This window comes from Streptomyces sp. NPDC005962 (assembly GCF_040629205.1).
Classification (GTDB): domain Bacteria; phylum Actinomycetota; class Actinomycetes; order Streptomycetales; family Streptomycetaceae; genus Streptomyces.
Genome location: NZ_JBEXVE010000045.1, coordinates 1 through 57,671, shown reverse-complemented (window position 1 = coordinate 57,671; position 57,671 = coordinate 1). Strand labels below are relative to the sequence as shown.

Annotated in this window: 49 protein-coding genes, 1 tRNA gene and 4 pseudogenes (1 of these 54 running past the window's edge); 34 read left to right on the top strand and 20 right to left on the bottom strand. The window is 69.4% G+C overall.

Going from position 1 to position 57,671, the window contains the following annotated elements; translation table 11 throughout:
- Positions 1 to 474: the 5' portion of a methyltransferase domain-containing protein gene (locus ABZ370_RS41690; protein ID WP_358633019.1), read on the bottom strand. It extends 384 nt beyond the left edge of the window; 474 of the gene's 858 nt are visible here — the first part of the coding sequence; the start codon lies at positions 472 to 474; its stop codon lies beyond the left edge, outside the window.
- Between the two features lie 654 nt (positions 475 to 1,128).
- Between ABZ370_RS41690 and ABZ370_RS41685 the strand changes: the two genes are divergently transcribed.
- Positions 1,129 to 1,416 (top strand): YiaA/YiaB family inner membrane protein, encoded by a 288-nt coding sequence (locus ABZ370_RS41685; RefSeq protein ID WP_358633016.1) that lies wholly within the window; start codon positions 1,129 to 1,131, stop codon positions 1,414 to 1,416.
- 1,453 nt (positions 1,417 to 2,869) lie between these two features.
- Here ABZ370_RS41685 and ABZ370_RS41680 read toward each other — a convergent pair.
- Positions 2,870 to 3,381, bottom strand: a pseudogene (locus tag ABZ370_RS41680) (AraC family transcriptional regulator); the annotation flags it as partial.
- A gap of 70 nt (positions 3,382 to 3,451) precedes the next feature.
- Here ABZ370_RS41680 and ABZ370_RS41675 point away from each other — a divergent pair.
- From ABZ370_RS41675 to ABZ370_RS41665, 3 genes and pseudogenes are all read left to right on the top strand, one after another.
- Positions 3,452 to 3,685, top strand: a pseudogene (locus tag ABZ370_RS41675) (sulfite exporter TauE/SafE family protein); the annotation flags it as partial.
- Positions 3,686 to 3,928: 243 nt separating this feature from the next.
- A complete protein-coding gene (locus tag ABZ370_RS41670; RefSeq protein ID WP_358633013.1) occupies positions 3,929 to 4,243 on the top strand; it encodes a hypothetical protein in 315 nt (104 codons plus the stop codon).
- Between the two features lie 225 nt (positions 4,244 to 4,468).
- The gene (locus ABZ370_RS41665; RefSeq protein ID WP_358633010.1) at positions 4,469 to 4,837 is read left to right on the top strand and encodes a hypothetical protein; all 369 of its coding nucleotides are present in this window, start codon (positions 4,469 to 4,471) and stop codon (positions 4,835 to 4,837) included.
- A gap of 259 nt (positions 4,838 to 5,096) precedes the next feature.
- On the opposite strand, the gene ABZ370_RS41660 is transcribed toward ABZ370_RS41665, so the two are convergent.
- Complete coding sequence (locus ABZ370_RS41660) at positions 5,097 to 5,537, bottom strand: VOC family protein (protein WP_358633008.1); 441 nt, start codon at positions 5,535 to 5,537, stop codon at positions 5,097 to 5,099.
- Positions 5,538 to 5,890: 353 nt separating this feature from the next.
- On the opposite strand from ABZ370_RS41660, the pseudogene ABZ370_RS41655 reads away from it, so the two are divergent.
- Positions 5,891 to 6,339: pseudogene (locus ABZ370_RS41655) on the top strand (transposase); the annotation flags it as partial.
- On the opposite strand, the gene ABZ370_RS41650 reads toward ABZ370_RS41655, so the two are convergent.
- Complete coding sequence (locus ABZ370_RS41650) at positions 6,320 to 7,237, bottom strand: LysR family transcriptional regulator (RefSeq protein ID WP_358633005.1); 918 nt, start codon at positions 7,235 to 7,237, stop codon at positions 6,320 to 6,322. The pseudogene ABZ370_RS41655 and the gene ABZ370_RS41650 overlap by 20 nt on opposite strands.
- Positions 7,238 to 7,370: 133 nt before the next feature.
- On the opposite strand from ABZ370_RS41650, the gene ABZ370_RS41645 reads away from it, so the two are divergent.
- The 4 genes from ABZ370_RS41645 (at position 7,371) to ABZ370_RS41630 (ending at position 11,435) form a co-directional block, all read left to right on the top strand.
- Positions 7,371 to 8,489 carry a PrpF domain-containing protein gene (locus ABZ370_RS41645; protein WP_358633002.1) on the top strand — a complete coding sequence of 373 codons (1,119 nt, stop codon included), beginning with the start codon at positions 7,371 to 7,373 and terminating at the stop codon, positions 8,487 to 8,489.
- The gene (dctA, locus tag ABZ370_RS41640) at positions 8,486 to 9,895 is read left to right on the top strand and encodes a C4-dicarboxylate transporter DctA (RefSeq protein WP_358632999.1); all 1,410 of its coding nucleotides are present in this window, start codon (positions 8,486 to 8,488) and stop codon (positions 9,893 to 9,895) included. Before ABZ370_RS41645 ends, dctA begins: the two co-directional genes overlap by 4 nt.
- Positions 9,896 to 10,363: 468 nt before the next feature.
- Entirely contained in the window at positions 10,364 to 11,005 is a 642-nt protein-coding gene (locus ABZ370_RS41635; RefSeq protein WP_358632997.1) for a phosphopantetheine-binding protein, read from the top strand.
- A gap of 115 nt (positions 11,006 to 11,120) precedes the next feature.
- Positions 11,121 to 11,435 carry a hypothetical protein gene (locus ABZ370_RS41630; protein WP_358632994.1) on the top strand — a complete coding sequence of 105 codons (315 nt, stop codon included), beginning with the start codon at positions 11,121 to 11,123 and terminating at the stop codon, positions 11,433 to 11,435.
- Positions 11,436 to 11,911: 476 nt separating this feature from the next.
- Here the strand turns inward: ABZ370_RS41630 and ABZ370_RS41625 are convergent, their stop codons facing one another.
- Entirely contained in the window at positions 11,912 to 12,130 is a 219-nt protein-coding gene (locus tag ABZ370_RS41625) for an EF-hand domain-containing protein (protein ID WP_358632992.1), read from the bottom strand.
- A gap of 447 nt (positions 12,131 to 12,577) precedes the next feature.
- On the opposite strand from ABZ370_RS41625, the gene ABZ370_RS41620 reads away from it, so the two are divergent.
- The 6 genes from ABZ370_RS41620 to ABZ370_RS41595 all read left to right on the top strand — a co-directional run bounded on the left by ABZ370_RS41620 (position 12,578) and on the right by ABZ370_RS41595 (position 17,860).
- Positions 12,578 to 14,047 carry an SAVED domain-containing protein gene (locus tag ABZ370_RS41620; protein WP_358632989.1) on the top strand — a complete coding sequence of 490 codons (1,470 nt, stop codon included), beginning with the start codon at positions 12,578 to 12,580 and terminating at the stop codon, positions 14,045 to 14,047.
- Positions 14,048 to 14,554: 507 nt separating this feature from the next.
- Positions 14,555 to 15,142, top strand: a complete 588-nt coding sequence (locus ABZ370_RS41615; protein WP_358632986.1) for a hypothetical protein — start codon at positions 14,555 to 14,557, stop codon at positions 15,140 to 15,142.
- A gap of 21 nt (positions 15,143 to 15,163) precedes the next feature.
- Complete coding sequence (locus ABZ370_RS41610; protein ID WP_358632983.1) at positions 15,164 to 15,532, top strand: hypothetical protein; 369 nt, start codon at positions 15,164 to 15,166, stop codon at positions 15,530 to 15,532.
- Positions 15,529 to 16,113, top strand: coding sequence for a hypothetical protein (locus ABZ370_RS41605; protein WP_358632980.1), 585 nt, complete (start codon positions 15,529 to 15,531; stop codon positions 16,111 to 16,113). Before ABZ370_RS41610 ends, ABZ370_RS41605 begins: the two co-directional genes overlap by 4 nt.
- A complete protein-coding gene (locus tag ABZ370_RS41600) occupies positions 16,107 to 17,387 on the top strand; it encodes a ThiF family adenylyltransferase (protein WP_358632977.1) in 1,281 nt (426 codons plus the stop codon). The genes ABZ370_RS41605 and ABZ370_RS41600 overlap by 7 nt, the downstream gene beginning before the upstream one ends.
- Entirely contained in the window at positions 17,384 to 17,860 is a 477-nt protein-coding gene (locus ABZ370_RS41595) for a Mov34/MPN/PAD-1 family protein (protein WP_358632974.1), read from the top strand. The genes ABZ370_RS41600 and ABZ370_RS41595 overlap by 4 nt, the downstream gene beginning before the upstream one ends.
- Positions 17,861 to 17,879: 19 nt before the next feature.
- Here the strand turns inward: ABZ370_RS41595 and ABZ370_RS41590 are convergent, their stop codons facing one another.
- From ABZ370_RS41590 to ABZ370_RS41565, 6 genes are all read right to left on the bottom strand, one after another.
- The gene (locus ABZ370_RS41590; RefSeq protein ID WP_358632971.1) at positions 17,880 to 18,284 is read right to left on the bottom strand and encodes a hypothetical protein; all 405 of its coding nucleotides are present in this window, start codon (positions 18,282 to 18,284) and stop codon (positions 17,880 to 17,882) included.
- Positions 18,285 to 18,381: 97 nt separating this feature from the next.
- Positions 18,382 to 18,693 (bottom strand): hypothetical protein, encoded by a 312-nt coding sequence (locus ABZ370_RS41585; RefSeq protein ID WP_358632968.1) that lies wholly within the window; start codon positions 18,691 to 18,693, stop codon positions 18,382 to 18,384.
- Positions 18,694 to 18,814: 121 nt separating this feature from the next.
- Positions 18,815 to 19,888, bottom strand: coding sequence for an ATP/GTP-binding protein (locus tag ABZ370_RS41580; protein WP_358632965.1), 1,074 nt, complete (start codon positions 19,886 to 19,888; stop codon positions 18,815 to 18,817).
- The gene (locus tag ABZ370_RS41575) at positions 19,888 to 22,011 is read right to left on the bottom strand and encodes a Mu transposase C-terminal domain-containing protein (protein ID WP_358632962.1); all 2,124 of its coding nucleotides are present in this window, start codon (positions 22,009 to 22,011) and stop codon (positions 19,888 to 19,890) included. The genes ABZ370_RS41580 and ABZ370_RS41575 overlap by 1 nt, the downstream gene beginning before the upstream one ends.
- Before the next feature lie 255 nt (positions 22,012 to 22,266).
- On the bottom strand, positions 22,267 to 22,974 hold the full coding sequence (locus ABZ370_RS41570) for a hypothetical protein (protein WP_358632959.1): 708 nt from the start codon (positions 22,972 to 22,974) through the stop codon (positions 22,267 to 22,269).
- 210 nt (positions 22,975 to 23,184) lie between these two features.
- On the bottom strand, positions 23,185 to 24,207 hold the full coding sequence (locus ABZ370_RS41565) for a TniQ family protein (protein WP_358632957.1): 1,023 nt from the start codon (positions 24,205 to 24,207) through the stop codon (positions 23,185 to 23,187).
- Positions 24,208 to 24,472: 265 nt separating this feature from the next.
- On the opposite strand from ABZ370_RS41565, the gene ABZ370_RS41560 reads away from it, so the two are divergent.
- Positions 24,473 to 26,821, top strand: a complete 2,349-nt coding sequence (locus ABZ370_RS41560; protein ID WP_358632954.1) for a Helicase associated domain protein — start codon at positions 24,473 to 24,475, stop codon at positions 26,819 to 26,821.
- A gap of 803 nt (positions 26,822 to 27,624) precedes the next feature.
- On the opposite strand, the gene ABZ370_RS41555 is transcribed toward ABZ370_RS41560, so the two are convergent.
- A complete protein-coding gene (locus tag ABZ370_RS41555; RefSeq protein WP_358632951.1) occupies positions 27,625 to 28,647 on the bottom strand; it encodes a hypothetical protein in 1,023 nt (340 codons plus the stop codon).
- A gap of 182 nt (positions 28,648 to 28,829) precedes the next feature.
- Here ABZ370_RS41555 and ABZ370_RS41550 point away from each other — a divergent pair, with 182 nt between their 5' ends.
- The 10 genes from ABZ370_RS41550 to ABZ370_RS41505 all read left to right on the top strand — a co-directional run bounded on the left by ABZ370_RS41550 (position 28,830) and on the right by ABZ370_RS41505 (position 36,490).
- Positions 28,830 to 29,093, top strand: coding sequence for a helix-turn-helix transcriptional regulator (locus tag ABZ370_RS41550; RefSeq protein WP_358632949.1), 264 nt, complete (start codon positions 28,830 to 28,832; stop codon positions 29,091 to 29,093).
- Positions 29,094 to 29,265: 172 nt separating this feature from the next.
- Complete coding sequence (locus tag ABZ370_RS41545) at positions 29,266 to 30,123, top strand: DUF6083 domain-containing protein (RefSeq protein WP_358632946.1); 858 nt, start codon at positions 29,266 to 29,268, stop codon at positions 30,121 to 30,123.
- Entirely contained in the window at positions 30,120 to 30,602 is a 483-nt protein-coding gene (locus ABZ370_RS41540; protein ID WP_358632943.1) for a hypothetical protein, read from the top strand. The genes ABZ370_RS41545 and ABZ370_RS41540 overlap by 4 nt, the downstream gene beginning before the upstream one ends.
- Positions 30,599 to 32,077, top strand: a complete 1,479-nt coding sequence (locus ABZ370_RS41535) for a UvrD-helicase domain-containing protein (protein ID WP_358633064.1) — start codon at positions 30,599 to 30,601, stop codon at positions 32,075 to 32,077. Before ABZ370_RS41540 ends, ABZ370_RS41535 begins: the two co-directional genes overlap by 4 nt.
- A 196-nt stretch (positions 32,078 to 32,273) precedes the next feature.
- Positions 32,274 to 32,672 carry a hypothetical protein gene (locus ABZ370_RS41530; RefSeq protein ID WP_358632940.1) on the top strand — a complete coding sequence of 133 codons (399 nt, stop codon included), beginning with the start codon at positions 32,274 to 32,276 and terminating at the stop codon, positions 32,670 to 32,672.
- Positions 32,673 to 32,790: 118 nt separating this feature from the next.
- Positions 32,791 to 33,078 (top strand): helix-turn-helix domain-containing protein, encoded by a 288-nt coding sequence (locus ABZ370_RS41525; protein ID WP_358632937.1) that lies wholly within the window; start codon positions 32,791 to 32,793, stop codon positions 33,076 to 33,078.
- Entirely contained in the window at positions 33,075 to 34,631 is a 1,557-nt protein-coding gene (locus tag ABZ370_RS41520; RefSeq protein WP_358632934.1) for a helix-turn-helix transcriptional regulator, read from the top strand. Before ABZ370_RS41525 ends, ABZ370_RS41520 begins: the two co-directional genes overlap by 4 nt.
- Positions 34,631 to 35,203 carry a transcriptional regulator gene (locus ABZ370_RS41515; RefSeq protein WP_358632931.1) on the top strand — a complete coding sequence of 191 codons (573 nt, stop codon included), beginning with the start codon at positions 34,631 to 34,633 and terminating at the stop codon, positions 35,201 to 35,203. Before ABZ370_RS41520 ends, ABZ370_RS41515 begins: the two co-directional genes overlap by 1 nt.
- A 62-nt stretch (positions 35,204 to 35,265) precedes the next feature.
- Positions 35,266 to 35,339, top strand: a tRNA-Met gene (locus ABZ370_RS41510).
- 521 nt (positions 35,340 to 35,860) lie between these two features.
- Complete coding sequence (locus ABZ370_RS41505) at positions 35,861 to 36,490, top strand: hypothetical protein (RefSeq protein WP_358632928.1); 630 nt, start codon at positions 35,861 to 35,863, stop codon at positions 36,488 to 36,490.
- On the opposite strand, the gene ABZ370_RS41500 is transcribed toward ABZ370_RS41505, so the two are convergent.
- A complete protein-coding gene (locus tag ABZ370_RS41500; protein WP_358632925.1) occupies positions 36,491 to 37,717 on the bottom strand; it encodes a hypothetical protein in 1,227 nt (408 codons plus the stop codon). It abuts the gene before it with no gap.
- Complete coding sequence (locus tag ABZ370_RS41495; RefSeq protein ID WP_358632922.1) at positions 37,714 to 38,823, bottom strand: ImmA/IrrE family metallo-endopeptidase; 1,110 nt, start codon at positions 38,821 to 38,823, stop codon at positions 37,714 to 37,716. Before ABZ370_RS41495 ends, ABZ370_RS41500 begins: the two co-directional genes overlap by 4 nt.
- 553 nt (positions 38,824 to 39,376) lie before the next feature.
- Here ABZ370_RS41495 and ABZ370_RS41490 point away from each other — a divergent pair.
- The 5 genes from ABZ370_RS41490 (at position 39,377) to ABZ370_RS41470 (ending at position 49,880) form a co-directional block, all read left to right on the top strand.
- Positions 39,377 to 41,203 (top strand): hypothetical protein, encoded by a 1,827-nt coding sequence (locus tag ABZ370_RS41490; RefSeq protein ID WP_358632920.1) that lies wholly within the window; start codon positions 39,377 to 39,379, stop codon positions 41,201 to 41,203.
- Between the two features lie 376 nt (positions 41,204 to 41,579).
- Complete coding sequence (locus ABZ370_RS41485; RefSeq protein ID WP_358632917.1) at positions 41,580 to 42,749, top strand: exonuclease SbcCD subunit D; 1,170 nt, start codon at positions 41,580 to 41,582, stop codon at positions 42,747 to 42,749.
- A 1-nt stretch (position 42,750) separates the two neighbouring features.
- Entirely contained in the window at positions 42,751 to 45,765 is a 3,015-nt protein-coding gene (locus tag ABZ370_RS41480) for an SMC family ATPase (RefSeq protein WP_358632914.1), read from the top strand.
- 761 nt (positions 45,766 to 46,526) lie between these two features.
- Positions 46,527 to 47,210, top strand: a complete 684-nt coding sequence (locus tag ABZ370_RS41475) for a restriction endonuclease (protein ID WP_358633061.1) — start codon at positions 46,527 to 46,529, stop codon at positions 47,208 to 47,210.
- Between the two features lie 279 nt (positions 47,211 to 47,489).
- Complete coding sequence (locus ABZ370_RS41470; protein ID WP_358632911.1) at positions 47,490 to 49,880, top strand: Helicase associated domain protein; 2,391 nt, start codon at positions 47,490 to 47,492, stop codon at positions 49,878 to 49,880.
- Positions 49,881 to 50,574: 694 nt separating this feature from the next.
- Here the strand turns inward: ABZ370_RS41470 and ABZ370_RS41465 are convergent.
- Positions 50,575 to 50,784 carry a hypothetical protein gene (locus tag ABZ370_RS41465; RefSeq protein WP_097887225.1) on the bottom strand — a complete coding sequence of 70 codons (210 nt, stop codon included), beginning with the start codon at positions 50,782 to 50,784 and terminating at the stop codon, positions 50,575 to 50,577.
- A gap of 700 nt (positions 50,785 to 51,484) precedes the next feature.
- Here ABZ370_RS41465 and ABZ370_RS41460 point away from each other — a divergent pair.
- On the top strand, positions 51,485 to 51,649 hold the full coding sequence (locus ABZ370_RS41460) for a hypothetical protein (protein ID WP_358632908.1): 165 nt from the start codon (positions 51,485 to 51,487) through the stop codon (positions 51,647 to 51,649).
- Between the two features lie 380 nt (positions 51,650 to 52,029).
- On the opposite strand, the gene ABZ370_RS41455 is transcribed toward ABZ370_RS41460, so the two are convergent.
- Complete coding sequence (locus ABZ370_RS41455; RefSeq protein ID WP_358632905.1) at positions 52,030 to 52,485, bottom strand: hypothetical protein; 456 nt, start codon at positions 52,483 to 52,485, stop codon at positions 52,030 to 52,032.
- A complete protein-coding gene (locus ABZ370_RS41450) occupies positions 52,482 to 52,637 on the bottom strand; it encodes a hypothetical protein (protein WP_358632902.1) in 156 nt (51 codons plus the stop codon). The genes ABZ370_RS41455 and ABZ370_RS41450 overlap by 4 nt, the downstream gene beginning before the upstream one ends.
- A gap of 559 nt (positions 52,638 to 53,196) precedes the next feature.
- On the opposite strand from ABZ370_RS41450, the gene ABZ370_RS41445 reads away from it, so the two are divergent.
- Positions 53,197 to 53,607: a hypothetical protein gene (locus ABZ370_RS41445; protein WP_358632899.1), complete on the top strand. Its 411-nt coding sequence runs from the start codon at positions 53,197 to 53,199 to the stop codon at positions 53,605 to 53,607.
- Positions 53,604 to 54,065, top strand: a complete 462-nt coding sequence (locus ABZ370_RS41440) for a winged helix-turn-helix domain-containing protein (RefSeq protein WP_358632896.1) — start codon at positions 53,604 to 53,606, stop codon at positions 54,063 to 54,065. The genes ABZ370_RS41445 and ABZ370_RS41440 overlap by 4 nt, the downstream gene beginning before the upstream one ends.
- 95 nt (positions 54,066 to 54,160) lie before the next feature.
- Here ABZ370_RS41440 and ABZ370_RS41435 read toward each other — a convergent pair whose 3' ends face one another.
- The 3 genes and pseudogenes from ABZ370_RS41435 to ABZ370_RS41425 all read right to left on the bottom strand — a co-directional run.
- The gene (locus ABZ370_RS41435; RefSeq protein WP_358632893.1) at positions 54,161 to 55,810 is read right to left on the bottom strand and encodes a hypothetical protein; all 1,650 of its coding nucleotides are present in this window, start codon (positions 55,808 to 55,810) and stop codon (positions 54,161 to 54,163) included.
- A 976-nt stretch (positions 55,811 to 56,786) separates the two neighbouring features.
- The gene (locus ABZ370_RS41430; protein ID WP_327341125.1) at positions 56,787 to 56,951 is read right to left on the bottom strand and encodes a hypothetical protein; all 165 of its coding nucleotides are present in this window, start codon (positions 56,949 to 56,951) and stop codon (positions 56,787 to 56,789) included.
- A 644-nt stretch (positions 56,952 to 57,595) separates the two neighbouring features.
- A pseudogene (locus tag ABZ370_RS41425) lies at positions 57,596 to 57,671 on the bottom strand (SAM-dependent methyltransferase); the annotation flags it as partial.

Below are 57,671 nucleotides of genomic sequence, written 5' to 3'. Positions count from 1 at the left end.
GGCGGGGCGGTCGGAGAAGTGGGCGAAGGACTCGATGGCCCATGCGGCGTCGAAGGTCTCGGATGCCTGGGGAAGGGCCATGGCGTCTGCCTGTTCGAAGGTGACGCGGTCGGAGAGTCCCGCTTTCAAGGCGCGGTCGCGGCCGGCCCGGACCTGCGCGGCGCTGACCGTCACGCCGAGGACGTTCGTGCCCGGCTCGGTGCCGATCCGTACGGTGGGCCGGCCTGTGCCGCAGCCGATGTCCAGCATCCGCTGTCCTGGCAGCAGCCTGACCACGTCGATGAGGGTGCCGGTCCAGGAGTCCTGGGCCCGGGTGAGTTCCTCCCACATCTCCTCGGCCGTCAGTTCTCCCGTTTCCGTCCGCACGCCGTCGGTCCACATGCCCAGGTGCATGCTGTCGCCCATGGTCAGGCCGTACAGGCCTCCGAAGCGGTCGTACCATTCGCCGACCTCCCGGGCCGATGGATTACTCATGTCCAACTCCTCGCTTCCGGGCGGCCCACCGGGTGGGCTGGCGCCGCCGGGCCGACCCGGCCGATCGGCTCCGCGCCTCCACTACTTCCCCAGGACGGGCGCGCAGTGAGGCCACACGGCGGGGCGCACGGAAGCACGGGTGGATCATCCATGCACTGAATCGCCTACATGCGGCAGACACGCTTCGCTGGCCGTCAAGATCACTTGGCAAACGGTCAAGATCTCGTGTCAGAGGTCAGCGGCGCTCGCCCCCTCGCTCGCGACCAACCCCACGTTCCACGCCTTCCGCACGGGTGAATCTCCGGTACCGCCGGGTCATGTGCCTGGTGGTGGTCGCTCTTCTGTGGTGGGGGAGGGTTCGGAAGGAGGAGGCGGGTCAGGTGTTGGCCGTGCCGGTCCGGGGCAGAGGCGTCGGGTGATCCCCGGGCTGCTCCGGGCTGCTCCCGGGTCGGGGGGTGGTTGGCCGGAGGTTTGCGGGGTGCCCCAGCCGTGTGCTGATGCGCCGGGCAGGAAGTCGAGTCGATGCCAGACGACCGGCCAGGGCCGTCACCGCCGTCGGATGAGCTGCCGTCGAGCAGCTGGGAGCCTGATCTGAGTACGTATCTGAGTATCCGGGCGGATGGGGAGCGGTCTGCGGCCGCCGGTCCTTTGCTCATGAGTGAGACACCGGTCAAGTATCAGAGCACGACCGTGTTCTACGGTCAGGCGGTCGCTTCTTTCTCCATCGCCATGGCGGCCACCGTCGTCGGCATCTTCCGGCTGAACGCCGATGCCTGGGTGCGCGGTTTCCTGGCCATCGCCGTGCTCTATCTGGTGACGTCGGCCTTCACCCTGGCCAAGGTGATCCGGGACCGGCAGGAGGCCGGGCAACTTGTCAGCCGGGTCGATCAGGCCCGGGTGGAAAGGCTTCTCGCGGAGCATGACCCCTTCGAAAAGTTGTGAATATCTCCGGGGGTTTGAGCGGGTCAGGGGACCTGGGTGGCCAGTTTTTTCACCTCTCGCGGAGTGGTCGGTGCGAGCTGATGCCGCAACGGATGCAGATTGCTGGATGTGAACGTCTGGTGGGCTGCCCTGCCCGCGTCCTCTGCCGAGCCTTCTGTGTGAGTGATCATGTGTAGGCGGCGCGGTATGCGCCTCCGGGAGGGCGGGCGTGAACGATACCTACGCCTGCCGGGGCGTGTTCTGACGGGGGGCTTGACGGTCACGGGGCCGGCGAAGCCGGTCTGGGGGAGGGGTCGCTCCGAGGCCGGTCTCCCGCGCCATCGGCGTGTTACCGGCCCCGACCAGTCTGTGGGCTGGACCTTGCGGTGATCCGGATCAGCAGTGAATGCTGCAGACTCCAGCGCTCCGGCCGTCGTCCAGGTTGCGCCGGCCACCGGAGACGATGAGTCCGTGAACCCGGCAGTGCCCGAATCCCGACACCGGCTGTCCATCCGGATGCCGTTCCGGCGGATGAAGAGGACCTTGATCGCGGCCGTCGGTATGGGCGTGGCCGTTGCTTTGAGCGGGTGCGGCGAGGACACCGGCCAAGCCGTGGGATCAAGAGCACCGGTGATGCGGGGTCGAAGGCCCGGTCGGGGACCTGCCGCTGGGCTGGTGCGGGGCTGTTTTGCCCAAGCTCCTTTGCCCGGTGGGAAGTTGTGTACCTGAGGTCGGAATGCTGCTTTAATTGGGTAGTTGATCTTGAGTCCAGGCTCCTCGGAAAGGCGATCGTGATGTCTCCCGCCCTCTACCAGACCCGCTCCCGTTCCGAGGCCCCGTCCGACGTTGCGGGCGCCGGCGTTCTCCGCGTCGTGTCCGACTCCCGCACTCCGGTGTTTCTCACCGTGCACGCAAGTGGACGACGCCGGTACGGCTACTGGCAGCCGTACGACTCCGCCACCAAGAGGGGAGGTTGCTATGTCGCCCTTCCCACCCTCGAATGCGACAGGCTGTACTCCGGGGGACGGACCACTCTCGGCGACCCCCTGGTGGATCCTGCTAAGACCACGTACCGCGTATGGCCGGCCCGTTCGCCGGTCGTGCCGGTAGGTATCCCGGTGGCACCCCGTCCCGCGGTGGCGGTGGCACGGGCGCTTGCCGCATGAGCCGGGGTTTCACCGTCCTGCCGGCCCAGACCGACGAGGCCGGGGGCTCACCTGGCACTCCCCGCGCCCGGCCCGACGAGGCGCACGGTGATCCGAAGGCAACACCTTAGGCGTTGCAGGGAGGTGGGTGTCCGGGAGGTCTTCCATCGCGGCTGTCATCCGCGGCTGGTGTCCCGGCGGCGAGGTCGAGTGGTGGGTCGATGAGCCACTGGGGCTGGCGGCCGTCCCACAGGGCGACAAGGTCTCCCGCGATCGCCTGGTGTCCCTGCTGTTGGAGACGCGGCCTCGTCCCGGTCCCGCCGGATGGCGATTGCGAGGGTGGCGAGGACCCTCAGGGGAAGGGCCGCGAGCGGGCGGGCGCGGGTCCGCCAGAGGGGCTGAGCTGTCGCCGGTCTCCGCGCGGAAGCGCCGGGTGAAGGCCCGTTCGCTGTGTGCTGTGCGGTCGGCCCGGACGGTGTTGGTGATGCCGGCATCCGGTGCGGCCAGGTATGCCCGGCACAGTTCCGCCGGGTCGGTGGAGGGCTGGTTCGTGAGGTGGAAGGCAAGCGCGGGGCCCGCCGCGGCGATCTCGTGCAGCAGCAGCTCGGCAATGCACCCCTCCCGCCCGCCCGGACAGGCCGAAGTAGCCCCGAACTCGACGGAATTCAGGAGGAGTTCACGAAATAGAGGTGGTAGGTCCAGGACTGTGCAGGTGGCGGGTCACCAGAGAACGGCGTCGGGTTCGGTGTACAGGCTCCCGGGTGCTCACCCCCAGCATCCGGACCCGGTGTCGGTTGGCGGCCGGAATCAGGGCGGCGCGCTCGGGCGGGACGGTCGTAGTGGCCGAGACACGAAGGAACAGTGCCGACCTTCGCATGCGAGACGGCGGGCGGCCCTGATGGGGCGGTCCCGTGGACGTGGTGATGTTGACCGGGATCGGGCTCCTCACCGGAGCCACGACGGTTTTGTTCGGGTTCGGCGGCGGGTTCGCCGCGGTCCCGGTCCCGGTCGTGGTGTGGGTGGAGGCCGCGCTGGGCGCGGACGCGATGCGGGTGGCGACGGCCCCCTCGGGCCTGGTGCAGGTGGTGCACGAGGGATTCGCCACGGCCGTCACACCCCGGCGCGTGCTCGGCGTCCTCCGCGGCAGCACAGGGTGCTCCTTCTGCCGGCGGCTGGCCCCGAGCCGCTGCGCGAGTCCTTCCGCGTCCAGCACCGCACCGACCACGCCCTGATGTCACTGCCCGGCGTCGGCACCGAAGCCGGAAAACGCCGGCACCGCCATCGACCAGGGACTGCGCCTGGCCTTCACCGCGGCCGCGCCCCTCGACGAATCCCCCCTCGTCGGCATCGCCCTGGCCGGCTGGGCTGCCCAGGGCACGGGCCTGCGGATGCGGGCCGTCGGCAACGAGCTCGCCGCGCGTCTGACCGAGACCGTCCACCGCCTCCAGTTCGACAACCGGAACACCCCGATCGAGCGCACCCACGATGAGGAAGAGGACCTGGCCCGCATGCTGCTCGCCGTGGCCTGGTTCCAGGTCCTCGCCCGCAACTCGATCGGCTTCGTGTACACCCCGCTCGCCCGCACCGCGTGGGAGGACCCCGGCGCCTTCACCGCCCAAAGGCTCCTGGAACTCCCGCACCGCGACCTGGTGGCCGACGTCGTCGCCCAGCTCTACCGGGCCGCCGATGGCCCCCCTTTTTAAGGCTCTGCGCGCCCGTACCGCGCCGGAGGACTGCACCGGAGGGCCGACGTTCGCGGGCATCGACATCCACGCCGACACCGACCTCCTGCTGCTCGACTTCAAGAGCACCCGCCACCCCGGACGTCTACCTGAAGAGCTGCCTGGCAGCTGCTCGGCTGTCTACTACTCGACACCCCCGACCACTACCGCATCGACACCCTCGGCCTCTGCCTCACCCGCTCCGCTGTGCTCGCGAGCTGGCCGGTCGAGGAATACCTGGACCTGCTCGGAACCTGCCGCCGCGACCTGACCGCCCTCGGCGCGCTGCTCGCCGAACTCCTGGCAGGCTGCCCGGCCGACGTCGTCCCGCACGGCCAGGAGGCCGAAGACCGTACCCGCCGGCTCCTTGACCGCCTCGCCCCGGCCATCGCCCCCGATCACTGCCTGGTGTGCGCGCAGGCCCTGCCTGCTGGGGTCCGTCGGCCGACGGACTGCTCCCGCTGGTGCGGCGTGCGCAGCCATACCCTGCGCAAGAAGGGCCAGCTTCCCAGCCGCGCCACGGTGGCACTGGGCGGCTCTCGGCGAAACCGCCCGGGGAGCCGCCGAGGGCTGTGAGACCTGTGAGGCTCACCTCCCATTTCCGCAGGCAGACGGGGTGAAGTGTGAGCTGTGAGGGTGTGGGATACACGCTCGCGCTACCCCGTCGAGCCCTGGTCAGGCTCGTCGACGCGGCGTTGCGCGTGAGCCGGAATCTTTCGTCCCGGGCGACCCTCGCTCAGCTCACCTGGCGCGGTGCCTTCGGCAGCTCCACCGCGCTGGGTATGCCCACACGCGCGCCGGGCGGACAGCAATGAGCTGGGTTCTCAGCAAACACTCAGCGCAGTTGCTCGGCCAGTCCGATGATGATGCCCGCGGGGCCGCGGAGGTAGCAGAGCAGATAGCTGTCCTCGAACCGGGCGATCTCGCCGAGGAGTTCGGCGCCGTGAGGGCGCAGTCGGGTAACGGTGTCCTTGATGTCGTCGACGGCGAACATGACGCGGTGTGTGCCCAGGATGTTGTGCGGCTGGTTGCGCGGCCCGGTGCTGATCACCGCGGGGCTGCGGTATTTCGCCAGCTCGAGCCGGCTGTGACCGTACGGGGTCCGGACCATCGCGATGTCGCAGTGGACGCCGTCGAGTCCGGTGCACTGGTCGGCGACGAGGCCTTCGACCTCTGCCCTGCCCTCCAGCTCCATACCGAGTTCCACGAAGAACGCGATGGCGGCATCGATGTCCTCGACGACGATGCCGATGTTGTCCATCCGCTGAATCGCCATGCTGTTTTCTCCTTCTTCCCCATGCGGCCGGCGGTGGCCGCTGATGTCCCTGGGACGGAGCCGGTGGCACGTTCTCGACATCCGCAGACCGCCGAACTCCGAAAGATCCGTCACCGTGATGCTTTCTCGGAAAACGGCAACTCCCGCCCCGCTTCACGCACCCCCTCTGACCTGGTCTTCCGGGGTACTCGAACACTCACTTAGCTTGTCGTTTATCTGACGAGGTCGAAACGTTCCTCGCACTGGGTCGCTCACCCGGGCATTCGCCGGACGCACGGGTGGCCTCGGCCTGATCATGTGCTCCGGCCCAGGGACACACCTGATCAGAGACCGAGGCAGTGGGGAAGAGTGTGCTGCAAACGCTGGTCGGTCTGGCGCTCGCACCGGAACACGGCCGTGGTCACGGTGCCTTGTACGGCGGCTTGAACAAGGGGTGCATGGACATGGCCCGACTTCGGCGGACGATCGCCGGGCTGCCGCTGCCGCTGCCGCTGCCGCTGCCGGAGGCGGAGGCGGCGGCGGATGGCCGCCTGGTACTGGCGGTCGACGTCTGACCGTGGCTACGGCCGGACGCCGCGACGTGCCCGGACCGCTCCTTGTGCCACCTACTGCCGTGGCGATGCCAAGCACCAGATGATCCCGGGCCGGCCGTACTCGAATCGTGGCCGCGCCGGAGACTGGCCGCATCTCCTGGACCGCGGTGCTCGACGCGATCCGCCTTCAGCCCGGCGCTGACCTCGCGGCTGTCACGGCCGCCCAGCTGCGCGAGGTCGTGACACGTCTCATCGTCGCAGGCCAGTGGCGCCGGCCGTGGCGCCCTCGCGCAGGTAGTCCGCGAAGGCCTGGGCGGCGGGGGTGAGGGCGTGGTCGGCCATGCGGACGAGGAGGATGCGGCGTACCGGGGCGGGGGGTTGCAGGGGCAGGACGCTGACGCCGCCGCGGATGCCTTCCAGGGCCAGGGTGGGGGCGAGGGCGACGCCGATACCGGCGGCGACCATGGCCTGAGCCTCCTGGTAGTCGTGGGCTTCGTAGGCGATCTGCGGCTCGAATCCGGCTGTGTGGCAACTGCGGGCGAGGGCCTCGGCCACCGGGTGGTTCTCGGCGCGGGTGATCCAGGGGTCGTTCGCGAAGTCGGCGAGGGCGGCCATGGGGCGGTCGGCGAGGGGGTGGTCCTTGCCGACGAGGAGGGCCGGGGGGTCGTCGGCGAGCGAGGTGACGACGATGTCCTCGCGGTCGATGCGGTTCCAGTCGTAGTCCCACATCAGGGACATCTCGACTTCCCGGTTCTCCAGCATCGCCCACAGGCCCGCGATGCGGGCGCTGCGCACGGTCAGCCGTACCTCGGGGTGTGCTTCCCGGAAGGCGATCACGGCCCGGGGGAGGAGGGAGGCGCCGACGGTGGGGAAGGTGCCGATGCGCAGGGTGCCCGCGCGCAGTCCCGCGAAGTCGGCGAGTTCGTTCTCCGCGGCCGTCAGCTCCCGCTCGATCCGCTCCCCGCGCATCGCCAGGGCGCGTCCCGCGTCGGTAAGCGTCACGCCCCTCGCGTGGCGCTCCAGCAGCGGTTGCCCGGCCTCCGCCTCCAGGCGGCTGACCTGCTGGGACACCGCTGACGGCGTGTAGTTGAGCGCCCGCGCGGTAGCGGTGACCGAGCCCCGGCGTGCGACCTCGGTGAAGAGACGGATGCGCCGCACATCGAGCACCGCGCCACCTCCAGCATTAATTTCAACTTAATACCCATACAGATTTCCGAGATTGTACTTCACACTCTTCGCGCTCACCGTGGATCACACCCCCGTACGGAAGCGCCGTCGGGATTTCCACGAGGAGTCTGTTGTGTTGCGTCTGCAGGGCGAGATGATCCGCGGAGGAACCAGCAAATGCTGGATCTTCGACCACCACGAAGTGGTCGCGACCGGCGTGGACGCCGACACCCTGCTCCTCGCCGCCTACAACGCCGCCGACCCCCGCCACATCGACGGCGTCGGCGGCGCCTCCTCCACCACCTCCAAGGCCGCGATCGTCCGCACGTCGGACGCGCCGGGCGTCGACATCGAGTACGCCTTCGCGCAAATCGGCATCGGTGACGAACGTGTGGAGTGGACCAGCAACTGCGGCAACTGCGCCACCGCCGTCGCCCTGTACGCCGTCCACAACAGCCTGGTACCGGTCACATCGGACTCCACCACCGTGCGGATGCTCAACGTCAACACGGGAGCCCGCCTCACCGGCACCATCCCCACCCCGGGCCATACGGCCCCCGACGAGGGCGCGGCGGCGGTGCCGGGCACCGCCGCGCTCGGCGTGCCGGTCCTGCTCGGCTTCGAGGACCCCGCCGGTACCAGCACGGGCCGCGCCCTGCCGACCGGCCGCGCCCTGGACACCCTGACCGGGCCCACCGGCCCCATCGAGGCGTCCCTGGTCGACGCCGGAGCCCCGGCCGCGCTGTTCGAGGCCAAGGCGTTCGGCCTCGACGGCACCGAATCCCTCACCGCGTTCGCCCAGGCGGTGCCCGCGCTCACCGCGCTGCGCCGCGAGGCCGCCCTGGCCATGGGCCTGGCCGACCGGAGGGACCCGGTCAGCCATGCCGTGCCGAAGGTCGGCGTCGTCGCCCGGTCCGCCCCGTATCACACCACCCAGGGCACTGAGGTCGGTCAGGACGCCTACGACCTGGCCGTACGCATGGTCTCCATGCACGCACCCCACCCGGCGATCGGCCTCACCTCGGCCGTCGCGCTGGCCACCGCAGCCGCCATCCCCGGCACCCTCGCCCACCGCGTCGCCCGGCAGACCGCCGACGGCACGCTGCGCCTGGGCACCCCGGCAGGGGTCATCACCGCCCAAGCCGTCCCCGCGCCGGACGGCGCGTCCCCCACGGTGCTGCTGCACCGCGCCGCCCGACGCATCGCCCGAGCCGAACTCCTCGTTCCCGTCCTGGAAGGACGCCCCGCATGAGCCGCAACGACGCCGCCCCGGGCACTGGCACCGCGCCACCGCGCCGCATCCGCCGGCTGCTGTCCCTGCTCTACCTCCAGTGCCTGATCGGCGTCCTCGCCGGGGCTGCCGTCGGCTGGCTGTGGCCGTCCTTCGGAGCCGGTCTCAAGCCCCTCGGTGACGGCTTCATCGCGCTGGTGCGCATGATGATCGCGCCGATCATCTTCTCTACCGTCGTCCACGGCATCGCCTCCATGGGCAACGCGCGCGCCGTCGGCCGGGTCGGCCTCAAGGCACTGCTCTACTTCGAGGTGCTGACCACCGTCGCCATGGTGATCGGTCTGGTCGTCGTCAACGTCGTCCAGCCCGGCAGCGGACTGCACGTCGACACCTCCACCCTCTCCACCGAAGGCCTGCCGCCGGAGGCCACCGCGAGTCACGAGAGCTTCGCCGCCTTCGTCCTCGCCATGATTCCGGACACCCTGCTCAGCGCGCTGACCGGCCACGAGATCCTGCCGGTGCTGGTGATCTCGGTGCTCTTCGGCTTCGGCCTGCACGCCAGTGGCGAGGCGGGTCTGGGCATCGCCCAGGGCATCGAGAAACTGTCCAAGGTCCTGTTCACGCTCATCCGCTGGATCATGCGGCTCGCCCCGGCCGGCGCCTTCGGCTCCATGGCCTTCACCATCGGCAACTACGGCCTGGACACCCTGAGCCACCTCTTCCTGCTGGTCGGCTCCTTCTGGCTCACCGCCCTGTTCTTCGTCCTGGTCGTCCTCGGTACGGTCATGCGCATCAACGGCCTGCGCCTGCTGCCCTTCCTCCGCTACATCAGGGAAGAGCTCCTGATCGTCCTGGGCACCTCGTCCACCGAGCCGGTGCTGCCGCGCATGATGGGCAAGCTCCAACACGTGGGCGCCTCCAAGCCGGTCGTCGGCATCACACTGCCCGCCGGGTACTCCTTCAACCTCGACGGCACCGCGATCTACCTGACCATGGGGTCCGTCTTCCTCGCCCAGGCCCTCGGCATCGACCTCAGTCTCACCCAGCAGCTGTCGATGCTCGCCGTCATGCTCCTCACCTCCAAGGGCGCCGCCGGGGTCACCGGTTCCGGCTTCATCGCCCTGGCCGCCACCCTCAGCGCCGTTCCGCACGTACCCGTCGCCGCCCTGGCACTCATCTTCGGCATCGACCGCTTCATGTCCGAGGCCCGCGCCCTGACCAGCCTGGTCGGCAACGGCGTCGCCACCCTGGCGGTGGCCAAATGGGAGGGGCAGCTCGACGAGAGCCGCGCCAAGGCCGTCCTCCGCGGCGACATCCCGTACCCCTCCGCTCCCGAGGCCGCCCCCACCCCCGGCGGGAAACCCCTGGACGACGGCCCGAAGGCAACAGCCGCAACGGACCGTGACCCCGTGGCGGCCGCCGGCTGACCCCCCGCACCCAGCCGGCCCGGAGCGTGCTCCGGGCCGGACCTTCTCGTGCTCAGGAGCACCGCGGAACCATCCGCGCAGGACCGCTTCCCCCGCACCCACCTCACCCCGTACGGCTGCCGTCCAACAGGCGAACTCGCCCGCCCCCACCGTCCAGCCCGGATCGGCCCGCCCTGCCAACCGGATGCACCACCGCGGCCTCCTCGGCCCCAGCGCCCTGCTCCCGGAGCCGTACAAGTAGGAGATCGAACGCTACGGCCGACCACAGGCCATCCGCCGCCGCCGATCGGGCGGCTGGTGCGCAACGCACGCGCCTGCGTGCTGGACGCGGGTCTCGGCCCGGTACCGCCCCAGCGCGACGGGGGGCTGTAGCTGGCCGGTGTCCAGCTCGCCCGCGGCTATCTCGACCGGCGCGGCCTGACCGCCAAGCGGTTCGTGGCCTGCCCGTCCGGCGCGCCGGGGGAGCGGATGTATACCGGGCCCGGGGACCTGGTGCGGTGGACCGCCGAGGAGGTTCTGGAGTTCGCCGGGAGGGCCGACCATCAGGTCAAGATCCGCGGCGTCCGGGTCGAACCCGGTGAGGTCGAGGCGGTGCTGACCCGGCACGAGATAGTCGCCCAGGCGGCGGTCACGGCCCGTGAAGACCGGCCCGGGCAGCGGCGGCTGGTGGCGTACGTGATCGCGGCCCGCGGTGCCGAACCGCGCCCGGCCGACCTGCGCGGCCACCTCGCCACGCCACTGCCGGGCTACATGGTCCCGGCCACCGTGGTCGTGCTGGACGCCTTCCCGCTGACGTCCAGCGGCAAGCTGGACCGGCGCGCCCTGCCCGAACCAGGCACCCCGAACCAGGCACCCCGGGCCCCGGCGTCACGGGGCCCAACGTCACGGGGCCCCGGCTCAACCCGCGCCGGGCGCCCGGCGCGCAAGCCGGAGGAGGAGATCCTGTGCGGCCTGTCCGCCGACATCCTCGGCGTGGCCGGTACCAGCATCGACGACGACTTCTTCGAACTGGGCAGTGACTTACTGGCCGTGATCCGGCTGGTGAGCCGTATCCGCGACACGATGAGCCTGGACCCCTCGGCCCGGGATGTGTTCGCGCCCCCCCGGTGAGCCGCCTGATGGAGCGGCTGCGCCTGGGAGTCCCGGATGACGCCTTCGACGTCCTGCTCCCGCTGCGCGCTGCCGGTGGCCGTCCGCCGTTGTTCTGCCTGCCCTCGACCTGGCCGTGGACCTCGTCATCGACCCGGACTTTGGCCTGTTGCGGTGGAAGGACGAGGACGAGTACGCGCACATCCGGCGCCTGGGGATTGTCTCCGACAGTGAGCACCAGGCGGTGGAGCTCGCCCGGGCCCAGGTGCTGGACATGCTCGAAGCGCGTACGGGGCCGTTCGCGGACGCTGCCTCGTGGCCAGCTTGGCGTTGGAACTGCCTGTGCAAGGCCTGGCACGCGGGAAGCTACGGGGCTGCATGGATGGTCCAGGGCCTGGCCTTCGCCTCCGTCTCCGCAGTTCCGGAAGGCGACGGGAGCCGACCCCTGTGAGAGGCAGTCGTGTCGGGCGCCGTCCGGGCCATCGTGCCGGGCTTGTGCGGTACGTCTCCCACAGTGGCTGCCGACGGCTTATGCGTTCCGTCGTGGTTGTGTCCGTTGCTTGCCTTTGCGGGCACACACGGGACCCCGAGTTCATGACGGCCCGGGGTCCTCCGTGTGCTGGTGTGTTCGGTCGGCTCAGCCACCATCCGCGGCTGCTGGGCAGCCCAGGGCGCCGACCCGGCACCAGAGCCGTTGCGGCGCCGCCAGCCGTATCCGACTGCGGCGGGCCTGAGAACGATCCGTGCTGCTCTTCCCGTGCTATCCCAGTCGTTCTCCTGGCCCTTGCGGTCTTTCTTGGACCAGAGCTCTCGCCGGGGTACCGGCATGGCCTCGCTTTGAGCCGTCCATGTCGTCTGCGATCCATGCGGCGGCGGGAAGGGTGCCATATCGCTTGGGGTATATTCGCCTGCCGGGCCCGGGTGGTGTCAGCTGTTCATGGCTGCCCAGAACTCTTCGAAGGACATTTGGCGATCGCCGTTGGTGTCGAGGGAGTCGATCAGGTCCTGGGCCTGTGATTCGGTGATCTGCGAGCCTTCCAGCTCCGCCACGACCTTGCGGTATTCGTCCGCGGTGACCAGGCCGTCCCCGTCGATGTCGTAGCGCTCGAAGACCTTCCGCGCCGCCGTCTCGATGATGTCTGCCATGTGTTCCGCCTTTCTGTGATCTTCGCTGACCGGCCCAGGCTATCCGCCCGCCCGGAGCAACGCGGGCGCTGCCCAGCGTGTGTCACGACCAGCAGTAGGTAAAGCCTGCGTCGGCTGCTTCAGAGCCTCTGACCTGCGGCGTCTCGACTAGCGCCGGACGACTCTCTGGAGCGTCTGACCTGCTGTTTCTCTGATGTTAGGTCCTCTGAGCTGGTACGCCGCAACTTATTCCGGACTCACATCAACTGCTTTCGGACGCGGTATGAGGCAGCGACCGAGGAGGGCTTTCGGGGTTTTCCGCTACGCCAGTGGGCGGGCGAGAGCCTGTGCCCCGCCCGGCGACTGGTAGGTTTGAGGGCTTTCGGCTCGGCCCTGCTTGCGGCGATGATCTGCTGAGCATGCTGATGGCCGCAATTGCGGTGCTCCGACGCCTGGGAGATCGTTTCAGTGCCTGACCTGCCTGCCCCGAGCTCGACGGGTGTCCGGATTGCTGGTGACCGCTACCAGTGGCTGGCTGCGTGGCAGGGGTGTGTTGCCGCTGTCCGGGATGCAGCGCTGCGGGCGCCCAACCCGGTGGTGGCGGTGGGCGTCGAGGTCGACGACGCGGGGAACCTGGACGACGTCGTCCTGTACCGGCAGGTCCCGCCGCACACCTACATGCAGGTCAAGTACGCCGCGGACAGCTCCACTCCGGTCAACGAGGACTACCTGCTTAAGCTCAGCGATCGCGGCGGTCCGTCGATCCTGCGGAAGATGGCGCAGGCTTGGCTGCAGCTCACTGAGGGCGGCACTCCGGTCGATCTTGCGTTGCTGAGCAACCGGTCCCCGGACGCCGAAGACCCGCTGATCTCGCTGCGGGACTCCCGCACCCAGCTTCTGATTCCGAAGGCGGCGCAGCAGGGCCAGAGATCGAAAAGGGGGCAGGCCCGCAGGGGTTGGGCCGACGGCGCCGGGCTGAGCGAGGAGAGGCTGCTGGACCTGCTGAAGGTGCTGCGTTTCGATTTGGCACGAGACGTGATGCACCTGCACGAGCACTTGCAGATGCTGATGTTCGCCGCAGGGCTGCGGTTCAGCGAGGAGGCGATGCACGCCGGCGCGGACTGGGTGGCCCGTCAAGTCGTTGATGGGCAGCGCCGGTTGTCGCTGGCGGACATCAAAGAGGCGATCCGGGTGCTGCGCCTGGAAGCCGGCTCATCGCGTCCGGTGCTGTCCATCGCCACCCTGAAGCCGGATCCCATGGCGGAGGATGCCGACTACGCATTGGACTGGGTGGACCGCTTCGAGGGAGCCTCACAATATGTGAAGCGGCGTCCGCTGGCCCCGGCCACCTGGGCGCAGTTGCAGGCGGACATCGAGGCCACGCCGTATCGGATGCCGCCGGGCACTACCACGTTTGCCGTCACCGGCAGCCTGCGTCTGGCACCCGCCTTCGCGGTCGGTGCCGCCTTTCGCATGGTCGCCGGCTCCGACCTTGCCGTGGCTCAGCGCGACCAGCTGTGGTCGTCCACCGCAGCGTACGACTCTCCGCTGGCGCCAGCCGTCGATGAGCACACCCTCGATCTTGGACCGGATCTCGCCGTGGCCGTCGCGGTCGCCACCGACCCGACGCAGGACGTGCTGGACTTTCTGCGTGAACATCAGGTGCCCGTCTCCCGGCTGCTGGTCTTGCGCCCGCCCGGCGGGGCGAAGGACAATTCCATTCCGGATGCCGCGACGGCCAGCGCGTTGGCCGTGGGTATCCGGGACCTGCTGCGCCGTGCCTGTCGTGCACATCCCGCGATCCACCTCTTCCAGGCCGGTCCCATGGGCCTGGCCCTGCTGCTGGGCAACCGGTGGAACCGGCTGCGCCCCACCATCGTGTACGAGGACGTCAACGCGCAGCAGGTGTACGAGAAGGCCTTCATCATCGACGCATGAGGGCCAGGCAAGCCCCTACGGTCCCGCCGGCAAAGCACCGTGCCGCCGCCTTCCCGGGAGAGCAGCAGCCGCCTCAGCTGCCCATGCCACCTCATACGCCTCCGCCCTCCGGTACAAGTCCCCTTCGCAGTGTCCCGCTGCGCGCCCGCAGACGCCGAGGACGCCAGGAGTGATCTTTCCTGTGTCCGTCCACCATGTCCTTCTGCTGCCGTCGGCCGAGGGCCGCCTCGAACCCTGCAGACACTGGCCCGGACCTGGTGGCTCCTCAGCGTGAGGCCAGCCCCCGAAGGTGCCTCCCACTTGCACAAGGCGCGCGGATCCGATGGGCGGGGAACGTCGCGGCAAATGATCATCTAGTCCTGGTGCAGGAGGGTTTGTCAGTGGTGGGTCTTACTGTGGTGAACGAGCAGCCATAGATGCCTGTTTGTGGCCGCCGTGCCCCCACCCGGGAGCCGGCGGCCGCGGCGTGCACCCGGGCTGAACGACTCGCCCGAGGAGGTACACCGCATGGGGATCGACGAGGCATTCGACGCCTTCCAGAAGTCCGTCAACGAAGACATCGACAAGACCAGACTGGCCCGCGAACGCCGGGACCTGTTCAAGACCGCCCTGCGAGGCGAGCCGGACGTCCTGGAGGCGTTCGGCTCCGGCTCGCTCAGCCGCAGCACGCAGCTCAAGCCCATCCACGACGTGGACATCATCGCCATCTACGACCCCGACGAGCACCCCGAGTGGGGAAGCGACGGGCCGAGCGCGGAAGAGGCCCTCGAGCACATCCGCGGCCAGGTTAACCGGCTGCTGAGCCAGAGCAGCGGCACCCACGACAACGTGGTGAAGCACACCCTGCTGCGCAACCACGCGGTCAAGTGCTTCCTCGACGACCCGGACGACCCCGACGCCTTCACCGTGGACGTCATGGCCGCGCTGCGGCAGGAGGACGGCTCGATACTCATCCCCGAGAAGCTCAACACCCGGTGGGTGCCCGCAGACCCGGAGTACCTCATCGATCAGGTGGCCGATCACCAGAGTGCCTGGCCCCACTTCCGGCCGCTGGTGAGGGTGCTCAAGCAGTGGCGGCACACCGTGCCGGTCTAAGGGCGCATCAAGTCCCTCGTCATGGAGGTCCTCGCCCTGAACTGCATGCCCAGGTCCGGCAACCGGTCCGAGGGACTGAAGACGTTCTTCACCGCCGCCGCGGTCCAGGTCAACGAAGGCGTGTGGGACCCGGCCGATCTGTGCGGGGAGATCCAGCCGGACCTGGACCGTACGGGCCTGTCCGAGGCGCTCGCCGAAGCCCGGGACATCGCCGAGCGGGCCTGCGCGGCCGCGACCGAGGGCGACACCGACGACGCTCTGCGACTGTGGCAGGAGATCTTCGGAGACGACTTCCCGGCACCCGCTGCACCGGCCAAGCCTGCCTCGCTGATCACCGGGACGCCTGCGCTCATCACCCCGCGGCCCATCAAGGACGCACCTCAGGGATGACCACCGCACACACGCCCAATGACCGCACGCCCATCACCTGGTGGGCGTGCGAAGCACGCCGGCTTCGCCGCGACCACGACGAGATCATCGCTCAGTTCCCCGACCTTGTCTGGAACGACGCCGGAGCAGGAAGCTGGGAAGGCAGGCTGCCCCGCTGGCCTTTCGACCGGCCCGAGCCCGAGCACCTCACCACCTGGATCGGCGACGAAGGACTCCTTCTGCGCCTGGAGTACAGCCAGGCGTACCCCATGGTGGAGCCCCGCCTCGTCCCCCTCGACCCGCTGCCCGAACCGTTTGAATGGACCCAGCATCGCTGGCACGTCAACGGCGACGCCAGCCTGTGCCTCCTGCGCGACGACGTATGGACGGGCCGCGAGTCCGTTGTCGATCTGCTGCTGAAGGCCGCCGGCTGGCGGATCGAGTACGCGCTGATGAAACACCAGACGATCGAGCGGATGACCGGCAGCGGCATCGTCACCGACCACAGCCTCGACCACTTCCTGGCCCAGCCCCTGCCACCCGAGGACACCACTGGCCACCCTGAACTGGACACCGGCGGGCAGGACGGTCCCGCGTGCTGATCCTCATCCCACGGGACGCCGCGACCACACTCCGCGACTCGGGCGCGTGGGGCCGACTGTCGTTGCGTATCAGCCACCCGGACGACCTGGCTGTGGTGGGCGGCATCTCCGAGGGCGGTGGCTCCATCATTTCTGTCGACCCGCCGCCGCCCGCCCCCCGCCTGCTCGCCAGCTGCGACTCCCGTCCTACCGGCTACTGGTACCAGGCCAAGAGCGAACTCCACGCGCTCTGGTACCTCCTGCGGGTGCGGTGTGGCACGTCCATGAAGTTGGACGTGTTCAAGGACGCCGTGCCCAGCGGTTTCAAGATGCCGGGCGACGGCGGCTACGTGGCCATCACCCACGCCCCCGGAGTGAAGGACGCCTTTCCCGAAAGCGGCCTGCCCGACCTCGTCGCCTGGCACGTCACCCGTGCGGGCTTCCAGCCCCTCGAGGCGTCGGCCGAGCCCGAAACCACCGGGATTGGGCAACTCAGCGGTCACTGGCCCGTAAAGGAACTGCAGAACACGCGGATCATGCTGATCGGAGCGGGGAGCATCGGCTCGGCCACCGCGCACGCACTCGCCGGCTACGGCGTCGGCCATCTCACCCTCATCGACCCCGACCGGCTCGACTGGCACAACCTCGTCCGGCACACCAGCGCCCGCAAACACATCGGCCGACACAAAGTCACCGCCCTCGCCGAGGAACTTGCCTCCCTGCGCCCCGACACGGCGGTCATCCCTCTGCCCCTGGACGTCATCGAACACGCCGACCACGTCCGAGCCCTCCTCGCGGACACCCACCTCGTCGTGTGCACGGCAGACGGGGTGGCCCCGCGCCGTGTCACCGGACACCTGGCCCGCCGCGCAGGCCTCACCGCAGTCCTCGCGTGCGTTCTGCAGGACGGTGCCCTCGGCGAGATCCTGCGACTGCGCCCCTGGCCCCGGCACGGCTGCCTCACCTGCCGGCGCCAGAGCCTCGCCGAGGCAGGCGGCCTGGACCCCGAGCCCGCCCTGGACGCCGGGTACGGCACCGGCACCCGCCATCGGCCGATGACCGCCGTCGGCTCCGACCTTCACTTGGTCGCCCAGCTCGCGGCCAAAACCGCCATCGCCACCGTCCTCGAACGCGCCGGGCACCCCGACCAGCGACTGCCGGGAGAGCACGCCTTGCTCGGCCTGCGCCGACAGCCCGACTGGGCCCCGCCCTTCAACCTCGGCCACACCGCCGAGCTGCGCTGGCTTCCCGCCACACCACCTAGATCCGGCTGCCCCACCTGCGAAGCACCATGACCCAGCAGCCCGTCACCACCGTGCACCTCACCGCCCCGGCCGCCCGGATCATCATCACCGAACTGCGTACGGCTGACCACACGACGGAGACCGGAGGCATCCTGCTGGGACACCACACCCACAACACCGTCACCGTCCACTACGCCGGAACCCCCGGTCCCGCCGCCGTACGTACACCCACCTACTTCCTCCGCGACCTGGCACACGCCCAGGCACTGGCCGACGAGGCGTTCGCGAGCGACGCCAGTGTCTGGGTCGGCGAGTGGCACACCCACCCCACCAGCCGCCCCGTCCCCAGCGCTCGCGACGCTGCCACCTACAGGCAGCTTCTCGGCGACCCGGAACTGGGCTTCCACAGCGTCATCGCGGTGATTCTCGCTCTCTGCGAGTACCACTGGGTCGGCGCGGCCTGGGCAGCCCGGCACGGTCGGATCACGCCGGTGGAGTTGCGGTTGGACGGACCCGTCGGATGACGCCATGGGGGCCACGCCGTCAAACCGGGCGGCGCAGTACGCCACCCCGTACGATCAGGATTTTGTGGGCGGACCAGTCGGCGTGGCAGGTGTCGCAGACCGTTTTGATCCATCCTCCGGGGGCGTCGTTGCGTGAGCGTGGTCGGCCGACTGCCCCACAGAATTCGCACGTAGCAGCCGCCTCCGCGACAGATGCCGCCACCAACGCCCTCACCTTCTCTGGCACAGCCTGCTCGCCGGTGGCGACATGGATGCGCAAGCCGCCGAGCTTCTCCGTCACGTCGGTGACCCGGTAACCGGGCACGTCCACGGTGAGCTGCGCGTGCAGGCGTTCCAAAAGGGGATGCCAGCCCGGTCCGACGGCACGCAGCCGTGCGGGGATCTGAGCTCCGGCCGCAGCGGACCGGTTCCCTTCGTTGTCCATGCGGGCATCGTCCCTCACACCGCCTGCCCTTTGACGGACCGTGACCTCCAAGCGAGCGGTACGGCAGGCCGACTCGGCAGAGTCAGCCCGCACCGGATCACTGACGCCCGGCGAGGTCCCCGTTCACGGTGGCGACGAGATCTGCCAGGTACTGCTCGGCATCCTGGCGGGTTCGCGGGGCGAGGCCGGCCAGCCCACTGAGCAGCAGGCTCCCGACCCGCTCCACGAGCGGCTTGTCCTGCGGCTGTGCGCACCGGACCGTGGACTGTCGCCGCGGCACGTCAGCGTAGGCGACAAGACGTGCCGCGGAGATGCGCAACGGATCGCTGTCCACGCTGAACAGCAGCGCCAGCTGGGGGCCGCCGCCGGTCGGTACGGTGATGACGTCCGATTCCTGCAGGATGATCACCTCTCTGTGTCGGGGCCGGCCCCTCCCGAGAGCGGCTTGTGCCTGCAGCCTTCTGCGGAGTGAACAACCGGTCGGCGGCTTCCCGCCATGCTGCGGTGGTCGCTTCCGGCGCCGGGATTTCCTAATCCCAGTCGTTGTCGGGGTCGTTGCGGCCGACGATCATGTTGTCGAGGGCTTCTTGGGTGATGGCTTCGGTCTGGTCTTCGATGGCTTGCTGGGCGGTCTGGCAGATGAGCTGGTCGAGGGTGTCCATGTAGCCGCCGGTGCGTGCGTGGAGTTTTTCCTCGAGGTCCAGCAGCGCGCCGGGCTTGTGGTTGTAGAGCCGGAGGTTGGAGTCGTAGCGCTGTACCACGCCCCGCCATCCCCCTTCCTGCCCCGCGTGCAGCGGGATGGGGCTGATCCGCATGACGGGCAGACTGCTGTCGAACTGCTCGGAGGTGCGGGGGCGTTCGCTGCGGCGGCGGTTGTGCAGGCCTTCGTTGACGATGCCGGTGGCGCCGCGACCGCTGTAGATGACGGAGACGCGCAGGCGGGCCTGGAGACAGTCGAAGTAATCGAAGGCGGTGGCCAGGTCGCTGTCGTGGATGCGGTCGACGCCGTCGATGAGGACCAGGGAGGTACGGCTCTCCCGCATGGCGTGCACGACCGGTTCGGTCATGTCGGTGCTGCGGTAGGTCCGCTTGTCGATGTTGATGGTGTGGTCCATGCCGAAGAAGTCCGCGAAGGGCAGGGACCAGTCCATGTTGCTCTCGTGGCGCGGCGGGACGTTGATGTAGACCACGGGGGTCCACTCACTGTCCGGCCGACGTTCGGTCTCCAGCACTCCCTGGTAGGCGCGTCCGATCTGGAGCAGCAGCGTGGTCTTGCCGGCACATCCGTCGATGATCATGCTCATGCGTTTGCCGGTGGGGCGGAACCGGTTGGTGCGCAGGGTGCGCCGCGCGTCCTTCAGCCCCTGGGTCACGTCGGGAGTGCTGACGGGGATCATCTCCCCGTGATAGATCATCCGCGGGTCGGTGTCGGTGACCTTCGTGCCCTGGGGGGCGCAGTCCTGCAGATCCGGAGGCTCGAGTTTGCGGTGCACGAAGTCCATGAACCCCTCCCGCACCGTGAGCAGTTCGGGATCCAGCGGCGCCCACCGCGCAGCGAGAGCTGCGGGGGCGACTGATTTCGGGGCGGTGCGCGCAGCGTCCATCACGTCTCCTGCGAGTCTTGGCTGGGCGGTGGCGATTCCTGGTCGGGCCGCGGCGGCTTCTCGGGCGGATCCGATGCCAGCTCCCGGAAAATGTCGCTGGCTGATCCGCCCAGACTCTGTCCTCCCGCAGAGGCGGGACGGCGCCGCGGCGGCCGCGCCTGGACCGGCGAGGCAGACGAGGCGGCACGTTCGGGCGCAGTGGGCGGCAGCGCGGCACGGCGGCCGGGGAAGAGGTCCTTGGCATCGACGTTGAGGGACGGTGCGGGCGTCACGCTGCCGGGTTCGGCCCGGGTGATCCCCGCATACGGGTTGACCGATGTTTCGGTGATCTCCAGGGGCTGCGGAACGAACGCGGCCACCGGCTTGGCAGAAGTGGAGGTGGGGGAGGGGCCGCGCCGTGCGCGGGCCAGGAGATCGTCCACGGCCCGGGCGATTTCTTCCTCGCTGCCTTCCCGGCCGACGAGACCGGTGACGAAGTCGGCGGCCTTTTCCCACAGATACTGGGTCCAGGCATCGTGGATCAGGTGCTGGTACTTGAAGTCGAAGGCCACCCACGGGCTGCGGGCGGGGTCGTTCTTGACCGTGTGGTCGTACAGCCACACCCGGCTGGGCTCGTAGGGGTTGTAGTAGACCGGCCAGCGCCGGCCCTGTCCCTTGATGCCGGTGTGGCGGTTCTTGAACTCCCGGATGCGGTGGCTGACATATGTGCGGTTGCCGATCTTGATGCCGTCGCGGGTGACGGTCCGCTTCGTTTGGAGGAGCAGCTTGCGGCTCTCATCCGGTGTGACCGGCCGCGGTACGGCGCCTTCCACGGCCACCGCCGCCGCGTACATCTGGTTAGGCGTGAGGACGAGAGAGGGAAGGAAGGGGGAGCGCAGTCCTTCGTGTTGCCGCCGCTGCCACTCGGTGACCACCCACTCGTGCCACATGTCCTGCAGCTTGTTCAGCGGCCACAGCCGTTCCTTTTCGACGTCCTTGCCGCGTGTGGCCAGCTTGTTGCCGGTGTAGCCGGCGACGAACTGGGAGAACATGCTCTTGACCGAGGCGTTGGTGCGTTCGATGACCGCCTTGTCGGTGGGGGTGCGCTCCCTGGCGGACTCCACCTCGATGCCCAGCATGCTGCACACGTCCCTAAAGTGCCGGGCTTTGAAGATCTTGGCGTTGTCGACGACCACCGTCTTCGGGCGGATGACGGGCCGGGCCGCGGCGCCGGCCATCCGCGGATCGCCGGCCAGCATTTGTGTGTAGGGCAGGTCCGAGTTGGCGGCCAGCGTCTGTGGCGACCAGCCGGGGCGCGCCGCGAGCGGCGCCATCGCCTGGCCCAGCAGCAGCGCGGCATCCAGCGACTTGGTGCTGCGGCCGCCGCGGCGCCGGCTGCCCGGCCCTTTCTTCCGGCCCGAAGACTTGGGCACGATCATTCCGGCGATGAAGCTGCGGCTCAGGATGTCGAGGGCGTAGGTCAACTCCACTGCTACAGGACGTCCGTCGTCGCCGAGCGCCAGGACGTCCAGCCCGGTGCCGTCGATCTCCACGCGCTCGCCCAGCAACGACACTGGCGCCGGATGGTAAGGAGGATCGGGCGGGGCAGTGGCGTCACTGTCCTGCCCGGGCGCGGCCTCCAGCGATTGCTTCGAGATCCCCAGCCGCTTGAGCAGGTCGTAGAAGGTGGTGCGGGCCGGCATCAGGTCGCGGTACTCATCCGGGTGCGCGCGTCGCAGCGCCGTGCGCACCCGTTTGTACAGCCGGGAGAAGGTGCCCGCCGAATCGCCGCGCTGGGCTTTGTCCTCCTGGCGGATCAGCGCCACCACCCGCTCGTCGACGTTCCCGTAGACAGTGGCCGTGCGCAGCCACCGCCTGTCGACCAGGCCGAGCAGCCCGTGTGCTTCGTAGGCCAGGCATTTGCGCTGCACGGTGGCGACCGACCCGGTCAGACCGGCCGCCTTCAGCTCGGTTGCTTTGAGGGCGTAGCGGGCGGTGCGGGTGGTGGTCGCGGGATCATAGCCGTGCCGCGGAGTGAAGGCGCCTGACCGGGCGCCGGCAGGGCGGCCGGTCAGCACCTCCCGGACATGCTTCTCCCAGCAGCGCAGGTGCTCCAGCTGTTGTTTGTCCAGCCGGTCCAGCACGGACAGGTCCGGCACCGCTTCCGGCTCCTGTGGCGTCCCGTCGGCCTTCAGCACGGCGAAGTCCGGGGCGGATACCAGGATGCAAGACCAGTACCAGCGCGTCCTGGCCGCCGTCGTCCATCGCCGCCAGGTGCACGTTGGCACCCTGCAAGGCGCCCACCAGATAGCGGCCGGTCTTCCACCGGACCGTCATCCCCGGCCGGAGCGTCCCGGCCCGCTCGTCCGGGGCGTCGACCGGCAGGGAAAGGACGGCGCTCATGCTGCCGCTCCGGCCGCCCAGACCGTGCTGTCGGGGGTCAGTGGCTCATCCCAGTGCGTCGTTAGATCCTGCGTCCACAGCAAGTTCCAGCTGCTGGCGCGGCCCTGCCCGGGGGGAAGATCCACAGCATCGGCGCCCCTGCTCAGCGGCAGGGGCCGGGCGAATGCCTCCAGCAGGACGGCCCTGGCGCTCTCGTCGGCGAACTCGTCGTGACGGAACTGCGAGACGATGTACACATTGCGGCGCAGCTGGCCGCCCGGGGCGCCGGCGACATCCACCTGCCATCCCGCCGGCGCGGCGGCTGCCTGGGCCACCGACCATTCCTGATCGTCCGGCTCCTTCCCGGCGGGGGAGTGCAGATAGAGGATCTGCTGCTCCTCGACGGTGCGCGCCATGAACGCAGGGTTCACCACCCCCGCACGCTCACCCTCGCGCCATTCGATCTGCAGCGACGGTGCAGCCAGGTAGACGATGTGCGGGTCGCGGTCGAGGAACATGGCCGCGTATGCATGCTCCCGGGACCGGCAGCTGATGTCCTTCTTTGTGGTCGACGACCACCACTGGCGCACCTTCGACTTCCGCCCCCGGTAGGCGCGCTGCTCGTGCAGCACCGGCCATTCCTCCACCGGAAGTCCGCGCAACGCCCGTGGAGTGCTGAGGCGTTCGTGGCCCATGTCGTCGCGGTAGCGCACCTGTAAGTCCACGAGCTGCTCCCCTCGTGCCGCGCCGTGCCCTGCTGCGCGGCAGACGTCCACCAGGCTCCGGGCCTCCTCCCAATTCGTGTGACGCAGCCGCAGGAGTTCACCCGAAAGGATGCAGATGCCCTTGTTTCCTTGACGGTGGTTCCCTGCTACCGGAGATCCACCGGGCCCCTGCTCAGCCGAGGCCGAAGCAGCCGTACGCGGCGCGGATGACTACAGAAACAACCGGTCCATCGAGTTGGGCATGCGCACCCACGGCAGGCACGTCAGCTCCTCCACCGGCGCCAACGGGGAGGGCAGGGCATGACCGGTCACCCTTCGCACTACGGTGCTTGAGGGCACGTCTCCGCTGGAAAACTGCGGAATGCCCTGCTTGAGCGGCCGGTGCTGGCGGTGCCAGACGGTCAGCGGCTCGATGGACCGGTAGCCGTGCCGACGCGTTGTCCGCGGCAGCCAGTCCTGGTACTCGGTGCTGCCCAGTACGCCGTTCAGGCGGCGCACCTCGAGCCAGGCCAGGTCCTGGGTCAGCAGGGAAAGTCGGCTGAACTGCGCCAGCGGCCGCACTCGCTGCTCGCCCAGCTCGGCCGCGAGGACAGCCCACTGCTTGATCTGTGCCGGGTCCTCAAGATACCCGGAGCGTACGAGGATGGAACAGGCGTCCGCGAACACCCACCGTCCGGCCGGGCCCAGGCGTTTGCGTATCCGGTTCAGGCGCTGCTGCGCGCGCACGACCTCCGCGAGCTCGCTGAGATCGATGTAAGGGTGCCTGGTGCTGCGGGAGTTGTCCGTCCAGCGCTGGTGGCGCAGGCACACCTGCCAGGGGTCGGGAAGGATCAGCCAGGCGGGCGAGCGGGTGCCGCGGCGCGCCGCGCACAGGGAGCAGGCCTGCACGATGTAGCCGGCCCGCGCGTCCCAGGGCCATTCCCAGTCGTCCTTGGCGTTCTTGGGCATGAGGAATTCGTCGCGCAGCCCGATCAGACGCTCCTGCATCTCGGCCACGGTGTAACCGGCCAGGGTGGCCAGCCGCTCGCGCGCGTAGCAGCTGACGTACATCTCGGTGTATTGAGGATCGACCGGCACTGGGCCGGTGCCCATGCTCCGCAGTACCTCTTGCGCAGGGCGGTTGTTGCGGGCAGCCAGCCGCGTCACGTACGAGCCGGTGGACTCACCCTGCAGAAACCGCAGCCGCAGGTGCATCCGGCGCCGCCCGAGCCATTCGTCTCGCTGCTCCGCCACGATGGCGCTCCTTCCGGGATGTCCGGCTGCGGCTTCATCTAACTCCCGCCGTCCCTCGGCTGGCAGCCCAGGCTGACGAAACGGTCCCATCTGGCGCACACGCGGTCCCGGAGGCGACCGATTACGCACGCGCGAAGAAAAGAAAGAGCAGCTTCGGTCAGTGTCGGCCGGACCCTGCGGCAAAGCTGCCAGGCTCTCCACTGCGAACAGACTGGTGAAGGTGCCCCGCGGGCACGCAGTTTCACGACGAGGGAGTCAGCGCGTCATGCCCGGCCGTGTTGAGCTGCGCCCCCACCAACGAGAAGCCGTCGCTGCGGGAGTTGACGCCCTGAGCGGGACGCGGCATGCGGCTGCGACCATCATCGCCGCTTGCGGCACCGGTAAGACCCTCATAGGCAAGCGCGTCGCGGAGCACTTCGCTGAGCGCGGCCCCGTCCTCATCCTCGTCCCGACCCTCGAACTCCTGACCCAGACGGCGGCCCGCTGGCTGGCCGACGGCGGCTTCGACCAGCTCATCGGCGTCTGCTCACTGCCGGGTGTCCACGACCGCAGCCTGCGCGGCCATTTGCTGCTCACCGGAAATGCCCGGGTGCTGGCCCGCCGTGTCGCCGGGGGAGGACGCATCGCCGTCTTCGCCACCTACGCCTCCCTGCCCACCATCGCCGAGGCCCACCGCGGTGAACAGCTGCCGCCCTGGGTCTTCGCCCTGGCTGACGAAGCCCACCGCACCAGCGGCGACTGGGACAAACGCTGGGCACTCATCCACGACGACCGCGCCATCCCGGCCGCGCACCGCCTCTACATGACCGCCACGCCCCGCAACTGGCGCACCACGCAAAACCCGAAGGCGCGCACCCGCATCGAACGACTCGCCTCGATGGACGACCCCACCATCTACGGCCCCGTCGTCTACAACCTGGACCTGGCCCAGGCGATCGAACGCGGCGTCCTCGCCGACTACCAGCTCATCGTGCCGGAAGTCCACGACAGCATGCTGCGCGGCATTCTCCATGACCCCCTGCCCACCCCACATCAGGACGGGCTGCGCCTGGCCGCGATGCAGGCAGCCCTGCTGATGTCCATGGCCGAACACGACGCGCGCCGGGTGCTGTCCTTCCACGGCCGGATCGCCGCCGCCCGCGGCTTCGTCGCCTCTCTGCCCGAGACCGCCGACGTGCTCGCCGACCGCACCGGCATCCGCAACCCCTGGGCGCAGGCCCTGCACTGCCACCAGGCGCCCTGGCGACGCCAGCAGATCTTCCACGAGTTCGAGCACTTCTCCGCCCACACCCAAGGGAGCACCGCCGGCAGCCACGACTGCGCCGTGCTCGCCAGTGTCCGCGTGCTGAGCGAAGGTGTCGACGCCCCCGACACCGACGGCATCCTGATCGCCGATCCGCGCCGCAGCCCCAACCACATCGCCCAGAGCATCGGCCGGGCCCTGCGCAAACCCCCGGGCCAGGCCAAGTGCGCATCCATCTTCATCCCCGTCTACATCGCACCCGGCCAGTCCACCCGACAGGCCATGGAATCCTCCTCGTTCTCAGACTTCTGGCGCTTCTTTAACGGCCTTGCCGTCTACGACACCAGGGCCTATCAGCGGTTCGGCTCCCGCATGAAGGCGCGACCACAGCCCCTTGCACCGCGCCCGCACCGTGCCGGCGAGGTAACCCGCACCCTGAAGCTGCGCACCCACAAGGCCCCCAACAACGCCTTCTGGAAGGACGGACTGCAGGCCGCCCATGCCTTCCGCACCCGCCACGGTCACCTGAACGTCCCCAGCGAACACGTCACCAGCGACGGCCTGTCCCTGGGCCAGTGGATCGGCCAGCAACGCTCTCTGTACGCCGCAGACGCCCTGCTGGCCGACCGCATCGCCGCCCTCACCAGCATGGGATTGTCCTGGCCCCATCCCCCTGAAAGTTTCGAGCACCACCTGGCCCAGATCACCGCCTGCGCCGCCCGCCACGGCACCCTCGCCCTGGGCAAGAACGCCCACGGCGGTGATCGCCACCTGGCCGCCTGGCTGGAGACCATGCGCTGCCGTGCCGACACCGGCCAGCTCGCCCCAGCCCGCATCGCCTCCCTCAACGCCGTCGACCCCTTCTGGAACCCGCCCTGGAGTTTGCGCTGGCAGTACACCTACGCGCAGATCAGACGCCGCCTGACCACCAGTACCTGGCGGTGCACCTACCACCGCCACGACAGCCGTGACTCCGCCTGGGACAGCTGGCTGGACCGCCAGATCACCCACTTCCACCTGCTCGATCCCCAGCAGAAGCACCTCCTGGCCGCCCTGGCCCGCGCCTGCCCCGATGCCCATCCCCACATCATGCTGCTGACCCGCCCCACCAGCCTGCGCGAGAGGGCCTTTAACCGCGGCCTGCGCGCGGCCCGCCAGTACCACCAGCGCCACGGGCACCTCGACATGCCCAAGGACCACACCGAAGAGATCCTCGGCGACCAGGTCCACCTCGGTGCCTGGCTGATCCGGCGGCGCAGGGATAGCGCCCAGATGACGCCCCGCCAGCAAGCCAGCCTCAAAGCTCTCGGCTTCGAGACGATGCCGGTCTTCCTGTCGCCCGCGCAGCCGCTTCGCGACGCGGCTGCCTGAACCAGCGATGACACTCCGCCAGGCGGGCGAACGTCAGCCCTTACCCGTGCCGGCCGAGAAGTAGAAGACGCGCGAGCCGCGCTTGGACCGCCCGACCGTCCCTGCGCGACCAGCGCTTCCAGCGCGTGACGCATCGCAGGCTCCTTGATCCTCCGGCTAGGGTGCGCCCGAGCCAGTGCGGCGGCGACATCGTGCGACGAGCAGGGATCGCTCCGCCGTTTCAGCTCACCAGCTACCAGATCCCGCAGCGTCGGCGCCTTCTTCGCGGCCTCCGGCGTTTCCTCCGGTGCCTCCACACCCGTGCCACAGCCGATAGCGGCACCGTCGGCCGAGTGCGGCACACCGTCGGACACAGACGAAGCGGCAGGAGCGTTGCCGGTCGTAACTGCACCGCCCGGCCCCGGCTCCGGGCAGGCGGCGGGGGAGTGACCCGACAGGGTCTCCCGCATGCTCAGCAGCAGGGCGTGATTGCCTTCCAAGGTGTGCAGCTGATCCTGCAACGCGGTGATCTCCGCACGCACCCGCTCGCGGTCCTTCTCGACGAGCTCCAGGTCGGCATCGAGCTTGGCCGCGTAGTCCGTTCTGAGAGTGAGAAGTTCCGAGACCGCTTCCACTATGACGTCCAGCCTCCCGCAGCAGTGCGCACTCCGGTGGACGCTAGCGTCCGCACCGCCATGCCCGGCCACTAAGAACAAAGCATGGCGACTTCCTGCCCGACTGCGTGCGAGCGTGACGAATTGCGGGCATCATTCGACCGGTTACGCACCCCTTGAGCCGAGCGGGACGACCGGCCCGCCGCGGGGTCACCTTCCTGGTGGGGCGCTGCTCGGTGCGCTGTGTTCGGGGAGGCGCCAGGAGATCTCGTCGTGCTCCCTGAGGTGCTGCCAGGCGGCCAGGAGGCGGCAGCGGACCAGTTGGTCGAGGAGGTCCTCCACCTGTTGCGGGGACTGACCGCCCAGCCGGGCAAGGACGTCGAGTTCCGCGCTTCCGACGCCGTCGGACGTGTGGGCTGCCAGGACCAGAGCGGTGAGCTGCACCGTGGGGGACATACCTCGAGGCGCGACCAGCGGAACAGGGCGCAGGGCCCAGTGCGCCGCGCGGGCGCGGGCACTGCGACCGGCTGTCTGGCTCTGTATGCCCGCGTCGAGCAGACGCGCTTCCACGTGGGGACGCCGCGGGAGGGAACAGCGGAGCCACCCGGCATGTTCCAGTTCGCTCCAGAGTTCGGCACGGCCGTGCAGCCGCATGCTGCGCAGAAGACCGCTGGAGAGCCGGACGCGGCCTCGGCCGTCGGCGCGCAGGGCGCATTGCAGGGCCAGCAGCCGGGCGGCGGGGGAGGAGTAGCAGGGCGGCGCCACAGCAAGGTAGGTGAGCATTTCCCGGACGCGCAGCCGCTCGCCCGGTCCGTGCGAGGGCCTGGCTGCCGGACCGGCCCGCCGCGCGCATGTGGAGGCGAGCAGGGTGTCGGGTACGACGGCGGTGTTGGTGGTGGCGGCCGCGCAGGCGGCGCATGCATCCGCGAGGCGCCACACGCGGCCGCTGCGGTCGCAGGTCAGCGCCAGGAGCACGGGGCCGGCGCAGCCGCGATGACGCGGGTGCCAGGAGCAGCTTCGCGCCCGGCACTGGCAGGTCCGCAAATGCCTGGGCAGCACGTCCCGTCGGGCGTGGCGGGCCAGGTGCGTCAGGGCAACGGAGCGGGCCGAGGCGGCCGGCAACCGGTAGCCGTGCAGCGTGCATTGAGGGCAGCTCAGCAGCGGCCCGCCCGGCTGCGGGTGCAGCCGCACCGTCCAGATGCGCTGCACCGTCTCGTGCGTGGAGAGCCTCATCGGGCTCGCTTCCCTCCGATCTGATCCGTGCCGTCGAACGGGCGTGCCCCAGGCGTCGTCCGGGGCGGGAGCGGGGCACGCTGCAGCACTTACTCCAGCACCGCCGAGTGTCACCCCTTCCCTAGCAAATAGTGCAGAGGTCTGCACTGACAGGGCAGGGTCCTGCACCGTCGGATGGTGGGGTGACGATCTTGCCGCCCGATCCCGACCTCCTCGCGTTGCGTGTGACGCTGGCGAGGCTGAGGGGTGAGCGCGGCTGGACCTTCGACGAACTCGCCCGCCGCAGCGGCCTGGGCCGGCGCACCCTCATCGACCTGGAACACGGCCACACCACCGGCAGCGTCACCACCTGGCATGCTCTCGCCCACGCCCTCGACGTCTCCATCGACGAGCTCCTCGGCTCCCTCTGCGCAGACCACGCCCCACCCGGCACGCCGCAACTCTGAACCGCCCGTCAGGCCCCTCTGTCACCCCGGCGCGACATCACCTGAACAGGCGACCCGACGTCGAGCACACGTTCGTTCAGTCGTGCGGGCGTTCCCCGGGATTGCGCCATCCGTAGGACACTCTGAGGTGCTGTCCCGGTGCAGCGGCGCGTCGTCTGGAAGCTTCACCGCCATGTGCCCCAACTCCGCCTCCACCTCCTGTCGCTGGGACGGCAGCCCGCGTGCCCCCCGGCCCCGACGGCCGCTGCGGGTGGCCGCCACCAGCCCCAGCCGCCTGCTGCGCACCGGTCAGAGCGGCCGCTGCCGCACCTGCGGCAACCACATCGACTTCTATCAGCGCGCCGATCGGCGCCCCATCGCCCTGCACCCCGCCGAACTCGCCGTCGCTCACGTCCCCGCTTCCTGCCGCTGGCATCTGAGCTGCGGCATCGCCCACCCGCACGGCGACGGCAGCGCCTGGTGCCGCATCCCGCACGCCGTGCTCTGCCCGAGCCGCACCCCGACTGCCCGCCTGACCACCCACATCGAGGAGATGCGCCGCCAACTCGGCGTCCGCTCCCGGCGCCTGATCGACTCAGGTGCCTTCGCCCCGTCCACGCCACCCGCGCCCGAGCGTGAGCCGGCGACCCCCAGCGACTGGCCCGCCCGTCCCGTCGTGCAGCTGCTGCTGGGCCGCTATCTCGCCGACCGGCCGGTCGAGGACATCCGGTGTGTGGCCCAGACCCGGCACCGCCGCCGCTGCCCGCTGCCCGTCCTCTCCCCCGACGCCCCCAAAGGGGTCTGGGCACTCCTGCCTGCCAGCCCGCAGCGCGGTCAACTCACCCTGCCCGCCGAGTTGATGGCCCTCTACGACCTCAGCCGCCTGCCGTACGGGGAGCAGCTGCGCTGGCGCACCCAGCGCTGCCCCGCTCATGCCGCCGCCCCGAACGCCGCCGACCTTGCCCTGGCCGGATGGCAGGTCTTCGACCCCCTCCTGCATGCAGCGCACATCCGTACGCGCCTCCCGCACGACCCCGGAGGCGAGGCATGACGATGGCGCACCACGCCCTGGAAATCACCCTGACCCGATCCCTCACCGCGGCAGAACTCCATCACGCCGCCCGCACGATGCCGCTCGCCGCCAACTCCGACGCCACCCGGCTCATGACCGTCGTACGCGCCAAAACCCCGGGAAAGGCCCTCACTCGACTGCGCCGCCAGATCGGCACACGGCTGCCCATCGACGTCATCACCACGCACTACCCCGACCGAAGCGGCAAGATCCTCCTCAACGTCGCCTTCCCGCCCGCCGCACACACCGCCCTCGCGGCAGCGGCCGACCGCGCAGCACAGACACCCCAACGCTTCGTGGAACTGGCCCTTCACCGGGCCCTGGCCCAGCACGCCAGCGACGAGGCCGACCGCCTCGACCGGGCCCTGCAGCAACTGCTCGCCAACACCACGCCCGCCCATCTCATCGCGGCCGTCGGGCACGCCCTGACCCACACTTCCGGAGCCGCGCCGTGCTGAAACCGACCGACGAACAGGCCGCCGCGGCCGACGCCTTCCGCACCGGCGAACACTTGGCCCTGCAGGCCGGTGCGGGCACCGGCAAGACCACCACCCTGGCCCAGCTCGCCCACGCCACCCAGCGTCGCGGCCGCTACCTCGCCTACAACCGGGCCATCGCCCAGGACGCCGCCGCGCGCTTCCCCAAGAGCGTCCTGTGCAAGACAGCCCACGCCCTGGCCTACGCCGCCGTCGGCCACCGCTACACCCGCCGCCTCAACGCCCCCCGCCGCCCCGCCTGGCAGACCGGGCAGGCCCTCGGCATCGCCAAAGCCCTCCGCATCGGCGAACGCGACCTCTCCCAAAAGACCCTCTCCTACGTCACTTTGCGCACCGTGGCCCGCTTCTGCCACACCGCAGACACGACGATCACCCGCCACCACATCCCGCACCTGCGCGGCCTGGAAGAGCCCAGCCTGCACGCGCAACTCGCCGCACACGTCGTCCCGTTCGCCCGCAAAGCCTGGATGGACCTGCAACACCCCGACGACGGCGCCGTCCGCTTCGATCACGACCACTACCTGAAAATCTGGGCCCTCACCCAGCCGATAATCGACGCCGACTTCCTGCTCCTCGACGAAGCCCAGGACACCAACCCCGTCGTCGAGCAGATCTTCCTCGCCCAACGCGACCACGCCCAGCTGGTCATGGTCGGCGACTCCGCCCAGGCCATCTACCACTGGCGCGGCGCCAAAGACGTCATGACCGGCTTCGACGGCACCCAGCTCGCCCTGTCCCGGTCCTTCCGCTTCGGCCCCCGCCTCGCCGAGGAAGCCAACCGCTGGCTGCACCTGGCCGACGCCCCCATCCGTCTCACCGGCGCCGACACCGTGCCCACCGAACTCGGCCCCGTCACCCGGCCCGACGCGGTGCTGTGCCGTACCAACGTCGGCGCCATGGCCCAGGTCATGGACCTGCTGTCCGGCGGACACCGGGTCGCACTGGCCGGGGGAGGAGACAGCCTGCGCGCTCTGGCCCTGGCCGCCCGCGACCTCAAAGAAGGACGCTGCACCACCCACCCCGAACTGGTGCTGTTCACCACCTGGGGCGACCTGCAGGACTACGCCACCCACGACCCCGCCGGGCGCGACCTGCAACCCCTGGTCGACCTGGTCGACACCCACGGCGCTGACGCCATCCTGGCCGCCGTCGCCCATCTCGCCCCCGAAGACCAGTCCGAGGTAACCGTCTCCACCGCGCACAAGGCCAAAGGCCGGGAATGGGCACAGGTGAAGATCGCCGACGACTTCACCCCGCCCTCCGACGGCCCGCCGCGCGACACGGGGCAGGGGACTGCCCGCCGGATCGACGACAAAGAGGCATGCCTGGCCTATGTGGCCGTCACCCGCACCCGGCACCGCCTCGACATCGGCGGCCTGTCCTGGATCAACGAGCATCCGGAAGGAGCATCGGCCAGCCCCCAGCCACCGCAGTGATACACGGGGCGGGGTATGGGCGTTCGGTGCCTCCGTCTGGAAGGAGCCCGCGGAGGAGCGGCGGTATGGATCGCAATGATCCGGGAGGTGCAGCATTGAGTGTGACGGGCGCCGACCCTGCCGGTGACGGCACATCCGGGAAGCCCTCAATGGCCGCCCGCTGTCCACAGACGGCCCCCGGCAGGCTTCTTTAGCTATGAACATCAGCTCCCCGGGCATCACCCGGAACAACAAGACGACGCCGCGCTGCGAACGCCACGACGCGCTCCTCCAGCCGGAAGAGCGGACCGAGTTCGCAGCCCGGTTCCCGGCCGGCCACCGGGCGCAGATGGCGTTCCTCCTGGCCAACTACGCTGACAACGCCTCCGTGGTCGGGGCGCTCTTGGGCACTGGAGTGCGTACGGTGCGCCGCCACTGCCGTGGGTGGCCGCCGCCCGGGCTCCGGCTGCGCCGGGCCCTGCGCAGCCGTGTCGTGGACCTCGTGTGCCCGCGGTGCCTGTCCGATCGTGCGGTGGAAGAGGCGCGCCAGGCGAAACGGGAAGCCCGGCGCGCGGCCCGACGGATTCCGCGGGATCAGGGAGGCCCGGATCGCTGACTCCCACTTTGCCCGAGAATCTTTAGCTCCTGCGAGAACCTGAAAGCTTTACTGCATTTTTAATAGTAAAAAGCTAATTATCATGCGATAGTTGCATAGATTCAGGTAAGATGGCGGCATGGGATTGAGCTTGGAGGAGTCGCTGCGGCTGGCAGTGGCCGCGTTGATGCAGGTGACGGGTGACTCGCAGCGGTCGGTTGCGGGGGTGCTGGGACTGACGCAGACGCAGGTGTCGCGCCGGCAGTCGGGCGCCATCTCCTGGAGCCTGCGCGACGTCGACGTCCTGGCCGAGCACTACGGCATTAGCGCGCTGGACCTGCTGGCGGGTCCGACCAGAGCGTGCGAGGCGCTGCCCGCCGACAGGCGCCGTTCCGTCCGGACCGAAGCGAAGGGGACGAGCCGGTGAGCGACTTCGACGCGATCGACTCGCTGCTCGACGCCGTCGGCCCGGAGGCCGAACTCCCGCCCTGTCAGGTGCGCCGCGAGCTGCGGGAGCGGGCTCGGCTGTCCAAGGCGCAGGTGGCACGCGCGCTCGGCGTGAGTCCGTCAACCCTCAGCGGATGGGAAAGCGGCCGGGACCCGGCCGGCGAGATCCGCACCAAATACGCGTACCTGCTGGACGGGCTGAACACCAAGCTCGCCACCGAGACCGAGGCGGCGCCGGCTGCGGAGCAGCCCCTTACGTCAGACACGGCCGCGACCGTCACCCCCTCGTCTTCGCCGGATCCCGCGCAGGACGAGGACGGGGACGACGTAGAGCTGCTCGTCGTACCCGAGCCGTGTGTGCTGTGCGGTCGTCCGGCCGGACAACGCGTGGCGGGGTTCGCTCAGCACCTGGCCCCGGCCGACTGCCAGCCCATCGCCACCGGAGCCCCCGCTACCGCGCCAGCCGAACAGCCCACTGCGCAAACCCTGAAAGCGTCGCTGCGCACGACACGTCCGGCGCGTGCGACGGAGCGTTCCAAGGGCCCGGCCCGCCACGCGTTCCAGGAGCCGTCCGGCCCGGTCGACCTGATCCGCGAGGCCGTGCAGGGCGCGCTCGCCGAGCACCGAGGCGACGTCGACGCAGCCACGGCGGCGCTGTTGAAGCGGGCGATCCCGGACGCGATGCGACTGCTGGACGAGACCCGCAAGGGCGCCCGCTACGACGTGATCGCGCACCCCTGGATCCCCGACATCCTCAAGAAGCAGACCGCACGCGGCGCCGACCAGATCTGGGAGGCCCGCCCCAAGTGGACCCGTCACGAACTCCCGCCCGGCCAGCATGAGGTGACCGCGCTCGACATCAACGGCGCCTACCTCTCCGCCCTCAAGACGCACCTTCCCCTAGGCCAGCTCGAGCACTCCACCGGCCTGGCCCACGACCGCCGCCGCTCCGGAGTCCACCTGATCACCCCGCCCGAGTGGGAGCACGAGGTGGTGCTGCCCAACCCGATCGGCCAGAGGGACGAGCCCGGTCCCCTGTGGGTCACCGAGCCGACGCTGCGCCTCCTGCTGCGCCTGTCCGGCCCGAAGCACCAGCTGTGCGCGCCTCCTCAGATCCACGAGTCGTACACCTCCGGGGCCACGGAGAACCTGCTGGAAAAGTTCCGCATCGCGTTGAAGGACGCCCGCGACACGGCGATCGAGCAGGGCGATACGGTGACGCTGGAGTACGTGAAGGCGATGTACTCGAAGTTCGTCTCCACGATGGGGGAGTCGAACTACAACCGGGAGCTCTACCGTCCGGACTGGATGCACCTCATCCGCAGTCAGGCCTTCGCCAATCTGTGGCTCAAGGCGCTCAAGGCCCATGACGAAGGCCTGGCCGTCGTCCGGGCGATGGGCACCGACGAACTCCACGTCATCGGTGACTGGCGCCGTGTCTTCGCCGAAGGCCGAGGTGTTACCGAGGTCAAGGTCAAGGACACGTACGCCGCCGGAACCGACGCCGGTGAGCACGCAGGAGAGGGGGAGTAGTGCCGGAGAAGAACATCGACTTCGGGAGGTTCGGCGCCCGGGGTATCAAGGGCAGCGACGCCGTCGCTCGCAAGCTCGACGAACTCGCGGGCGGCATCGCCACTCCCGTGACCGCCAAGCGCGGCTGGATGGCGCGCCTGCACTATCTGACGAAGTCGACCCAGACCCTGAAGGCAGCGCAAGACGCCGGACTTACAGTGACTCACCGGACGCTGAAGGCCTGGCTGGAGAGCAAACGCCGCCCCTCCAAGGCCAACCTGGAACGCATTGACCAGGTGTACCGGGCGGTGCGCCGTCACAACGTCGCCCGCCATCTCCTCAGGCGCCTCAACCGCGACGGACGCGGTACGCGAGTGGAGATCCACCCGCTCAACCAGTCCCAGGTGCCGCAGCCGCTGCAGCGCGTGGTGGAGTACCGGACGATGAACGTACGCCGCTGGGACCGCATCGTCGGCTCCTGGGCGGCTGGCGACCACCAAAGCCTCGACGCCGCATGGCAGGACACGATCGTCGACCTCGGCTCGCAGTGGGGCCAGTACGAATACGTCACCAACGTCGGCTTCGCCGCATAGCGACCCTGCGCCGGAAGGTGGTCTTCGGCGCCTGCTGGGATGGCGTACGGTGGGGATACCGACGCGGGGTGGAGCAGCTCGGTAGCTCGCTGGGCTCATAACCCAGAGGTCGCAGGTTCAAATCCTGTCCCCGCTACTGCCGAAGAAGCCCGGATCCACACGATCCGGGCTCTTTCGCGTTCCCGGCACGAGCCCGCGTCTGCCTCCTGCCCAGCAGGAGGCACGGCAGCCCTTGCTGCCTGCCCGAGGTGACCGATCTCAGACCGTTCTCGCTGAACTCTCTGCGGCGAACAGAGGAGTCGTCGGTGACGCTGCGCAGACCGCAGTGGCTGACGTCTGCGCACAGTGCAGGGTCGCCATGTGCGCGGTCCGCGCTGACATCTCGCAGCAGGTCCTGGTCTGTACAAAGCCGGTCTGCGCATACCCGTCACCGAGCCGCCGTGCTATGCGGGACCTGCGCCGTGGTCCACCTGGCCACGCGGCATACCGCCCGCAGGCCTGGTGCCCGGGGAACAGCGGTACTTCTACCGTGCGGTCGGCGACATAGCACTGTGGCAGGGATTGGGTGGGTTTTTGGAACGTTTGGACGAGGCGGCCGTGCCCCATCGGGTGGGATAGTCGGGGCCGCCGGGTGCGGCTGAAGTCGGATGAGGCAGGGTGAACGGCATGGTGACCTTGGCCAGCCCGTCGGTGGGCACATCGGTACGCGCAGCCTCCGCGGCCCTGCTTAATCCGGCCGCGCTGTCTGTCTCGCTCCAGCTGATGGACAGCCAGGCGCTGCTGTTCTACCGGCTTGACGAGGAAGAATGCGCACGCCGCACCCGCGTGTCAGCGGCCCGCCTGGACAGTCTTGATGCGCTGCAGACTCTTCTGGAGCTGCCCGTCGACGAGCCCGTCGCACTGGCGTCGCTGCCCGCACGTCTGCGGTCGGCGGTACGGCGGCTTCCGGCCGGTGCCGCCGAGGCCGACCGCCGTGAGGTCACCCGTCGCGCGGTGCGGCCGCTCACCATTGATCTCGCCGTGGTCCGGGCGAGCGCCGCTGGCTGGCGCGCGGGACTGGAGCAAGCCGGCCGTTTCGCCCCCTTCAGTCGGCGCGCCCTGCTGCTGGACAGCGCTCCACCGGCCGCTGAGGAGATGCTGATGGAAGCCGCCTTCTACGGCATCGGCATCCTGGTGGCCGACGGCGAGAGCGTTGACCTGCTGCTGGAGCCCCGGCCTTACACCCCGCGTCGCCACACGCCCGCGGCGTGGTGCTTCACCGAGGAGTTCCATCACCGCATCGGCTAGTCACGGCTCACCGCGCTCCACGCCTGCCACCGGGCGTGCCGTGGAGGGGGCCTGCGGGGAGACGGGGGCCTGCGCCCACTGAAGCAACTGCTGGGGCACCTTGAAGGCGCTGAACCCGGGATGGTCGAGTTCAGCGTTGAGCACCGGGTAGCGGTCCACCGCGTGCCGGCAGCGCTGCTGCCACCATGCGGGCCGCCCGGCCGACTCGACGGCGTCCATGCTGCGTAGCCACTCCATCAGCACCGCCGCATTGTGGGCGGCCGCCGGCACCTGCCAGTGATTGCTGACGAAGGTGTCCAGCACCAAACCGTCGCAGGCCGCGCACCGGCACACCGGTGCCAGGCCCGCGGCGAACCTCTTCGCCAGCGTCTCGCCGAGGAAGAAGTCCATCAGCTCCGGCAGCAGCACGGAGGGCGAGTTCGGTCCGCCCGGGGACCGCTTGGCCGCCTGGCCTGGCGGGACGATGTGCCGCACACTGCTGGTGGCGCCGAAGGCGGTGAACGCCGCCCCGTGGGCCAGGGCCCCGAACGCCGCGAGGTCGGCACGCAGCAGCGCGGTTCCGGGTACCTCCGCCAGCAGCCGCTTGAGGTTGCCCACCGCCTGGGAGAAGCCCGCCAGCGGGTCCATCTGTCCGCCGAGCATGACCGCCTTGGGGTTCGGTACGACATTGAGCCAGGCGATCAGCTGCCCGACCGAGTCGTCGCGCAGCCACCCCACGTCCACGGGAACACTGAACAAGACGTGGGGGTCCTCCAGCTTGAGAACCTGGTGGACGGCGGCCTTGAGGGTGTCGGAGTCTTCCGCGTGCAGATATCCAGTGGGAGTCATGGCCGCCGTCGCGCCCACACAGTGGCCCACCTGCTCCTCGATCGACAGCCTCAGCGGGTCGCCGAAGGCCAGCTGGCCTTCCGAGACGTCGGGGAAAGGATCATCCTCACTGGCCGCCGCCACGGTGTAGACGGCGGGATCGGCCAGCAGCGGTCCCGTGAACCCCTCCTCGCGCAGCTTGCGGACTTTCACCGCCGCCCCGGGACCGCTGACGACGAGCCCGCTGCGCACCGGATCGAGCTGCGCGCGGATGTAACCGACCCGGCTCACCCCGGCCTGCAGCAGCATCCGGCCCCGCAACTGCCCGGGTACAGAGGGCGGTTGGGTGGGAGGAAGGACGGGAGGCTCCGCGGGATCGGAACCGGCGCCCGGGCGCGGGGAGGGGAACGACTCAGTCATGGCCTCACCTTCGAAGCGGAATCCACCGCCGCGCCTTCGCGCGGGGCGTACAGCAGCTGGAAGTCCTCGGGCAGCAGCCGCGCACAGCGGGCCAGCTCCTCCTCGTTGATCCCTGCGGCCAGAGCAGAGCGGATCAGCCCAGGGACGTACCGGGGCCGCTCCTGGGCTATCTCGACCGGTTCGGCCGTGCGGTATCCCAGCGCGGACATCTCCACCATCATGCTGCGGTACTGCCAGTCCGTGACGATGTTCAGGCGCTGCGCCCGGCGCAGCAGCGCGGCCATCGACACCTTCCACTCCCGCTTCAGCCGGGCCAGGAGTTCCAGGTCGACGCGAGGTGTGAAGGCGGAGCGGATGTCACGCGCGGGCATGAGGAACTCGGCGGCGAATTCGTCGGCCTGCCGCTCCTGCACGGTGCTGTCGCCGGGGGACTGGTGCAGGACCAGGTGCCCCAGCTCGTGCGCCAGGCTGAAGCGGTAGCGGTCTGCGGGCGTGTGGTCGTTGGCCAGGATGAGCGGCGGCTGCGTTCCGTCCCACTGGCTGACCGCATCGAGCCGGTCGCTGCCCAGATCACGCGCGACCACCAGCGTTCCGGCCTCCTCCAGCGATTCGGTGATGTCTGCCGCCGGGCCCGGCGGCATGCCCCAGGCCTTGCGAACCTGCCGGGCTGCGTCCTTGGCCGTGGTCAGGGCGTCGAGTGCGACCGTGGGGATGGCCGCAGCCCGCACGCCGAGACCGGGTCGGCACGCGGCGACGCCCTGCAACTGAACCCGTGTCAGGGCGAGATGGGCATGCTGGCGCCGCAGGGTGGAGACGGTCAACGACGCACGCTTGCGGTGGTGGATGAGCCCCACGCCGACCCCGTGCACCTGCGGATCCAGACACAGCAGATCCGGCGGATACCCCAGAGCCGCCGCGTACAGGTCCAGCCGCTCTCCCGAGACCGCCAGCCGGCCGCTCTCGGCGCGGCTCACGTACCCCTGGGACACCGCCGCGTCACCGCCGGAGGCCTTCACCATCGCCTCAGCCACGTCGGCTTGCGTCATGCCGCGGAACTCCCGGGCCACCACCAGCATCCCCGGCTGCGCCGGACGTACGTCGCTCACGTCGTACCACCTCGGATCAGACCTCAAAAGATTAGCTTCAAATATTCCTCCGTGTATCGAAGTTGACAAAAATGACAGAACGTCAAGAAAAGTAGCCGACCGAGTGATGGCTGGGCAGCCTGCCCCTTCTGGTTCACGCCGACGGCTGCTGTGGGAACCCAGGAGAACTGATGAGTTGGCCGCGATACCCGTAATGAAAGGCCCCGCCATAATGGACGCGACGTCCGAGCTCCCGATCCGGTGCCCCTCGGCTCTCAACCGCCGTGTGCGGAACCGTGCATTCCGGGTTCGCACTGGTCAAAGACGTTCACTGAGGCTGCGCCGGTGCAGCGCCCGGCTTCTTCGGGATACGGCGTTCCACCCTCGAGCGGAGAGGCCCAGCCTCTCCTCGCCCAGACGCTAACTGGCGCAATACGGGGCACGGTTGCATTGCGTGCCTCTAGGATGACTGCCTGCGCCGAGGCCTCAAGCGCCTCATCCGCACGCGTAACGCCCGCACGCCACACCCCTGTCCGTCGCCCGGCGGAGCGGGGAGATACGGAGCAGCTCGACCGTGCACCTCATCCGCTTCTCCGCGTGCGGGTTCCGCTCGCTGACCCACGTGCAGGACATCCCGGTCAGCAGCCCGACGATCCTGGCTGGCCGCAACGACGGCGGCAAAAGTGCCGTCCTGGCCGCGCTGGCCTTCCTGCTGGGCGAGCACCGGCTGACGGACGAGGACCGCACCTACCAGCAGGACGAGGGCGTCAAGGGACAGCGCTGCGCGGAGACATGGGTGGAGGGCGTCTTCCGCCTGGACACCGCCGAGCAGGCCGCAGCGGCCCCCTTACCGGCCGAGATCCGTATCCGGCGCCGCTCACGGGCCGGCGAGGCGGCGTGCTGGGAGTTCTTCGGATCGCAGCCCGCCGACAGCCGCCTGCAGGGACTGGGCCGGCTGATGAAGAAAGACCTGACCGAACTGGTCGCCGAGTTCGGCCTCGTCCCGTCGGGCACGCTGAAGGAAGACCTGCTGGCCGCGCTCACCGCACACGCCACGACCGTCCCGCAGACCGACCAGTGGCAGCCGCTGCCCAAAGACCTCGAGGCACGTCTGCCGCGGCTGCTGGCCTTCGGCGGCAAGGACGAGAGCCCGGACGACGCGGTGCGCACCGCTTTGAGCAGCTGCTACGAGACCCATCTGGAGGACGAGACCCTCCAGGGGCAGGTCCGGGAGATCGAGAAGGAGATCACGCAGCGGCTGGAGAAGGAAGCGGACTCCTTGTGCCGGCACATCCGCCAGCACTGCCACGAGTTCGTCGGCGTGGAGGTCAAGCCCGAGGTCTCCTTCAAGGGCGGTTTCAAGAGGGCGCCGCTGGAGGTCTCCAAGGCCGACGGCGAGCGCGTGGACCTGACCCGCTCGGGCCAGGGCAGCACCCGGCGCATCGCCCTCGCCGTTTGGGAGTGGACCAGCAGCCTCCTCGAAAGCAGTGAACTCGCCGCGGCGGGGGAGCAGGGCGAACCGCAGCCCACGCAGACCATCGTCGTCTACGACGAGCCCGACACCCACCTTGACTACCGCCACCAGCGCACCGTCATGGACATCATCCGCAAGCAGTGCGCCCTGCCCCACGTCAGCGTCATCGTCGCCACCCACTCGATGAACCTCATTGACGGCGTCGACATCGCCGACGTCGTCCACCTCAAGCTCAGCGACAGCGGCCGCACCCTCGTCGAGCGCCTCGACGACGACACCCACGACGGGATCGACTTCCACCTCGGACAGATCGCCGCCGCGGTGGGACTGCGCAACTCCGTCCTGCTGCACGAACGCTGCTTCCTGGCTGTCGAAGGCCCCACCGAGCAGCAGTGCGTGCCCCTGCTCTTCCGCCTCTCGCAGGGGCTGCCCCTGCAGGCGGCCGGTATCGCCCTGTGGGCCTGCGACAACAACGAAGGAGCACTCCACCTCGCGGGCTACCTCGTCAAGCACCACCGCACCGTCATGCTGATGGTCGACGCCGACAGCCGCACCAACAAGCACTTCAAGACCGAGAAACTCATCAAAGCCGGCCTCGACCTCACCCAGCAGGTCTCCTACGTCGGCGAGAGCGAGGGCTACAACGAGCTGGAGGAGCTTTTCAGCGACATCCAGTGGGCGGCCGCCGCCAACGCCCACTGGCCCCGCCCCAAGGGCCTGCCCTGGAGCGCCGACGACTTCACCGAGCACCGGGGCGGCAAGTTCAGCGAGCGCATCCTCTACATGATCAAAGAGCAGGCCGAGGAGAGCAGCCCCAACGGCAAGGCCGACATGCTCTACGCACTGGTGTCCATGCTCACCACCCCCGAAGAGGTCCCCCAGCAGCTACGGGACATCTTCACCGAGGTGCAGGCCCTCGCCTGCTGACCTGCTGTTGAGCTCGCCTCTGCAGCATGCGCTCCTTGCGCTGCTCATTGGTCGGCGCCGCCCAGGCGTGCCATCCGGCCTCCGCAGTCCATTGCCGCGCGTGAGCGCGGGCTTCGATTCCGCACCACTGGCAGCCCCCGGGCGCCACAGTGTGCTCGGTCCTGGCAGAACGCGATAACGACATCACATCCTCCTTCCCCCACTGCTTATCTTGCCTCCTGCCACTGACAATCACCCTGCCAGCTGCGTCCGGCTCCGCCACCCGGCAGCGCAGACGAAGAAACCTTTCCCTCACATGCCCTCAAGCCTCTGAAACAAGACCGTTTATCGGGAAAACCGCCCGTAGCTCCCACCGCTCTGGTTACGGTCTGTGCCCATGAGGTTCCTGCACACCTCGGACTGGCATCTCGGCCGCCGGTTCCACGGGGAAGATCTGATCGACCACCAGCGCAAGGTCCTGGACCACATCTGCGCCACCGCCCGCACCCAGAAGGTGGACGCCCTGCTGATCGCGGGCGACATCTACGACCGCGCCATCCCAAGCCTGGACGCGGTACGCCTGTTCGACCGGGCTCTGCACCAGCTCGCCGACCTCGGCATCCCCACAATCATGATCAGCGGCAACCACGACTCGGCCCACCGCCTCGGCACCGGCTCCGGCCTGTACGCCAAAGCCGGCGTCCACCTGCGCACCGACCCCGCCGACGCCGCCCGCCCCGTCCTCCTCGACGACGAGCACGGCTCCGTCGCCGTCTATGGAGTGCCCTACCTCGAGCCCGCCCTGGCACGCACCCAGCTGGACGCCGAGACAGCCTCCCACCAGGCCGTGCTCACCTCGGCACTGGACTGCATCCGCGCCGACCTAGCCACCCGCCCGGGCACCCGCTCCGTCGTCCTCGCCCATGCCTTCGTCACCGGCGCGACCAGCAGCAGCAGCGAACGCGACATCAGCGTCGGCGGCGTCGCCCACGCCGGCGCCGACCTCTTCGACGGCATCGACTACACCGCCCTGGGCCACCTCCACCGCCCGCAGAGCGTCAACGACCGCATCCACTACAGCGGCTCCCCGCTGGCCTACTCCTTCTCCGAGACCAACCACACCAAGTCCCTCACTCTCACCGACCTGCCCGCCGACGGCGCCCACACGGTCACACGCCACGACATCCCGGCCGAACTCCACCTGCCGCTGGCCCGGCTGACCGGCCGCATCGAGGACCTGCTGACCGACCCCGCACACGAACCGCTCAGCGAAACCTGGCTGCAGGTCACCCTCACCGACACCGCCCTGCCGTACGAGGCGATGGCACGCCTCAGACAGCGCTTCTCCAAGACGCTCGACATGCGGCACGTGCCCGCCGGTATCCCGGCACAAGCCACCGACAGCCCCACCTACCGCGAACGGGTACGCGGCCGCGGCGACCTCGACATCGCCCACGACTTCATCACCGCCGTGCGCGGCACCCCACCCACCACCGCAGAGGCAGGCCTCCTGCAAGAGGCCGTCGACGACATGCGCGTGCGCGCCCAGGAGAAGGAAACCGTCTGACATGCGTCTGCACTCCCTGCGCCTGCAGGCCTTCGGCCCCTTCGCCCGCCGCCACACCGTCGACTTCGACGCCCTGTCCGCCGACGGCCTGTTCCTTCTGCACGGCGACACCGGCGCCGGCAAGAGCACCCTGTTCGCCGCCGTCTGCTTCGCCCTCTACGGCCTGCCGCCCCACGAACGCAACATGCGACTGCGCAGCGATCACGCGCCCGCGGATCTGCTCACCGAAGTGACCCTGGAAGTAACCCTGGCCGGCAAGCGCCTGCAAATCCGCAGAATCCCCGCCCAGAAGCGACCCCACCTGCGCAACAGCGCAGAACTCGTCGACCAGAAGGCCGAAACCTACCTGCACCAGTGGGTCCTCGACGAACACGGACACGGCCGGTGGGAAGGCATCATCAAGTCCCACAAGGAAGCCGCAGAAGAGATCAAGTCCCTCCTGCGCCTGACCCGGCAGCAGTTCTGCCAGGTCGTCCTGCTCCCACAGAACGAGTTCACCAAGTTCCTGCGCGCCGACGCATCCGAACGCCGGGTCCTGCTCGGCACCCTCTTCGGCACCCGCCGCTTCGGCCTCATCGAAGAATTCCTCGCCCACCGCAAAACCCTCACCGCCAAGACGCGCGACGAGGCCCGCGCCGACGTCCTGCGCCTGGCCGAACGCATCCAGCAGGCAGCCGGCGACGACCTCGAACCGGCCCAGAACGCCCCCCGGGCCGACGACCCCGCCACCCTCACCGCACCCGCCCGCGCCTGGGCTGCCGCCCTGCACCGCCAGGCCCTCACCCGCCAAGACGCCGCCGACGCTGCCACCGAGACCGCCGAGCAGCAGCTGACCGAAGCCCGCCGGGCAGAACAGGCCGTCCGCGACCTCCACCGTCTCCAGCAGGCCCACCGCACCACCGCACACGACCTCGGCCTGCTCCACGAGCAGGCCACCCACCACGACCACCTCGCTGAACGCCGCGACCGCGCCGTGAAAGCCCAACAACTGCAATCCGTCCTGGAGACCGCACACACCGCCGACCGCGAGCACACCCGTGCCCTGGACGACGACAGCCGCGCCCGCGCCCTGCTGTCGCCCGAACACGCATCCCTCGACACCGTCGGCCTCGCTCACTCCGCCCAGCAGCTGCACGCCGAAACCGGCGCCGTCCAGGCACTGCTGCCCGACGAGGCCACCCTCCAGCGCCACACGACAGAACTGGCCGCACTCGACCGCGAGCGCCAGCAGCTCACCGAAACCCTCACCGACGCCCAGCAATGGCTCAACGCCCTTCCGCAACGCCGCGCTGACCTTGCCACGCGCCTGGAAACCGCCCGCAGCGCGCAGGAAACCAGCCGCGAACTCACCCCCACCCTCAACCTCGCCGAAAAGCAGCTGGAAGCCGCCAGGCGCCGTGACGCACTCGACCAGCAGATCAGCGCCGCCCACAAAGTCCTCAGCCAGGCCGAGAAGGACTCCACGCAAGCCGCGAAAACGTACGTCGACATCCGGCGCCGCCGCACGGACGGCATCGTCGCCGAGCTCGCCGGCCGGCTCGTCGACGGCGAAGACTGCCCCGTATGTGGTTCCCCCACCCACCCCGCACCCGCCACTGCCCAGCCCGGCCAGCCCACCGCCGCCGACGAACAGGCCGCCGAAGCCGCCCACACCCGCGCCCAGCAGAGCGAGAACACGGCCAAAGAGGCCCTGGCCCAGCTGAACGAACAGGCCGCCACAGCACGCGGTGAAGCCGGCGGCAACACCCCCCTCACCGACCTCACCGCCCACCGCACCGCCCTCGAACAACACCTCGCCGACGCCCTCTCCCAGGCAGCCGACGCCGGACCGGCCGGCGAACAACTCGCCCTCCTCGAAAAAGAACAGGCCGACACCGAGCACACCCGCAACACCGCAACCGCACGCATGGGCGCCGCCGACGCCACCTACGACAGCCTGCACACCCAGCGCGAAGAGCTCACCCACCGCCTGGCAACTGCCCTCAACGGACACGCCACACTCGCCGACCGCATCACCCACCTCACCCAGCACGCCGGCCGACTCGAGGCCGCCGTCGCGTGCGGGGCCACCGTGACAACAACCGCCACGGACCGCCACAGCGCCACCGCTCTCGCAGAGCAGGCAGCGCACGCGGCAGGCTTCACCTCCCCGGCCGAAGCCTCGGCCGCCCGCCTGCCCGACGACGAACTCACCGCGATCGACAAAGAGATCAGCCACTGGCGTGAACAGCGCCTCGTACTGACCGCCCGGCTCGCCGAACCCGAACTGCAGGCAGCCATCACCCAGCCACCCGCCGACCTCGAGCACGCCGTCACCGAACTGAACACCGCCACCACAACCCACACCCGCACGGCAGCCCTCGCCACCCAGGCCGCCGACCGGACAACTACCCTGGCCACCCTCACCGCTCAGCTGGACACCCAGATCCAGCGCCTGGAACCCCTCGAGGACGCCTACCGCACCGTCGATCACCTCCACGGCCTCATCAGCGGCGGCTCACCCAGCAACCAGCTCCGCATGCAACTGGAGTCCTACGTCTTGGCAGCCCGTCTTGAAGACGTCGTCGACGCCGCCAACACCCGCCTGTCACGCATGTCCCACCACCGCTTCACCCTCGTCCACTCCGACGACAGAGCCGCCCGAGGCGCAAAGTCAGGCCTGGACCTCAAGGTCCTCGACGCCTGGAGCGGACACAAACGCCACACGGACACCCTCTCCGGCGGCGAATCCTTCTACGTCTCCCTGGCCCTCGCCCTGGGCCTGGCCGACATCGTCACCGCCGAAGCAGGCGGCCAGGCACTGGACACCCTCTTCATCGACGAAGGCTTCGGCACCCTCGACGAAGACACCCTCCACCAAGTCCTCGACGTCCTGGACTCCCTGCGCGCCCACGACCGCACCGTCGGACTCATCAGCCACGTCCCCGAACTGCGCCGCCGCATCACCCAGCGCCTGCACATCTCCAAGCACATCGACGGCTCCACCCTCACCCACCTGACCGAAGCGGCCGAATGACCGCACGATGGACGCTGGACCCGTCCACGGCCCTCGCCGACCAGAACGCAGGGCCCCAGGCCACGGACACCTGCCGATCTCCAGTCCGCCGTGGGCCCAAGGCGTAGCCACAACCGCGGGGCTGCCCATAGCCCCCTCGGCCCCTGCCGAGAAAGGCAGCCCCACAGCGCCCCGGCGTCGAAAGCAGCACATCCCCTGAAGGCAGCCGCCTGCCTCGCAGACGGATCGCATCGAACACGTATTGCTTCATGCCATTTCTGAATGTGATCGAAGTGTCGGAAACAGAGCACTGCGGTGCGTGAGCACTCGCATCGGCCACCAGAGCCGTACCAGTACACGCCAGTCCAGTCCGCATGACAGGGGTTTCCGCAGGCCCGAGGACTGCTGTCCCGCATGTTCGAACACCGCCGGACGCATGCCCGCATCACGGCGGGTTTTCGAGGCCATGCCATGGCTTCCACTGATCAAACCGGCGGATTTGTCAGTGCCCGCTGCTACACCAATTCTCAGAGATCAGACCGCAGTTGGCGGCCTGACGACACGGAGGAGGAAGCAGTGGCGAAGCCGCCCGAGGGCTACTACAAGGTGCGAAGTCATTACCGGCGCAAACCCCGCCCGAGCGCGAAGAAACTGAGCGGCTGGTCGATCGCAGGGCTGGTCGCGGTGGTGTGGCTATGGAGCCAGCTCATCGGCTTCGGAGAGGCATCCCCGAAAACGCCGCAAACCCCTACACCATCAGTACCAGCGAGCGTGGGCCGCTGATGCCCCGCCGCTCACCCCGGCTGCGCCCACCCCGCGGCGGCAAGGAACAGGCCGCGGCCGCGGCCGTCGCTTGCGCCGTACTCTGGCTGCTGGCCAAGATCGTCACAGCCCAATGGCAGGCAGCCGTCCGCGTCTGGCCGTTGCTCGCCCTCCTTGCGGCTCTCGCCCTCGGGTACGCAGCCTGGCGGCTCATGCGTGCGGCACGGGCCCGGAAGATGCGGGCCGAGACGTTGGCCCGGCTGAGGATCACGCTCGCACAGCTCGACGCCATGGACGACCGGGCTTTCGAATTCGCCCTACGTGACCTGCTTCTCCGGGACGGCTGGAACGCACGGCAGGTCGGCCGGCAAGGAGACCAGGCCGCAGACGTCATCGGCGAGGACCGCCAGCGCGGCAGAATCGTCCTGCAGGCCAAGCACACCACCGTCGCTGGCAAGGTCGGCTCCTCAGTGATGTACCAGGTCAAAGGAACCGCAGGCCCCGTCCACGGAGCCGACACCGCGGTCGTGGTCACCAACGGCTCGTTCACCCGGGACGCCAAAACATGGGGCGAACGCCACCAAGTGCACTGGGTCGACCGGGACCGGCTCCGCCGGTGGGCCGAACACGGCACACCCCTGCAAGACCTCCTGCGCCTGCCCAATCGACCGGCTCGCAAGACAGCCTTCCGCCGGGCTGCATGAAACAAGCGGAGAGCGCCCCAACCCAGACAGGACGCAACCAATAGAGCACCCGCAACCAAGAAGTGGACAGACCGGCAGCCTCCAGGGCCGCGACGATGAACTCACGTCCTCCCATCGCAATGCAGACTCACCGCGATCGCCCATAGCCCGCAACCGACAACGCCGATCACGGGGCGCGCGCGGCCGCCAGCGCGCCCCCGCCAAGGCAGAGACACTGCGCCACACCCCCGCCGTGCGCGAGAATGAACGCGCCCCTCACGTATGCCGAGGAACCGTGCGATGACCGCCAGCCCCACCGCCACAGAACACACAGGGCGTCTGGTCCTGCGCATAGACCAACAGGAAGGCCTCGCCAGCACGGTCCGCCACCTGCGCCGCCCGCGCACCCGCGGGCATGCCGTCTCGGCCTGCGGCACCGGCAAGACCCTCTTCGCCCTGCGCGTCGCCGAGGAACTCGGCGTTCGCCACCTGGCGGTGGCGGTGCCCAGCCTGGACCTGGTTGCGCAGTGGGCGGCGGCCGCCCGCGCGGACGGCCGCCGCGAGCCGATGATCACTGTCTCCTCGCTGCGCGCCGAATCCCACCCGCTCCTCGCCGAGGCCGAGGTCGACTCGGCCAACGCGGGGGAGTACTTGGCCTACTGGCTGGGCCGCCACCCCAAAGCGACGGTGTTCTTCACCTACGACTCGCTGTCCAAGATCGAAGAGGCCCAGCACTCCGCGATCTTCCCCGCCCCCGTCTTCGGCCTGCTGATCGTGGACGAAGCCCACGCCACGGCCGGAACCTGGGAGAAGAACTGGACTGCGCTGCACGACAACGAGCGCATCCCTGCCGAGCGTCGCCTCTACCTCACCGCCACCCCGTATGTGTGGGAAGCCCCTCGCCTGACCGAACCGCCCACCACCAGGGCGCAGCCCAAGCGCACCACCGCCACCGCACCGGCTTGGGACGACCCATCCCTGCTGGCGACCATGGACCAGCCGAAGATCTTCGGCCCCCGCCTGCACACCTACACCCACGCCGACGCCATCGACGACGGCGTCCTGGCCGACTACCAGCTCGTCGTCCCCACCGTCACCGACATCGAACTGCGCACCGCGCTCACCGACCCGGAAACCGGGCCCACCGCGCGCCGCACCACCGCCCTGCACCTGGCCATCCTCAAGGCCATGCGCGAGCAGGACCTACGGCACGTGTTCGTCTACTTCCAACAGATCGCGGACGCCGCCGACTTCGCTCGCCAGTTCGCCCACACCCTGCGCACCCTCCCTGACGAACTGCGCCCCGACTGGGCGGGCGAGGTCGTCGTGCAGTCCATCGACGGCACCCACAGCCCCCGCCGGCGCGCCGACACCATCGCCCGCTTCACCGACGCCGAGCGAGGCGTGCTGGCCAACGCCAAGGTCCTCGGCGAAGGCGTCGACCTGCCGACCGTCGACGGCGTCGTCTTCGCCGACCGCACCGCCAGCGTCCGCCGCATCGTCCAGGCCCTGGGCCGCGCCCTGCGCAAACCTCCCACCCTCAAGACGAAGACGGCCAGCCTCGTCGTCCCTGCCTACATTCCGCCCGGCGCCGACCCCACCGACCTGCTCGGCACCCCCTACGAGGCGCTCTGGCTGGTCACCGGCGCCCTGCGCCACCACGACCAGACCATCGCCGCCCGCGCTCCGCGGGCCAAGAACACCCATCCCGCCCGCGACTCCCACACCTACATCACCCGCCGCTTCCGCTTCGACCACACCCTCGACCCTTCGGCGATCGCCCGCGCCCTGGACCTGCTGGTGTGGCCCTCCAGCGGCGCCGTCCTGTCCGCCCCCCGCCGCGCCGGACTCGCCGCCGCCGTCCGCTACCACGCCGAACACGGCCACCTGCGCGTGAGCGCCGACTACGAGGACGCCTACGGCTACCGGCTGGGCAGCTTCATCACCGGCCAGCGAACCGCCCACCAGGCCGGAGCCCTCGACCAGAGCTGGATCGCCGAGCTCGAGGACCTCGGCATGATCTGGGACGACCACGAGGCCACCTGGCAGGGCCACCTGGCCACCGTCGAATCCTTCCACGCCGAACACGGCCACCTCGCCATCCCCGCCCAGGCCCCCGGCGGCCAGTTCCTCGCCGACCAGCGCGCCGCCGCCCGCAAAGACCGCCTCACCCCCGACCGCGACGTCCAGCTCACTGCCCTCGACCCGGACTGGAAACTCCCGCACGGCCCCGACTGGCACCGCAAGTACCACCTGCTGCGCCGCCACCTCGAAGCCGGCACCCACCCCAGCACCCTGTCCCGCGACACGGTCATCCACGAGGTGAAGGCGGGCAGCTGGCTGCACCGCCAGTTCACCGACTGGGACCGGCTCGATCCCGGCCAGCGCGACCTGCTTGCCCGCATCGGCCTCACCCCCGACCGCGTCACCCTGGAGACGGGCGTACCGGGTACACCACGGCGGCGCAGCTTCGCGCAGACCGCCGAGATCCTCGCCCTGTTCGTCGAGCGGTGGGGTCGCGCGCCCGGAGCCCGCGAGTGGATCGAGGTCGACGGCGAGCGCGTCATGATCGGGCCCTGGCTCGCCAAGACCCGCACCAAACTGAATGCTGGCCAACTCCTCTCCAGCCAAGTGGAGTTGCTGTCCTCCACTCTTGCCGAGCACGGCATCGATTCGAGCCCCCGCCCCTGACCGTGGCGCCACCCTGTGCTCACTCCAGAGCATCGCGCAGCATCCCCGAAGCCCCCTCGCCGAACCGGCGTGAGCGGGCCGGCCGGGTGCGGGACGCTCACGGTCCGGTCGGCCGGACCGGTGGAGAGATGGACCCGGGAAGCCCTAACCGGTTCCGTATCGGTCCACGTACGCGGTGCCCCGCCGGGACGTCCCCACGCCAGCCTGCTCCCGATGCCATCAGACGCACGTCCCACGCTCGTCTGGAAAATCTCCGTTTCCGAAAACCCTCCATCCGGCCGGGCTTCGGTTTTTGAAGTTCTGGATTTTTCATGTTCCGCCGGATCGGAAAAATGGCGAAACGGCATCCGGGCCGATTTGAGCGGCAGGCAGAAACTTTGAAGGCGCCGGAACCGTAAAAGTTGATTCACCATTTTCAGGCGAACGCAGCGAAACGAAAGATGGCCGACGTGCGCATCCCGAAAACCTCGAAAACAAGAAACGCGCTGCGGGAGTGGAATCACCACTCCCGCAGCGCGTAGAATGACAGGGTCCGAAGATTTGGCAGGAACCAAATTTTCGGATCCGGTCTGGTTGATCTGGATTGCGTCCGGACCCGGGAGCCTGTGAAGCTGCTCGCTGAAAGTTCCCGGGACTGACCGAGACCGCCGCGGAGCCTGGACCCACGGATCACGTGGTACCGGGCTCCGCGGGCCTACAGGAAGGGCTGGACCAGCGGAAAGAGCTGTTCCTGCATCTGCAGCCACACCCCATGGATGGTGTGGCTTCCGTAGTAGGCGATCGCCAGGGTCATGTACGTCGCCTCGTACCACGACATGGTGTCGGGCATGGAGGGCGGCGTCCCGGCCGGTTCGGCGATCGGGTCCTCGGCTGACTCGTTGGAATTGATCTCGTCGTCGGCCATGGCGGCACTGCCTTTCTCTGTGGATTTATAAAGCTACGAGACGAGTTTACCCGCAGTCGCCCTGCATTCCCTTCATCGTGGCGAATACCGGCTTCTTGATCGCGGCCTGCGAGAGTAATTCATGGGCGATCGGCCCGTTTTGTCCTCACCTCTTCGGGCGGGAACGGAGCCCCTACGTATTGGATTGTGAGGCGTGTCTCAATTCGGCGTGCCGCTGACGCGGACGGCGGGATATTCGTGCGGTATGCAGGGATCTTTTCGAAGGCTGCGCGTGACGGTTGTCAGGCGCAGCCCCGTGCTGCCTGTCGCTGCGTCTGGCATGCGGCTCCGGAGCGCTTGCGGCTCCGCGGTGCGTCAGAACATCCGTGCCCGGGGGCAGGGCGCACGATGGTGGGGCGGGCCTTCGCGCCGATCCCGAGCCGGTGCGAAGGCCCCGGCGGGTGCCCGGATCGCGCAGTAGTAGCGCCGCACGCCCTCTGCGCAGCGGCCGACGTCCCACGCCGGGCCCTGGGCCGGGCACGTATGTGTGACCGGGCCGGGACCGACGGCGAGCCCTTCGGCTGGCTAGGCCGACCGGTGCCATCACCACCTTTGCCGCATCACCGAGGACCAACGTGCGTGGCCGGCTTCCCGGGTTCGCCGCTGTGGCGGGGCCCAGGAAGGGCGCTCGGGCGAGCATCTCCTCGTCAAGGAGACGATGTTGAACGAGGGACGACAGTACAGCGGACTCGTCGGCGGCGGCGTCCTCCGCGTCGTGCTGCAGGAACCGGCAGACGGTGAGCAGGACCAATCGGCGCGGTCCGGCTTCCTCGGAGAGACGAGGCGACACGGCAATCCCGCACGCGGTGTGCTGGAAGTGCCATGACGAACGTAGCGTTTCGCGAAGACGGTCTCGGACGGCGTCCGGCGACAGGTTCTGCATGAACCTGGTGTCCTGCCAGGTGCCCGTCAGATCGTGCGTCTCCCCGGGCATGAGGTCCCTGCACGTCCTGCTGATGTACAGGACATGCTCGCCTGGCGACGGGGCAACGAAGGCCCCGCTCTGTGCGGTTGCCGCTGTGCAGGTCTCCTCGGCGGCCCGCCAGTGAGCTGCTGCACGGATCCGCTCGGCTTCGGCCCGGGCGTCGTCGATGACGGCCTGGGCCTGACGCTGCGCCTCGGCGAGAAGTTCGTCGGCTTCACGGCGGGCCTGCCCGGTGATCTTCGCGGTCTCCGCCTGGGCGGAGACCGCCTGCCATGCGGCGTTCAGATTGTCCAGGACCGCTCCCAGGGCTCGTCGTTCTTGCCGGGGTGGACACGGTTCGTGATGCACACGCCGGAGGAGCCCGGCAGCGCTTCCGGGGGCGCCGCCTCCACGCGCACGGCGGTGCCGGCGGCCGTGAGGCCGACGACGTTGAGGGATGTCTGCCGCATGGCCATCTCCTCGAGAGCCTGCTCGGCGCAGGGGATGCTGTGACCGGCGGCGACCCGCAGCCACCGTCCGGCGGCGCCGAAGTCACCGCGCTCGAGGTACTCCTGGCCCAGTGCGTACGCCTCGTATCCCAGAACCGTTTCGTCGGCCTGTGTCGTCAGTGCTGCCCGCTCCTCCGCACTGCGGCCCTTCAGGCGCTTCATGATCGTGGCGAAGCTCTCCCTCTTCTCCGCCGAGCTCAGCGTGATGCCCTCCTGCGGCATGCCTTCCTTGTCTTCCACGGGGTTCACCGGTGCACCTCCTTTGCCCACCCGGCAGGCTCGCACGCGTCCATGCGCGGCGACTTCCTCAGCGTCTGCAGCGCCTTTTTCAGGATCTTCTTCATGTTGTCCGGACCCAGGCCAAGGACCGCGGCGCACTCCGTGACCGGAAGGTCGGCCACGTACCGGTGCAACAGAGCCTGCTGCCGGGCGGCTTCATCACGTACCCGGCCGCGTCATCCCCGGCACGGCCGACCAGCCAGTCCTCGAAGTACTGCACACAGACCCGGCGTTCGGCCCGCCAGCGGTTCGATACCGGGCACGGGCTCCCATCCCGGCGGGCCCGGACGGCGTCGCAGCGGCCGGCGGGCGGAGCAGGCGCGCCTGGAGACGGCCGTCTTTGCCCTGCCGGACGGCGTCGTCCGGCAGGGCCGCGCGGCGAGCAGTGAGGTGCCGCTGCGTGAAGTTCGCTTGAGACGGCAGCCAGGACCAAGGTCGGTCACGGGAGTTCGAGGCCGTGGCGGAACGACTCGCGTGGGTCCCGGACGGCTTTGGGGCTGCGGCCTCCGGCGGTATGGGCGCCGAGGCCGCTGACCGGGCGCGGCACGCTGTTCGGCGGGTACGCCACCGTCGTGCCGGCCGCCTCCCGGTGGGGGCGGAAGGCGAGGGCAGGGGCGGCAGTGCGGTCTCGGTGACCCCGTCCATCTTGTGATTATCGTAAAAGTTTACGATAATCGAAAAATGCCGCTGATCGATGAACTCGCTGCCGTGCTCTGTCCGTTGCCCGAGCCGGGGAGCGTGATCCCGGAGGAGGCCTTCCCCGACGCCTACGAGGCGGCCGAGCGTGAGCGCTCGGAGTACGCCTCCAACCTGGAGGCCGCCGCCCTGGGCATCGAGGCCGATCCCCTGATCCTGGCCCTGGAGGAGGCCCGGGCACAGAGGGAGGCGGCCGACCGCCGTGTCCGTCTGGTCCTGGCCTACGCCCGGGAGTTCCAGCCCGCGAGCCGCTACCCCCTGCGTGAACTAGGCCCGGCCTCCGGCTACACGCCCTCGGGCGTGACCACCGCCTACGACGCCCAGCAGATCGAACTGGTCCAGAGCCGGATCCACCGCGCACCCCGGCGCCCCGTCCCCGGCGAGGACCCGTCGTGAGCAACAGCGCGGCAGCGCCCGGCCGTCCACGCGCGGGGGCCCGCAGGGCTGCGGCCGAGCGTCTGCCGCGGTCCTCGGGCCGGCCTCCCTACCGGCTCGTGGCCGACGACCTGCGGCGCCAGATCCTCGTCGGGCGGCTGGCCCCCGGTGACCAGGTGCCACCCTCCCGCATCCTCCAGGAGGACTACGGCATCGCCGACATGACCGCCCGGTCCGCCGTACGGGTCCTGCGGGACGAGGGCCTCGTCCGTACCGAGCACGGCCGGGGAACCTTCGTCGCCCACCCCCTCCTCGCCGGTTCCCTATCCGCGACTGCCGACCGGCCGCACATGCCCACGGACGAGTACACCGAACTTTCGCGCCGCATCGACGAGCTCGACGACGTCCTGGACACCTTGCTACGCCTCTTCGGACAGGCCGGCAGCCTCCGCCGGCGGTCGGCCGCACCCGTCACGTGACAGGCGGCGGCCCCCGCCACCAGTCATGGCCTGGATCGTCTGCGTTTTGCACAACTCGCGGTGAACGGCGCTGTGTTGACGCTGCCGACGCGTGCCTACTCGGGCCGTTCGGCTCCCAGGTAGCGCACGGCCGGGATGTGCTCGGCCAGGCGCATGACCACCGTGGCGTGCCCGTGTTCGGCGAACTCGCGCCGTGCCTCCTTCATGTTCAGGATCTTGTTCATGGTGTAGGTCTCGGTGCAGGGGCCGAGGTCGATCTGGTGGTCGCCGAGTGTGAAGATCATGGATTCGTATCCGGCGGTGAGGCGGAACATCCCGCCGCGGATGTCGGCCAACTTGTCGAGGCCCTCGGCACTGACCACCTCCACGGACATGCTCTCGCCCCGCAGGACGATCTTCTCTCCGTCGAGCAGTGCGTGGATCTCCTTGACCTCACGCACGTCTTGCTGGGTGAAGTCGTCGGGGACGGGGAAGAACTGGCCGGTCCGGCTCTGCAGCCGGGCCAGGTCCTCGTATGCATCGGCCCAGAACCCGGCTTCGCCCGCCTCCCAGCCGCGCGGTGTCATGCCGGTGGTGACCGGGGCGCGCAGCTGGCCGTTGGTGTCCCCGGCGAGGATGAGCGCCATGAAGCGGCCGGGGTGGCTCTCGGCGATCAGCCGCAGCACCGGCACCATGGCCGTCGGCATCGCGGCCTCGGGCGGCTCGAAGGAGAACTTGAGCTGGCCGGAGAGATCGCGCCGGTCGAAGCGCACCTGCACCCGCATCAGGCCGGTCAGGTCGCTGCCGTGGAGGGTTCCGCCGTCCGTGCCGAGGACGCGGTGTGCGAAGGTCACGGGCAGGGAGGTGACCGGGAGGCCGGAGGGCTCCTGGACGATCATCTGCCCGCGCAGCGGCGGCGTCACCTCCTGGTGGGGCGAGGTGATGCGCACGCCGCCGAGCGTGAGCTGTTCCAGCCCGAGCCCGGCGGGCCCGGCCAGGCCGGCTTCGGCGAGGTTGTCCGCCGTCAGCTCCACGTCGCCGCCGAAGCGCATCGTCTCCTCGTACTGGCGCCGCCGCTGCGCCTCCTGCGGGTCACCGGCGGGGAAGCGGATGCGGCCGGTGAAACGGATCGCCGCCTGCCCGTCGGGGGCGGGCCTCTTGGGCGTCAGGTGCACGACCGTCTGCCCGTCCGCGCCCAGCGTGGTGTGCACCGCGTAGTGCGGGGAGATCTCCTGGACCCGCGCCTGCAGTGTGTTCGCCCGCTCGATGTAGTCGGGAAGCCCGCCCAGCAGCACGTCGCGCTCGGCGCGGGCCTCGGCGATCCGCTCCAGGATGTAGTCGCCGGACTCCTGCAGCGCGTAGCGCACCAGATCGGGATGGGCCGCGAACTTCTCGTTCAGCCAGCTGCGCCCGTGCCAGTGCCGTGCGAACGGGAACTGCTCGCGCAGGCCCTCGAACCACCGCTCTTCGGCGGGGTTGTGGTCGATCGGTACCAGCAGGTCCCAGTGGTCGGGCTGGTGGCGGGCCGCCGACACCAGCGAGCGCACCACTTGCCTGCGGCGTACCTGGGTCATGCGGCCGGTGAACGACTTCGCCTCGTAGACGACGAGTTCACCGTCCTCGGTGTACTCGAACAGGTCCCGGCCGCCGTCTCCGCCGCTGCCGTCGACCGCCCGCGCCTTCTCGCGCAGCCGCAGCATCAGCAGGGTCACCAGTGACTCGGACACTTTCGGGCTCTCGGCCAGCTTGTCCCACGGAACCTTCACCGCACACCCGTCCTTCGAACGCCTACAGACATCACGACCTCCGCCTGGCTGCTGCACCACCCCTGTACCGCACCCTCCCGGGCCCCGGCGGACGATCCCCCGGCCTGACCTGCCAAGGAGCCTCACCCTCATGCCCACCCGCCGCCGATGGCCCGCCCGCACGACCGCCGCCGCACTCCTCCTGGCCCCCACCACCGTCCTCGCCCTCGGCGCCGCCTACGCCCCACGCCCCGCCCACCGCACCGCCGCCCGCCACACCCTCCACCTCCTCCTACGCCTCGCCCCTGGTACCCCGACCGCCCGCGGGAAGCGGGCGGACGGCGAGTGTGACGTCCGGGAAGCCGTGCCCAGGGGTTGGGGAGGAGACGGACGGGCCGGATACACCCGGCCCGTCAGCGGGACTTCGCCTACGGCATCCCGCTCTTCACCACGGGACGGCTGCGCGCCCTGTACGGGATCGTGCATCCCTGCCCTGAACTGGCCGCCCTGTCACCGCAGTTGGAGTATCAGCACATGGTGGTGCGCGACGAGCACGAAGCCCGGCAACTGGCCCGCGTGATGTCGTCGCGGGCCTGCATCACGCACCGGGGCCTGTCCCGCGACGCGGACCGCCTGGACAGCCTGAGACACGCCCGGCAGTGGCCAAGCGGGAGGCCAGGATGCCGAGTTCGCGCGACGGGTATGCGGGGATTGGCCGATACTGGCCCGGTGTCTGGCCGTACGGAGACCAACGTCCGCCTGCCGTGGTGTGCAGTGAAGGCCCTGGCCGCGGTCGGTGCCCGGAAAGGGACGTCGCGGGACGCGACGCTGCGCCAACTGCTGGCACGTGCGCAGTACGCCTCCACAGTTTCGCAGACCGAGTGGGCCCAAGTCCGCTGTCCGGACCGAGCGTTGAGGCAAACCGGCGTGTGGGCAGTTCGCCACGACAAGACCCTCGATCTCCACCAGACGATCCCCGCGGCGCCCTGAACGAAGGCTATTCGAGTCCCGCGTAGGCGATGCTCAAAACGGTGACCGTGCGAGTCTGATCCCCGATCAGAAGCACAACGGCGAGGTCACCGGCGGCCCACAGCCACATCACGCCGTCGTCGATGTCTCCGTACGGGTCGGTGGCGGCGCGGGGGTCGTTGGCCGAGTCCAAGAGGAACTGGGCGACCCGCGCGCGGGCCTTGTCAGGCAGATCCCGGTAGACGGCATGGGATCTGGGAGTCTCTCACCCAGGGCCTGAAGCCCGGGAAGAGCAGTGAGGTTGAACTGCCGCCAGAACTCCTGCCGCATGTCCGGCGTAGGCAGTGCATGAGCGATGGAGTCGGGGGTCCACTCTCGGCCCATGATCACAACCGCCTCGTAGGTCGTCGGCTCGGCCCCGGCATATGACGCACCGCCGCACCAACACGAAGAGCGGGGGAGAGGCAGAACTCGAATCTTCCAAAGTTCTGCAGACAAGGAAGCACCCAAACACCAGAGCCTCGAAGCACTTGGCTGATCACTTACCCGACGAGGCATCAACACGACCCCGAGACGGAACCAGCCGCTCCTGCAGCGAGAGAGGAGCCGGCCACGGAGTGGACGGCTCACTCAACAAGCTGACACACTGTCAAAGCTGCGCCTTGCAAACCTAGAAGAGTCGGGGAGGAGGAACGATCGCGGAGCGATCGGGACACCGCACCGACGTCCCCCTCATGATCCGCGGAGCGGATCAACGGTCCCGGAGGGACCGCGTTCTCCGCGGAGCGGAGACGGTTACCGACGCGTAGCGTCGGCGCGTCGTTCCTGCGGAGCATCATCGGAGCGCAGCCAGTGAAGGGCCGTGGCTGTAAGTACCGCATCGTAAGTGGGGTGCGGCAGCCGCTCCGTCCAC

What these genes read in the sequence shown, in the direction of transcription:
- ABZ370_RS41685 (WP_358633016.1), top strand. Translation starts at nt 1,129, where the DNA reads ATGAGTGAGACACCGGTCAAGTATCAGAGCACGACCGTGTTCTACGGT.
- ABZ370_RS41670 (WP_358633013.1), top strand. Translation starts at nt 3,929, where the DNA reads ATGCGGGCCGTCGGCAACGAGCTCGCCGCGCGTCTGACCGAGACCGTC.
- ABZ370_RS41660 (WP_358633008.1), bottom strand. Translation starts at nt 5,537, where the DNA reads ATGGCGATTCAGCGGATGGACAACATCGGCATCGTCGTCGAGGACATC.
- dctA (WP_358632999.1), top strand. Translation starts at nt 8,486, where the DNA reads ATGAGCCGCAACGACGCCGCCCCGGGCACTGGCACCGCGCCACCGCGC.
- ABZ370_RS41635 (WP_358632997.1), top strand. Translation starts at nt 10,364, where the DNA reads ATGTATACCGGGCCCGGGGACCTGGTGCGGTGGACCGCCGAGGAGGTT.
- ABZ370_RS41625 (WP_358632992.1), bottom strand. Translation starts at nt 12,130, where the DNA reads ATGGCAGACATCATCGAGACGGCGGCGCGGAAGGTCTTCGAGCGCTAC.
- ABZ370_RS41615 (WP_358632986.1), top strand. Translation starts at nt 14,555, where the DNA reads ATGGGGATCGACGAGGCATTCGACGCCTTCCAGAAGTCCGTCAACGAA.
- ABZ370_RS41610 (WP_358632983.1), top strand. Translation starts at nt 15,164, where the DNA reads ATGGAGGTCCTCGCCCTGAACTGCATGCCCAGGTCCGGCAACCGGTCC.
- ABZ370_RS41605 (WP_358632980.1), top strand. Translation starts at nt 15,529, where the DNA reads ATGACCACCGCACACACGCCCAATGACCGCACGCCCATCACCTGGTGG.
- ABZ370_RS41595 (WP_358632974.1), top strand. Translation starts at nt 17,384, where the DNA reads ATGACCCAGCAGCCCGTCACCACCGTGCACCTCACCGCCCCGGCCGCC.
- ABZ370_RS41590 (WP_358632971.1), bottom strand. Translation starts at nt 18,284, where the DNA reads ATGGACAACGAAGGGAACCGGTCCGCTGCGGCCGGAGCTCAGATCCCC.
- ABZ370_RS41580 (WP_358632965.1), bottom strand. Translation starts at nt 19,888, where the DNA reads ATGGACGCTGCGCGCACCGCCCCGAAATCAGTCGCCCCCGCAGCTCTC.
- ABZ370_RS41560 (WP_358632954.1), top strand. Translation starts at nt 24,473, where the DNA reads ATGCCCGGCCGTGTTGAGCTGCGCCCCCACCAACGAGAAGCCGTCGCT.
- ABZ370_RS41555 (WP_358632951.1), bottom strand. Translation starts at nt 28,647, where the DNA reads ATGAGGCTCTCCACGCACGAGACGGTGCAGCGCATCTGGACGGTGCGG.
- ABZ370_RS41545 (WP_358632946.1), top strand. Translation starts at nt 29,266, where the DNA reads ATGTGCCCCAACTCCGCCTCCACCTCCTGTCGCTGGGACGGCAGCCCG.
- ABZ370_RS41540 (WP_358632943.1), top strand. Translation starts at nt 30,120, where the DNA reads ATGACGATGGCGCACCACGCCCTGGAAATCACCCTGACCCGATCCCTC.
- ABZ370_RS41530 (WP_358632940.1), top strand. Translation starts at nt 32,274, where the DNA reads ATGAACATCAGCTCCCCGGGCATCACCCGGAACAACAAGACGACGCCG.
- ABZ370_RS41525 (WP_358632937.1), top strand. Translation starts at nt 32,791, where the DNA reads ATGGGATTGAGCTTGGAGGAGTCGCTGCGGCTGGCAGTGGCCGCGTTG.
- ABZ370_RS41500 (WP_358632925.1), bottom strand. Translation starts at nt 37,717, where the DNA reads ATGACTGAGTCGTTCCCCTCCCCGCGCCCGGGCGCCGGTTCCGATCCC.
- ABZ370_RS41485 (WP_358632917.1), top strand. Translation starts at nt 41,580, where the DNA reads ATGAGGTTCCTGCACACCTCGGACTGGCATCTCGGCCGCCGGTTCCAC.
- ABZ370_RS41480 (WP_358632914.1), top strand. Translation starts at nt 42,751, where the DNA reads ATGCGTCTGCACTCCCTGCGCCTGCAGGCCTTCGGCCCCTTCGCCCGC.
- ABZ370_RS41475 (WP_358633061.1), top strand. Translation starts at nt 46,527, where the DNA reads ATGCCCCGCCGCTCACCCCGGCTGCGCCCACCCCGCGGCGGCAAGGAA.
- ABZ370_RS41470 (WP_358632911.1), top strand. Translation starts at nt 47,490, where the DNA reads ATGACCGCCAGCCCCACCGCCACAGAACACACAGGGCGTCTGGTCCTG.
- ABZ370_RS41465 (WP_097887225.1), bottom strand. Translation starts at nt 50,784, where the DNA reads ATGGCCGACGACGAGATCAATTCCAACGAGTCAGCCGAGGACCCGATC.
- ABZ370_RS41445 (WP_358632899.1), top strand. Translation starts at nt 53,197, where the DNA reads ATGCCGCTGATCGATGAACTCGCTGCCGTGCTCTGTCCGTTGCCCGAG.